The organism is uncultured Bradyrhizobium sp., assembly GCF_936928535.1.
Classification (GTDB): Bacteria; Pseudomonadota; Alphaproteobacteria; order Rhizobiales; family Xanthobacteraceae; genus Bradyrhizobium.
The window spans coordinates 1-51,371 of sequence record NZ_CAKZHY010000024.1; the positions used below are offsets into that span (position 1 = coordinate 1).

Below are 51,371 nucleotides of genomic sequence, written 5' to 3' on the forward strand. Positions count from 1 at the left end.
AATCAACGGAATCACGGAATGCGAGTCGTCTCAACGGGAGTTTTGCAACAGAATCCTTCCGGGAGCGGACATCGCCGCGCTCTGGGCTGAGATCGGCCACGGGCCACCGGGCGACATTCGAAATCGAACTGCTATTGTCGTTCGCGTCTGGATTGATGTCTGGATGTTAGTAGGTTAGTTAGGCGCTCAGCCGAAATCTATTCTAGGTTGAATATGAAGGCAGGAATTCGATATTTTCTTTTCGCGATGCTCACAGGCATACCTTTTGTGGCAAGCGGCGGCGAAAGACCACTCGAATCAACCACGGCCAGTACCTTGAGGGGGCCGGAGGCGCTGCAGTTCCTGATAGGCAAGACGCTTCGATCGACTGGAAACAGCCAGTCTGGTCCTACCTACCGCTATTTCATGAACGATCATCTGGAATATCGCTGTTTGGGGGTAAGCCCCGCTGGTCTAAGCCGACGCGATCTGAGATTTTATGACGAAGCGAACGGTTGCGCCCTGCTGGTCATTTCGATGAAGGGGCAGCGGCTTTGCGAAGCGGTCGGGTACGAGAACTGCGGACAGCACGATTTCGCGCTCACCATCAGAAAGGCAGCAGAATCGACACTGAGTTCAGGTGATCATCAGCTACTTGGAAAAGTGAAGCTATCCTATGCCGATCCAACCCCGGTGGGCAGTAACTTCAACAATCCTGCCGAGTATGATCTTTTTCAAGGGAACGCCACCCTATTTCCCGACTTTGATCCGAGTCCGCGACCGAATCTTCTAGAATCGATTGGGCGCGAAGAGATGGATCAGGAAGAGCGACGTTGTGTTGAGTCGGGGGAAATTGCATCGGATACTAAAATTGTAGGGAATACCCTCGTATGGCGGAATCGCGATGGAAAATTCGACGGTCGTAACGCTGAATATTTCGACCCGGATGGACGCATCATATCAATTGCGATTCCAGAGAGCCCGCCTGCCGACGCCAGTCCTTCTCACCCATCGCAGGATAGCGAAGGTGACATAGGCATTAACCACTGGAAAATCGAAAAAGGCTGGCTACTTCGAACCGAAAACGACGAACCAACAAAGTTCTGCTGTGGGTTGTCCGTGCGATTGCAAAAGCCGAAGAATGCGAGCGCTGCCTCGCAGGCGAGGAGCTGTGTTACCGCCTCGCAAACGCCAACAAAATACATTGTTGAAGGCAACCCATACCAGATCGGCGTGAAACTGCCCGCAACAAAATGAACATCTAGGCTCTTCGAGCTTGAGGTCTCCTTCGGGTCAAAATGCGAACAACTCTGGTCGAGCAGATTTCGTCCGCTCTACCGTGATGAGCGGGCTTCTATCAGACGCGACGCAACTTCGCAGATGGGCCAATTGCAGAACGCCCGCGAACAGGTCGAGGGGTGCGTCGCTTGGCTCCGTCCCGAAGTTCCGCTATTGAGGGTAGTCCGATCGGAGGCGCCGATGCCCATCCAGCAGCGCAACAGCAGATTGGTCTTAGGGGACAAGTCGGCGGCATCTGTCGTGCGGCTCGTGGTGATCGGGCTCGCCATCTACATCGCAGGTGGCCGCCCCGGAAATGCGGAAACCACCGCGCCACGAAAGCGCCTCGGTATCTTGATGGGTGGCTCCTCTTGTCCCGGTCCGTCGGGGCCGGCTTTCTGGAAGCCCTTGCTTCAGAATCTAGCCGATCGAGGTTGGGTCGAGGGGCAATCTCTTGTCATCGACTGCGTCTCCGCAAATGGCCGCATAGAGGAAGCTCCCACGCTTGCGCGCGAGCTTGTGCTGCGGCGACCTGATGTCCTGTTCGGAGCTGCTACCCTGACGGTTCGCGCCTTGAAGCAGGCGACTACGGAAATTCCTATCATCACGCTCGCGTCGGACCCACTCAGCAGCGGGATTGTAAATAATCTGGCGCATCCGGAGGCGAACGTTACCGGAATCGCACCGATGACATTTGACCTTACAGGCAAGCGGATGGGCGTACTGAAGGAGCTGCTGCCAAGATTATCCAGACTGGCTGTAATTTGCGTGGTTCGATCAGCTCCCGATCCTGTAGACGATAAATGGCTGCGCGAGGACGTCGCCAAGTCCGCAGAGGCTCTCGGCGTTAGCTGGAGTGCTTTCTATCCAACCAAAGAAAACATTGAACAGGTATTTGCGCAAATTGCGGCCGACCGTTTCGATGCGGCTTATCTCTGGACGACGGCTTTCTCTTTTGCCGAACGCGAACAGATCGCTAAAGCGGCGCTCGAACATGGCGTGTCGACCATCTCCGATCTAGCGGATTACGCAAGGCAAGGCCTTCTTCTAACCTACGGGCAAGACTTCAGCACCTTCATGGGAGATGCAGCGGAGTACGTCGATAAGTTGCTGCGCGGCGCGAAACCTGCCGACCTTCCTCTGCAGCAACCTACGAAGTTTGATTTGGTGATCAATCTCAAGACCGCAAAAGAGCTTGGCGTTGCTATCCCGCCCTCGCTTCTAGCTCGCGCTGACGAAGTCATCGAATAAGCAGCGACGCCTATGCGTCAGCGTTTACATCGCAACGAGCGAAGGGGCAGCCACTTCAATTCGTCGTGGTCTTGCCGCCGCGCATGGACACGAGCTTGTCCTCACGAAATCGGAGAATGAGCCATGCGGTCTCTTCGAAGCCGTGTGCGAGCTTTCCCTCGTGAGAATACAGCATCTGAGCAGCTTCCGACTTCGACGGCGGTCCCAGCGCCGTGACGACCTCCTGATACGACATACCCAAATGCAGCTTGCCGTCGAAGACGAGGGGCGCGAACTTTTCCGGGATGATGGCGCAATCGGTCGAGGTGTCGGTGTCCTTATCGGTGAACTCTTCGACGATCTCCGTGACGCGATGGTCCGTGCCGCCCATCTCGCTGGACACGAGCCATAGTCGATGCTGTGCGCGCCTGTAACACAGCCAATGCATGCTACCTGCGGCGTCGCCCTGGTGCTGGATGGTCCCTTCGCCCACGGCCTTGCGGACCGCGTCGAGCGGCGTCTCCTCGAAGCGGCCGGCGAGTGTGCCCAGCGAAAAGCGGGTGGCCAATCTCTTCACGACTGTCGGCGGCACGTGCTCGAACGCATGTTCGTCGACTGGCGGCGGCGGTGTCTGTGCGGAGCAATCGTTCGCGGGGATCGCGAAAAGGAGAAACAGCAGGAGAAGCGTCTTTCGCCCAGGCGTCGAGAGGGCGGGCTTCAGTTTCTGGGTGTCGGACACGTCGGTCGATCTCCTGTGATGATTTCCTGGCTTCCTTCGACGCGGCCGGGTTGACAGGCCGGCTGTCAGGGCTTTTATTCATGGCACGGGGAATGCGATCTCCCCGCGAGGCGACATGCCCAAGAATCGCGTCCTGGTCACCAAGGGCGCAGCATGTCCACATCATACGCTTCAATTTCATCCGATAGACCGTCTCGACTGATCGTCACGCCGCGCGCGTCGATGCGCGTCGATGTGCGCATCGACGGGGACTTTCCCGCGAACCCGCGTTTGATGTCAGGCGCGGCAGGGCGTTCTTCACCTCGACGTTCAGGGCCCGGCCTCGCGCTTAGGGGTAGTCCGTGGTCGGGGCGTGGTGGTTCACTTATTTCGGCAATGGGGGTTAGTCGATGACGACGACAACGACGACAAATGAGCGCGGCGGGATGGGCGAGCTCGTTCGCTACTTCCTGCGACTGGGATTTCTCGGCTTCGGCGGGCCGGTGGCGCTGGTCGGCCAGATGGAGCGAGAGTTGGTCGATGGCAAGAAGTGGCTGACCAAGGAGCAGATGCGTGAGGCCATCGCGATCTGCCAGTCGCTGCCGGGGCCGCTGGCGATCCAGGTCGGCATCTACATTGCCTACCTGCGTTGCGGCTTCTGGGGCGCGTGGGCCGGCGGATGGGCTTTCATCCTGCCGAACTTCGCGATCGTCGCGGCGCTGGGCGCGCTCTACGTCTATCTCGGCGATCTGCAGCCCGTCACCGGCATCTTCTATGGCGTCAGCCCGGCCGTGATCGCCCTGATCCTGCATTCCTGCTACCGGCTTGCCAAGCTCGGCATGGAAGACTGGCTGCAATGGGGGATCGCGGCGGTGTGTCTCGCCGTCACCGTGATCCTGAAGGCCGAGGTCGCGTTTCTTTTCATCGGAGCCGGCATCGTCGGGATCATCTATTACGGCAACATCAAGAGGCCTCCCGTCGCGCTCCAGCTCGCAATGATACCAGCGGCTGCGCCCGCGGCCGCGCCGGTTGCGACCGGCTCGGCACTGGGCAAGCTGCTGCTGTTCTTCCTCAAGGCGGGATCGCTGACCTTCGGCAGCGGCCTTGTGATCGTTCCCTTCCTCGAGCAGGGACTGGTGCAGCAATATGGCTGGCTCAACGAGCGCGAATTCCTGATCGCGGTCGCGATCGGGATGATGAGCCCGGGGCCGGTCGTGATCACGGCGACCTTTGTCGGCTATCTGGTGGCGGGCTTCTGGGGCTCGCTCACCGCCACGGTCGGCATCTTCCTTCCGTCGTTTCTGCTCATTCTGGTCGCTGCGCCCTTGCTCGCGCGGCATCGCAAGAATCCGAACGTGCAGGGCTTCGTGAAGGGGGCCTATGCGGCGGCGATCGGGACCATTCTCGGCGCGTGCTTCCTGCTCGGCAAGATCGCGATCGGCGATTGGCTCACCGCCCTGATCGGCATCATCTCGCTCGCCGTGCTGTTCCGCTGGAAGGTCAGCAATCCCGCGCTGATTGCCGTCACCGCCGTCGTTGGCCTGATCGCCTATCCGATCCTCCAGCCGGCGTGGGTGCTCACCGGGCTCAAATGAGGATTGGAAAACCCGCGACGGATTTCTCCGCGCGGGTGCATTTCCCATGGTGCCATTCTGCCAGTGTTTTGCCCGACGAGTCAAATTCAAATTCGGAAATAGCGTAGGTCTATCCGCGCCAAATTCCCCAATGATTTGTACTGTGCATGGGGTTGTTTTCGCGGCTTCGTTTTGATGGCCGATTACTCCGCCGCTTTTTCCCGCAGGCGCTGCGCATAGACGTTGATGATCAAGGCCGCCAGCAGGATCAGGCCGCGGATCAGGATCTTCAGGAAGCTGTCGATGTTGACGTGGTCGAGGCCGTTATTGAGAACACCGAGAACAAACAGCCCGACGATGGTGTTGCCGATGCCGCCGCGGCCGCCGAACAGGCTGGTGCCGCCGACGACGACGGCGGCGATGGAGTCGAGCAAATAAGTATCGAACTCGTTCTGCTGCGCGCTGCCGAAATGGGCAACGCCCAGCATGCCGCCGATGCCGGAGCACACCGCCGAGATGATCATCACCGCGCCCAGGATGAGCTTGACGTTGAGGCCGGAATATTCGGCCGCCTCGCGGTTGCCGCCGACCATGTAGACGTAGCGGCCGAAGCGCGTGTAGGTCAGCACCAGGTGCCCGGCGAGCAGCATGATCGCCGCGACGATGACGATCCAGGGGATGCCGCCGATCGAGCCGGAGCCGAGCGTCGTGATCAGGCTTGGTACCTTGTAGGCGATCTGGCCGCGCACCAAGAGGGCGGAGATGCCGGCGGCGATCTGCATCATGGCGAGCGTCATGATGAAGGAGGGGATGCCGATCACGGTCAGCCCCAGCGCGTTGACGAGGCCGAGAGCCGCGCAGAGCAGCAGCGCCAGCAGGATCGCGGCCACACCGGGCAGCGGGATGTTGGGAATGTTGACGTAGGATTCCTGCAGCGTGAAGTAGGCGACCGCGATGCCGGTGACGTTGGCGATGCTGGCGATCGAGAGGTCGATCTCGGCGCAGAGGATCACGAAGGTGAGGCCGACGGCGATGACGCCCGTCACCGACACCTGCGTCAGGATGTTGCCGAGATTGTCGATCGTCGCAAAGGAGGGGCTGGCGACGGCGAAGAACGCGGACAGGAAGATCAGCGTCAGGAACGGCGCGATGTTGCGCATCTGCGAGCGCAGGAAGGAGGCAAGCCCCCGTGTGCGCTGGCCCGCCGCTGGTGCCGTTTCACTGCTCGCCATTGTGCTTCTCCGTCACGCCGCTTCCAGCAGGCGGTCCTTGCTGACCGGCTCGTTTTTGAATTCCCGCACCAATGTGCCGCGTTTGAGCACGAGGATGCGGTCGGCCAGCGACAGCACCGTTTCCGGCTCGGTCGACAGCACAATGATCGCGAGCCCCCTGGCGCGGAGGTCGCGGACGATGTTGATGACGTCGTTCTTGGCGCCGACATCCATGCCACGCGTCGGCTCGCACAGCACCAGGAGCTTGGGCGGATAGGTCAGCCATTTTGCCAGCGCAACCTTCTGCTGGTTGCCGCCGGAGAGCATGCCGAGATCGAGGCCGACCACCGGCGGCCTGATCTGGAGCTGCTCGACCTGGCGCTGCGCGATATCGCGCTCCTGCGCCGGCTTGAGCAGCAGGGAGGAGATGCGATCGAGGATGCTGATCGAGATGTTCTTGTAGACCGGCTCCTGGTGGAACAGCATGGCGCGCCGGCTCTCCGGCACCAGCGCCACGCCGGCCCGGCGCGCCGCCGCCGTGCTCGCGAAGGTCTTTGGTGCGCCCTCGACGACAAGCGTGCCGGCGTCCGGCTTCAGCTTGCCGAACAGGATGCGGGACAATTCTTGTTGCCCGCAGCCCATAAAGCCGTAGATGCCGAGCACCTCTCCGGCGCGGGCCTCGAACGAGACGTCCTTGAGGCTGCGCGCCAGCGACAGCTGGTCGACCTTCAGTACGACCTGGCTGTCGCTCGGCCGCGGCAGCATCAGATCGTCGGTGTAGCTGTGCTCGAGCGCCTCGCCGCCGCGGCCGATCATGGCCTCGATCAGCGCGCCCTTGGTGGTGGCGGCGCTTGCGGTCTCCGCGACCTTCCGCCCGTTGCGGAAGACGGTGACCGTGTCGGAGACGCGAAGAATGTCCTCGATGAAATGCGAGATGAAGACGATGGCGGTGCCTTCCTCGCGTAAGCGCCGCAGCGTCGCGAACAACCGTTCGACCTCGGGCGGGGAGAGGGCGGAGGTCGGCTCGTCCAGGATGACGATGCGCGCGCCGGAGAACAGCACGCGGGCGATCTCGATCAGCTGTTGCAGCCCGATCGGGAGATCGCCGAGCCGGCTCATGGGATCGACGTCGATGCCGAAGCGGGCAAGTTGCTCACCGGCCTCGCGCGCCATCCGCCGCCATTGCACGAGGCCGAGCGCGTTGGTCGGCTGGTTGCCCAGGAAGACATTCTCGGCGACCGTGAGATCGGGCGCGACCGAGAGCTCCTGATGCACCATGGCGATGCCGGCGGCGTGCGCATCGCGCGCCGAACGGAAATGCCTCTCCTGACCGTCGATCAGGAAGCGGCCGGAGAATTCGGTGTGCACGCCGGCGATGATCTTCATCAGCGTGCTTTTTCCCGCGCCGTTCTCCCCGACGAGACCGTGGATCTCGCCGGGATGAAGCGCGAAGTCGACACCACGAAGCGCTTCGACGCCGCCGAAGCTCTTCGTGATGCCCTGGAGTTCCAGGATGGGACGTCCCTCAGGCATGGAAGATTTCAGATCAGGAAGTGATCTTCCATCCACTGCATGCCGGCAGCATTGGCCTTGGTCACGACAGGGCCGTCGGTGACGACGCTCTTGGGGATGCCCTGGCCACTCTTCTCGCCGCCGACCACGGCAGCGACGCCCGCGATGATCGCGCCGCCATGGATGCGGCACGACGGATTGCGCACGGTTGCGAACATCCGACCCTCGCTGACCGCCTGGATCGCCGGCGGCATCGCATCGACGCCGCCGATCAGGATGTTGGTGCGGTTGTGCGCCTTCATGATGTTGGCGGCCGCAAGCGCCATGTCGTCATTGTGGAAGAAAGCCGCGTCGATCTGCGGGTATTTGGTCAGATAGGTTTCCCACAGCCGCGCGGTCTTGGAGACGTCCCAATCCGCCGGCTGGGTGTCGAGCACCTCGATCCCGGGGAATTGTTTCACCACCGACTCAAAGCCCTTGGCGCGACCCTGCGCGCCGGTATGGCCAAGCGCGCCCTGGGTCATGATGATCTTGCCCTTGCCGCCCATCTTGTTGCACAGCGCCTGCGTGACCGAGGCGCCCATGAACTCGTTGTCGGGGGCGAGGAAGGAATGGACGTTGATTTGATCAAGCGGAGCAATCAGCGTGTCCATGTCGATGACGGGCGTGCCGGCGTCGATCATCTTCTGCACGGGCTGGGTGAGGGTGCCGATGCCGAAGGCCTGGATCGCGACGAAATCCCATTTCTGCGAGGCCATGTTGTCGATCGCCGCGCGCTGCTTCACGGCATCCAGCTGGCCGTCGAACCAGGTGACTTCGACATTGAACAGCTTGCCCCAGAATTCCGCGGCCTGTTTGCCCTGCGCGCACCAGGTCGCCTGAAGGCCCGCGTTGGAGAACGCCGCCTTCAGCGGCTTCTCGCTTCGTCCCATTTCGGCTGCCAATGCTGGGTTTATGCCCATGCTGCCGAGGATGGCAGTCGCTGCGCCGGCGGTCGCAGCCGCCTGAAGAAGATCGCGCCTCGTCGTCGAGAAATCTTTCGTCCCGGACATCGCTCGCTCCCATATATTTTGTCGTCGGCGCGTCATTGGTTGCGCTACCGATGAGGAAAGTCTGTCACAAGAGTTGATGCCACTCAACGTGCAATCGAGGGTGAGATTGTCACGGCTGCGTTGGTGCAGCGCAAGGCACGCTACGCTGCGATGCCAGCGAAGGCGTCGATTTCGACGAGGAGTTTCTCCCAGGCTTGTGCGATGTCCCGCGACCATTGATCGCCGAGCAGGTCGCGCAGCGTATCTCTGATGACGGCAAAGAAGGCGATGAACAGCTCGCGCGGCGTGCCATAGGCGTCGTGCGAGGCGACCTCGCAGGCAATCAGCCTGAAACGCCCGCTGCGATCTGCCGCGAAGTCGAGGATCGCCTCGATGGTCAGCGCAAGCATCGATCCCATGACGAGCTCACTGCCATGCGTGCGGAACATCGTCCGCGTCTCTGGATGCTCGCTGAACAGCCGCTGATAGACGACGGGTGTGAGATCTACGCCGCGCGATGCCGCAAGCTCAAAGCTTTGCTCGATCGGATTGGCAGGGGTTCTCATCGGCACATCAGCCGCGCAGATAAAAAAAGAGCGGGGCCCTAGCCCCGCTCAAAAATTGTGTCGACCCTATTATCCCCGATTCTAAGATTTGATCTTGATTGACGGGGCGACGCTGCGTTTTGCGCGCCAGGGGCTCCTCCCGAGACTTGGACCACCAGACTTCGACCTCACGGCCAGCCTGAGCGAGGGGGATGCTAGATCAACTTTTCTCACTTGTCATCATTTTCGGCAACGATTGTTCAAAATTCGAGCAGTTGACGAAACGATCGGGCCGGGACTGTCGTAAGTATATGACAAATATAAGAATTCTGTGGATATGATCGGGTGGTGCAGCTGCCTCAAATGCCGGACAACGCTCCGCACGCGAGCCCGGCGAAGACATTTTTTGAGAAATTTGCGCCGTCCCAACAAGCTTGGCGATGTGATCTCGACTCCGGCCAGACGTGGTGTTTAGTTAGCAGAGAGCGAATGGTTCGGCGGATGCGCGCGCGGCTGCAAAAATTCCTACCGGTTGTCCTGCTTGCGCTTGCGATGCAGGTGCTGGCACCGATTGCCGCCTGCTGGGCGGCCGGGCAGGCCGTTGCCGATCCGCTTGGCGCCGGTGTCATCTGCCATAGCGTCAGCGAGCAGGGCGCTCCGAATGATGGGGGTGGTTCGCCGATCGCGCATTCCGGTGCCTGCGCGCTGTGTTGCCTCGCGCAGGCGAGCGCCTCCCTCGATTCGCCTCCGCACGCGGCGCTCTCCGCTCCCCTCCGCCGGACAGAACGCGTGGTGTGGCATAAGGCGGATGTGTCGGCTCCCGCGGCCCACAAGGGCTCAAGCGCCCAGGCACGGGGACCTCCCTCAATTTCCTGACGACCCTTCGTAACCGCCGCCCTCCGTGTGCCGGCGATTGATGCCGTCAAAAGGCCGGAGAGAAAGCCGGCGTCAGGAATGCACCATGTTACCTCGTCATGCCCGCAGTGGCGTGAGCATCGTTGCCGTTCAGGCCGCGCTGCTTGCCTCGTCGAGCGGAGCCTTCGCCCAGAGCAGCCCAGGAGAGCTGCCAGCGGTGACCGTCGATGCGCCTGTGACGGTGAAGCCAAAGCCGCGCAAGCCGGCAGTGCATACTGCGGGCACCAGAAGATCGTCGGCAAAGCCTGTGGTCGAGCGGCCGGCTTCGGTCGCCGCAACCAGCGAGGAGGGCACAAGTGCTGCCCGAACCTCGCTCGCCCCGCCGGCGGCGGTGGCACGCTATCAGTTGCCGCAGCGTTCCTTCAGCATCACAGCGAAGGAGGCCGACGAGACCATCAACCTCAAAGACCCCGAGGACGCCGTCAAATACATGCCGAGCCTGTTCGTGCGGAAGCGCAACGATGGCGACAACCAGGCGGTGCTCGCGACGCGAAGCTGGGGCCTGAGCTCGAGTGCACGCACGCTGATCTATTACGACGACCTGCTGATCTCCGCGCTGATCGGCAATAACAATTCCGGCGCCTCGCCGAAATGGAATCTGATCTCGCCTGAGGCGATCGGGCGGGTCGATTTCCTCAACGGTCCGTTTGCGGCTGCCTATCCCGGCAATTCCATCGGCGGCGTTCTGCTGATCACGTCCAAAATGCCGGACAAGCCGTTTGCCGTGGCGAAGGAAACCGTCTCGGTGATGCCCTGGAATCAATACGGCACCAAGGACACCTATGTGACCAGCCAGACCAGCGCCGCTGCAGGCAATCGCGACGGCAAGCTGTCCTGGTTCGTCAGCGCCAACTATCTCGACAGCTATCAGCAGCCGCTGACTTACACGACTTTTGGCACCATTTTTGGTGTCGGCCCCGCAAACACAACCGGCGCCATTGGCGCATGGAACAGGACGGGCGGCGTTGCGAATGTCATAGGTACGGGCACGCTGGCGCACTCTCAGCAGGCGTCCGGGAATCTAAGAATTGCCTATGATGTCTCGCCGCTGGTGCAGGCCACCTACTCGCTGGGCATCTGGAATAATCACCAGACCTCCGATCCGCAGACCTATTTGAGGTCTGCGTTTACGGGACAACCAACCTTCGGCGGCCAGGGTGCGTTCGCGAGCAACAAATACATCTGGGACCAGACCCACATCAGCAACGCGGTGGCGCTCAAAAGCGACACCAAAGGCGTCTTCGATTTTGACCTTTCGGCATCGAGTTATAATTATCTTCAAGACACTCAGATCAATCCGTTCACCGTCGCGCCGTTCAGCCCCACGCAAGCAGGGCTGGGCTATTCGCTGAACGGCAAGATCACCCGCAACGACGGCACAAACTGGCAAAACGCTGATGCCAAAGGCATCTGGAGGCCGTTCGGCATCGATGGTCCTCACGAGGTCAGCTTTGGTGTTCACGGCGACCGGTATCGGTTGGAGAACCCGGTCTACTTGTCCTCAGTCTGGTATGCGACGTCCTCGACCGGCACCGGTCAACTCTTCACCTCTGGCGTCGGCGAAACCCGCACCGGTGCTCTTTGGTTGCAGGACGCCTGGAAGATCGTTCCCGATCTGAAGCTGACGCTGGGCGGACGGCTCGAGACTTGGCGCTCACTGGATGGCTTCAATATCAACTCTAATCCGACGGCGACCAGCGGCATCCCGGCGGCGCCGATTCCGGTCTTCGTTCCGGTCGCGAAAAACCAGCCAGGGCTTAACTCAACCAACTTCTCGCCGAAGGCCTCGCTCTCTTATGATCTCAGCAAGGAGTGGAACGTCACCGCGAGCTTTGGTGAGTCGTATCGCTATCCGACCGTCACCGAACTATATCAAAACATAACGGTCGCTGGTGTGGCGACGTTTGCCAATCCCAACCTGAAGCCCGAACAGGACTTCACCGGTGAATTGAACGTTGAGCGGAAATGGAATGATGGCCGCGTCAGGCTGACGCTTTTCAAGGAGAGGACCAACGACGCAATCATCTCGCAAACCACGAACGTGACGAATTCGACGGGTGGTCAGACTCCCACGACGACAATCGGCAATGTCGATGCAATTCGCATGCAAGGCGCCGAGTTGTCGGCCGACAAGGACAACGTGCTGGTGAGGGGGCTGCAGGTATTCGGCAGCGTAACCTATGTCGACTCCAGGATTCTAAGCGATCCGACCTTTGTCAGTACGATTGGTGGCACAACAGCGACGGGGAAGCGCGTGCCCAATGTTCCAGAATGGCGCTCCACAGTCGGGGTTACCTATCGGCCAAACGAGAACTGGGCCTATACGGTCGCGGGACGTTACATCGGAAAGCAATATGCGACCCTCGACAACACTGACACCTTTGCACACGTCTACCAGGCCTTCGACCCGTTCTTGGTCTTCGACATGAAGGTTCACTACAAGGCGACGCAGAACTTCTCCCTCGATTTCGGCATCGACAACATCTTCAACGCGCAATATTTCCTGTTCCATCCGTTCCCGGGACGAACTTTCGTTCTCGCCGGCAAGTACACGTTCTGACAGGTGGAATACTCTCAACGGCGACAAGAAAGGCAATCGACATGAACAAGCTCTCAACTCTCATCGCGCTCGCGGCTTTCTCGGCCGTCGCGATGTCAACGCCCGTCCGCGCCGACGACGTCAAGGCCGGAGACCTCGTCATCTCGCAGGCCTGGAGTCGGGCAACGCCTGGAGGCGCCAAGGTCGCCGGAGGCTTCATGACCATCGAGAACAAGGGTACGGCGCCCGACAAACTGGTCGCTGTGTCTGCCGAGATCGCCGGCAAGGCCGAGGTCCATGAGATGGCCATGGACAATGGCGTGATGAAGATGCGCCCGCTGGACAAGGGCCTCGTCATCGAGCCCGGCAAGACCGTGAAGCTCGCGCCCGGCGGCAACCACCTGATGCTTCAGGACCTCAAGGGTCCGTTCAAGCAGGGTGAGAAAGTCCCGGTTACGCTCGAGTTCGAGAAGGCCGGCAAGGTCTCTGTCTCGCTCGACGTCCAGGGCGTCGGTGCGCAGGCGCCTGGCGGCGGTGGCCAGATGATGAAGAAAATGCCAGATCATTCGGGAATGAAAATGTGACGCCTGTGGTCTAATCCTCCGGGAGATTGAGCATGTCGAAGACACCCTGGCTGATCCTGACGGCTGCGCTTGTGGCATCGCCAGCGGCGGCACACGTCTATCTGGAAGGCAAGCAGGCCACGGTCGGCTCATCCTACAAAGCCGTCTTTGCCGTTCCCCACGGCTGTTCCGGCTCGTCGACGGTCAAGCTGCGCGTGCAGATCCCCGAAGGGGTTATTGCGGTGAAGCCGATGCCGAAGGCCGGCTGGAACGTCGATGTCGTCGAGGGCGAATATGCCAGCCCTTACGACTATCACGGCAACAAGCTGACTTCGGGCGTGAAGGAAGTGGTCTGGTCCGGCGGTAATCTACCGGATCGTAATTACGATGAGTTCGTCGTCAGCAGCTTCCTCACGGACAGCCTGAAGCCAAACACGACGCTGTATTTTCCGGTGGTGCAGGAATGCGAGAAGGGCGTCAGCCGCTGGATCGAAATCCCGGCGGAGGGCGCCGCGCATTCGCACGAGGACAAGTCGCCCGCGCCTGGCGTGAAACTGCTGCCCAAGCCGTAATGCGCTTTCTCGCTGCGCTCGCGACACTGCTCGTACTTGTCGGGACGACGACCGGCGCGATGGCGCATGCGGCGCTGATTTCGGTTGAACCGGCGAGCGGAAGTATCCTTGCGAGCGCGCCAAAGGCGGTGGAACTGCGCTTCAATGAGGCGGTGACGCCGGGCGCGATCCAGTTGATCGACGGCGCGGGCAAGGCGCGGGACGATGCGCGCGTCACGGCAGCAGGCGAGAGCATTTCGGTTGCGATGCCGCCGGACCTGCCGCGGGGCACGGCGGTCGTGAGCTACCGGGTGATCTCGCAGGACGGCCATCCGGTGGCGGGATCGGTGATCTTTTCCGTGGGGGCGCCGACGGCCACGCAGCCCGTAGCCAACGCCGATGTCCCGTTGCAGACGCTGATCTGGCTGTCGCGCATCGGTCTCTATCTCGGGCTGTTCGTCGGCGTCGGCGGCGTGTTCTTTGGCCGTTGGATTGCGTGGTCGATGATAGGCATGGGCGTGCCGCGGATGGCGCTCCTCATCGGCATCCCGAGCGCGGTCGTATCTCTCGGCGCGCTGGGCCTCGATCTCCTGGGCCTGCCGTTGGCAGCAATGGTGACGGCCGCACCTTGGAGCATCGCATTCGCGACCAGTGCCGGCCCCGCCTTGCTCGTCGCCATCGTGGCCATGCTGCTGGCGCTGATGGCGCTCAGCCGAGCGTGGTATGGGCGCGTGTTTGCGGCGACTGCGTTCGCCGGTGTCGGCCTGTCGATCGCGATGACCGGACACGCCGCAACGGCGTCGCCCGAGATGCTGATGCGGCCGGCGGTCTTCGTCCACGGCCTCGCTGTCGCTTTCTGGATCGGCGCGTTGGCGCCGCTGGCAGCGTTGGTGAAGAAACCGACGCCGACAGTGCTGCCGCTCCTGAACCGCTTCTCGCGCATGGCCGTGCCAGTGGTCGTGGCGCTGGCGCTGACTGGCCTTACGCTTGCGATCATCCAGCTCGAAAAGCTATCGGCGTTGATCGAAACCAGTTACGGCCTCATTCTGTCGATCAAACTGGCGCTGGTCTTGTCCCTGTTGGGCCTCGCCGCCCTCAATCGTTACAGACTGACGCCGGCGCTGGCGAAAAATCGCGGGGCCGCTTCTGCGCTCAAACGTTCAATCCTGCTGGAGTGTGGGGCCGCGCTCGGCATCTTCGCCGTCGTCGCGGGCTGGCGCTTCACGCCACCGCCGCGCACCATCGTGCCGGAGACGCCGCTTGCGATCCATATCCACACCGACAAGGCGATGTTCCAGGTGCTGGTGTCGCCGGGCAAGGCCGGCGTGGACGATTTCGTGCTTCAGCTCATGACCGGCCAGGCGACGCCGCTGAAGGCCAAGGAGGCAACGCTGACGCTGAGCCTTCCCGAGCGCAGCATCGAGCCGATGGAACGCGACGCCAAGCTCGGACCAGACGGCTATTGGCACGTGCGCAAGGTCGAGTTGCCCTTCGCCGGCCGCTGGCACGTAAGGATCGATGCGCTGGTGACCGATTTCGAGAAGATCACGCTCGAGGACGACCTCGAGGTCGCGCCGCCTTAGGGCCGACACGGTTCGAGTCGAACCTGAAGTCGACGGAAAAATGACAGGAATTCCGCCGCGTTAGCGGCTTTTCCTCATTCCCGGTCTTGTGTTTTCGCTCTCAATCCGGTTTCACTGCAACCCCTCACTGATTCCCAGAGTATTGCCATGCGGTTGTCGCGGTTCTTTCTGCCCATTCTGAAGGAAAATCCGAAAGAGGCGGAGATCGTCTCGCATCGGCTGATGCTGCGCGCGGGCATGATCCGGCAGGAAGCGGCCGGCATCTATGCCTGGCTGCCGCTCGGCTTCCGCGTGCTGAAGAAAATCGAGCAGATCGTGCGCGAGGAGCAGGACCGTTCTGGTGCGCTGGAACTGCTGATGCCGACGCTTCAACTCGCCGACCTCTGGCGCGAGAGCGGCCGCTACGATGCTTACGGACCGGAGATGCTGCGCATCGCCGATCGCCACAAGCGCGAGCTGCTGTATGGGCCGACCAACGAGGAAATGATCACCGAGATCTTTCGCGCGTACGTGAGGTCTTACAAGAACCTGCCGCTGAATCTCTATCATATTCAATGGAAATTCCGCGACGAGCAGCGTCCGCGTTTCGGCGTGATGCGCGGCCGCGAATTCCTGATGAAGGACGCCTATTCGTTCGACCTCAACGAGGCCGCTGCACGCGTCGCCTACAACAAAATGTTCGTCGCCTATTTGCGCACCTTCGCGCGGATGGGGCTGAAGGCGATCCCGATGCGCGCCGAGACCGGCCCGATCGGCGGCGATCTCAGCCATGAGTTCATTGTGCTTGCCGAAACCGGCGAATCCGGCGTGTTCATCAATCGCGACGTGCTGGACCTGCCGGTGCCGGACGAGAATGTCGACTATGACGGCGACCTGACGCCGATCATCAAGCAGTGGACCTCGGTCTATGCCGCGACGGAGGACGTTCATGATGCAGCGCGCTTCGAGCAGGAAGTGCCCGCCGATAAGCGTGTGAACACCCGCGGCATCGAGGTCGGCCAGATCTTCTATTTCGGCACGAAGTACTCTGAGCCGATGAAGGCGATGGTGGCGGGCCCCGACGGCGTCGATGTGCCGATCCATGGCGGCTCCTATGGCGTCGGCGTCTCGCGCCTGCTGGGAGCCATCATCGAGGCCTGCCACGACGATGCCGGCATCAAATGGCCGGAGGCGGTGGCGCCGTTCCGCGTCGCGATCCTCAACCTCAAGCAGGGCGATGCGGCGGTCGATGGCGCCTGTGAGAAGCTCTATGCCGAGCTCGCCGCCAAGGGCGTCGATGTGCTCTATGACGACACCGACCAGCGTGCCGGCGCCAAATTCGCTGCCGCCGACCTGATCGGCATCCCCTGGCAGATCATGATCGGGCCGAAGGGCTTGGCCGACGGCAAGGTCGAGATCAAGAAGCGCAGTGACGGCTCCCGCGAGACCATGTCGCCTGCGGACGCGGTTGCAAGACTTGTGGGCTGATAAGTCTGGTCGGCTGAATATTGTTCATCGCCCGAGATCGCGGCCGCCAATCCGGCCACAATTGACCCCGAATCATGGGATTATCGAGCGATGGATGAAACCATGACCGAAACCGTCCAAACTGCGCCTTTCGCACCCTTCGAGTGGATGCTGTCGGCCCGCTACCTGCGGGCGCGGCGGAAGGAGGGATTCATCTCGGTCATCGCCGGGTTCTCCTTCCTCGGCATCATGCTGGGCGTCGCCACGCTAATCATTGTGATGGCCGTGATGAACGGCTTCCGGAAGGAGCTGCTCGACAAGATTCTCGGCCTGAACGGCCACATCCTGGTCCAGCCGCTGGAATCGCCGCTGACCGACTGGAAGGACGTCGCCGAGCGCATCAGCCAGGTCCAGGGCATCCGGCTGGCGGCCCCCGTGGTCGACGGCCAGGCGCTGGCGTCCTCGCCCTGGAATGCCTCGGGCGTGCTGGTGCGAGGCATCCGCTCCGACGACCTCAACAACCTCACCTCGATCGCCAAGAACATCAAGCAGGGTTCGCTCGAGGGCTTTGACGACGGGCAGGGCGTCGCGATCGGGCGCCGGCTCGCCGACCAGCTGTCGCTGCATGCTGGCGACAGCGTGACCTTGGTGGCGCCGAAGGGCGCGGTGACCCCGATGGGCACGACGCCGCGCATCAAGCCCTACAAGATCGTCGCCGTGTTCGAGATCGGCATGTCCGAATACGATCTCGGCTTCGTGTTCATGCCGCTCGCCGAGGCGCAGGCCTATTTCAACCGCAGCAGCGACGTCACCTCGATCGAGGTGTTCACCAACAACCCCGACAAGATCGACTCCTTCCGCAAATCGGTGACGGAAGCCGCGGGCCGGCCGGTGTTCCTGGTCGACTGGCGCCAGCGCAACTCGACTTTCTTCAACGCGCTCCAGGTCGAGCGCAACGTGATGTTCCTGATCCTGACCATGATCGTGCTGGTCGCAGCGCTCAACATCGTCTCCGGCCTGATCATGCTGGTGAAGGACAAGGGCAGCGACATCGCGATCCTCCGGACGATGGGGGCCTCGCAGGGCTCGATCATGCGCATCTTCCTGATCACGGGTGCCTCGATCGGCGTGGTCGGCACGCTGGTCGGCTTCTTCGTCGGGCTCGTGATCTGCCTCAACATCGAATCGATCAGACAATTCCTGTCCTGGCTGACGAGCACCGAATTGTTCTCGCCGGAGCTGTACTTCCTGTCGAAACTGCCCGCCGAGATCGACGTCGGCGAGACCACGGCCGTCGTCATCATGGCGCTGACGCTGTCGTTCCTGGCGACACTCTACCCGTCGTGGCGCGCCGCGCGCCTCGATCCGGTCGAAGCGCTGCGCTACGAGTGAGGGGCTGATGGAGCAGCAGCAGGGGGCTGAGGATGTACCGGTCATTTATCTCCACGAGATAAAGCGGCAGTACCTTCAGGGCGAGGCGGCACTGACGATCCTGGACAACGCCAAGCTGGCGCTGTGGGCGGGCCAGTCGGTCGCGCTGGTCGCGCCGTCGGGCTCGGGCAAGTCGACGCTGCTGCACATTGCGGGGCTGCTCGAGGCGCCGGATTCCGGCGAGGTCTATGTCAACGGCGCGCCGACCTCGCAACTGCCCGACATCGAGCGCACGCAGCTCCGCCGCAGCGACATCGGCTTCGTCTACCAGTCGCACCGGCTGCTGCCGGAATTCTCGGCGCTCGAGAACGTGATGCTGCCGCAGATGATCCGCGGCCTGAAGAAGTCCGAGAGCGTCAAGCGCGCCAAGGAGATCCTGGGCTATCTCGGCCTCGGCGACCGCATCACGCATCGCCCTGCAGAACTGTCGGGCGGCGAGCAGCAGCGCGTGGCGATCGCGCGCGCGGTCGCCAATGCGCCGCGCGTGCTGCTGGCGGACGAGCCGACCGGCAATCTCGATCCACACACCGCCGACCACGTGTTCCAGGCGCTGATGCAGTTGGTCAAGGCGACCAAGGTCTCCATGCTGATCGCGACCCACAACATGGAGCTGGCCGGCCGCATGGACCGGCGCGTGTCGCTGGCGAACGGGCAGGTCATCGAGCTCGAATAGCAAAACGCGAAAACAACCCCATGCACAGTAGCCGTCAAGGGCCGGCGTGGTCCTTTCGCATTTGCGAACCATTGACGCGTCGGGCAAAACAGTGAGACAATTTCATCATCGCGGCCACGGCTGGGGCCTTGGTGAGGGACGCAGCAGGCGACGATACAGTTCCTGACCGTCGCCCTTCGATCGTCACCGACAAATATACTGGCCGCTGACCAACACGCGAACGCACGCAGGCGCCGCCACCGCGGCTGCTCCAACAGCCGCGCCTCCTACAACGGCTCGTCTGGTGGTTCGGCGCGCAACTCCTGCAACGCTAACAGGAGTTGCCGGTCTTCCCACTCTGGCTTGCGCGCTTCCGATCGAAAATGCGACGCCATCTTCGTGCGACCACTGTATCGAGCCTGCTGCCGCACAACCCATGACGAGGAATGCCAACAGGTACCTTCTGATGGGTTTCATGATAATTCCCCCTCGCTGGTGGGTTACTCTAGTCCCTGCTTTCTCCGCGATGAGCTACTGCTTATTGCGATTCTTGCTCGCTCCTCTGAGCGGCTGCGCCGAGGCCAACGCACTTGCCGTGTCGGTCATCTGCTTCGACCTTGAGTTCTGGAACGCGATCCGAAACCGGGATCGCGGAATGATTTGCATGCATTGCAACTGAAAACAGCAAATCAATCATCTGTGTCTCCGTTCTCTAAAATTGCCCTGGCTGGGCCGGCGGGGCGGGCCAATTGGTTTTGACATTGTTGGGATCCGCGCGATCGAACAGATCCTGTCTCAATACGAAACCGGGCTTCGCCTGAGCGGCAGGCATCGGCGGACGCACTACACGAACCTCCGCACCAGCGGGACGGACGTGGCCACTTGCCGCAAACGCAGAGGGCACGATTGCAACTTGGAGACTGGCAAATAAAGCAACAAGGCGGGTGTTCGTCATGGCCCTTCCCTCGATAGGTCGAAGATCGGATAGCGGACGGTCCAGCTTAACTCATGGGGTGCACCTGCAGTCATCGAGTGTACCCCTTCAAAGACTTGTGTACCCGAATGCTTTCTCGACTAGCGCGCGCGGACACCTTCCAAGCGCCGAGCGCCAGCGTCTTGTTCGTCAGTAACAAGGTGGGAATGGATAGTAACCGCAACGCGGGGCATATGCGCCATATGCTGCAGCTCCGACCGCTGCGGCGCCGACGGCGGCTGCGCCGGCATAATAGGCACCGCGATACGCGGTCCGGCGGCCTACTCCAGCAAACGACATTGGAGTGAATGGTCGTCCAATGATGTCGATAAAGACCGAAGCGGCACCATCGGCGCCCTTGATGTCACCTTCGAGCACATCGACATCGAAGGCCAGATCTTCGCCGTCAAGCTTCGGATTCTTTAGAACAACGACTGCATCACGCACGCCGCTGCCATCCTTCTGAAAGGCAGAGACCGTCGCGTTAGGCGGATCTTTCTGGAAATTGTCGCTGCCCGCGCCCCAATCCTCGACGATGCGGCTCGTCAGATCGTGACCGGCGGCGCGCACGGGGCGGTCGGCGAACACGATCGCATTCGGGGACACTTTAACAAGGACCAGCTTTCCATTCTGGAGAGTCGCACCCCTGGAGTTAAGGACGAAGAGCGATGGCACGACTTCCGGCTTGGCTGCGCCAATTGTCTTCTGCAGCGGCACGTGCGGGGGCGGAGCATTCTGGGCAAAGCTAGGGTTTGAAATAACAAGGGCCGTGGCGGCGACAAACAGAACGCGCGATGCATTGAAGAACATGGCAACTCTCCCGCATGCAAGATCAATGATGGGAGCGAGCCACGGGTTTCCGACCTTGGCGTTGACTCAGCTCAAACTAAATTCGTTGAGTCCGGCGTCGCGCGCGCCTCCACGATGGCAAGCGGGACTTAAACTTGAGCGACTTCATGTGTTTGGCGAGACCGGCAACATAGATTTTAATTCTTGGCCCGCCTTGGCGAAATCAGCGCCCACGGATGCAATTTTCACGGCGGCGGTTGCTTGTCCGAGGGCCGACCGGTCGCGAATGACGTCATCGAGCTCACATTGAGGCAAATCAACGATGGTCGCGCAACTCTCGTGAACTCTCTAAGAGGCTCCGCCCGACCTCCGTCTGAAATGCTTCGTGATGAAAAGGACCGTCCTACCAATCCTGAAGCTGCATAAGCTGCTCAAGCCCAGGAGCAACATCTGGAAAGTTGCGGTTGCGGGATTATGCGGAAGCGTGACGCACACCTTGCTGATGCTGCTCAAGTCAAAGCTAGGCATACTCGAAGCGTTTCAACCCTATCAGAGCCTTCAAGTTGCGCTCAGGTATTGGACGGGGGAATACGTGCATCCACTGCTGCCGTGGCTGATTTCCTATGTCAACGGATCGACTGTCGCCGGAGTGTCATTTGCTAATTTGTACCGGCATCTGCCAGGCGCCAGCGGACTGGTTAAAGGCCTTATTGCCGGGGTCCTTGGATGGCTGGTCATGGATCTCATCTTTTTTCCATTGCTCGGCTTAGGCCTGTTTGCTACTGGCCTTGGTCTCGGCCCATGGCCCGCGCTATTCTCACTTGCAATGATGCTGGCTTACAGTGTCGTGATGGGCGCCGTGTACGGGATTGTCTATTCGAGACCACACAAAATGGCTGAGCCGTCAGACGCTCCTCGCGCGATCACCACGCTCAAGGTGCAGGCAAGCGCGACGACCCCGCGAGCTACGAAATTGCTCGTTAGGCCCGAGCGGATAAAACACGCCGGTTAATGGTTCGCCGACGCTATCGTCAGTCTGACAATGCCGGTCGAATGATCCAGGCCCATGTTGGTCTGTGCCCACAGCTGCCCCGCTCGCGGGCCCTCCACTTCGCCGGCGCAACTTGGCCGTCCGCCATTAATCAGGGCTTTCGTGAGCGTCCTATCCGCCGTGAAGGAGTGCGTCTCGACACACTCACTTCGTGATCATTGGCTTGACTGGCATGGCTGCCGGCGTCGGCGCCGCAGGCGAGATCGCGAAGGTCAGCCAAACGTTCCAGCCGTCTGGCCGGTTTTCGGCGGCAAATTCCTTGTAGCCCTTCAGGTTGAGATAGCCTTGCATGGTGCCGACCGGAAAGAGGTACCCGATCTGCGGTCCGATGCCTGCCACCTGCGATCGGAAGCAGCCGACACGATCACCGGATCCGGTGTCGCAGCCGAGCTGTTTGTAGACGTAGCCCACGAGGCCGACCTGAACCTGCTTGCTCAGGAACTGCGAGGCGCCCCAGTCGAAGTGCATATCGACGCCGTTCTGGTACTGGGTAGCCGTGTTCTTGAGATTGTAGGTGAAGCCGAGCACGCCGGAGAGCTCGTGTCCGGTCTGCGGGTTGAAATAGGTGTAGCCGCCGCCGGCATCGATCGCACCATGGCCGATTCCGATATTTGCCAGGCTCGTCGAGTTGTAAAGCCCGACCGGAATGTCTCCGGTGATGTACGTCATGTAGTTGTTGACGCCCGCATTCCAGCGCAACGCGAATTGCGGGATCAGGTCACCAAACCCCGTCACGGAGTCGCTGATCGAGTCGAAGCGAGAGAACGGAATCGAGCCGAACGGGGTCGAAAGTGCCCCGGTCACCGTGCCCGCAAGCGAGGTCGTGTTGGCGCCGTAGATCCCGATCAGGCTTGCCGAGGCTTGGCCGCCGAGCACCGGCGTTGCAAATACGTAGGTTGCATTCAACAGGCCGAGGTCGACGTTGGCATTCAGGTTCGCGTTCAGCGTTGCCGTCAGGTTCACTGGAATGCGACCCGTCTCGATCTCGCGAGCGCGCGCGACATCACCACCAGCGGAAACCGAGGTATGATAGTAGATTGCAGCCGCTGACCAACCCGGCTGCTGAGGTGTGGCAGCAAGACTGCCGAATGTACCCGGAAGCCAGAAGCTGACGCCGCCTTCGTCAGCCGAGGCGACCGTTGGCATCAATGTGATCGACGCAAATGCGACGGTGATAATGGCCTTGATTATCCTCACGGTCCCCTCCCGACAACATGCTGCGCTTTTGGGGCGCTGATTATTGTAGCGACAATACAATGCATATTGGGCTAGGCCATGCCGGCATAAGCAGTCGGGAAATATTGGCAACCGCATGTTGCAAACACAGCACATACCTACTGCTGTACCGTCTCGCGAATAAGCTGCGAAATATTGGACTAAGCGCTTTAGACGCGGTGACGATGATGTCGTCTGGCCCGATCGATATCACCAACCCGGCATGCGACGACCTCCGTTGAGGCGCGAGGGAGTTCAATTTGGAGCATGATCAGCGCGATTATAGCGCGAACGCGCTGATCTCCGCCGATAGATGAGATCACGAGCCAAGCCGAAACAGTTTTGGTCGCTTCCTGAAATGCGTTCTTCTCTCTTGTCTTTCGGAGGGCAATTGCCAACCGCGCCCATAAGGCCAAGCAAGCTGGGGGCAGCCCATAACTCCTTCATAGTCACTAGCATTGCTCTGCTCCAGGCGATCTCCCCTGACGGCGCTTGCAAAAGGGCCGGCGTGCTTCATCCGGATGCTTAGCGTTACTGCTAGAGCCACGCCGATGGCGAGTAGCAAACCGGCCACTGGATGATTGAGCTTGTGAGCGAGCATGAAAACGAGCCCCACAGCATAGTCCTAAAATATAGAACCAGCCTGAGCTCCCTTCTGTTGATCTCTGACAATGTTCCAGTGCATCGGGCGATGATCTCAGATTGCGGCCGATAGGTGCGACGAGCGAAGCGCCGTTCAAATATTTGAGCTCGCGACAACGACACAGCTTGCTCGGGAATCTTGAGCTAGACCCGGCGCTTAACATGCGGGTTCTACACGTCGCGTGACGCGGCGCCATCGGCGGACATGAGAAGCTTGATCTGCGTCAACGCGGCCTGTTGCTAAATTTTCCCTAATGACAACCTCCGCGCGTTTGCGCACCTCTTGGGAGGGCTTGCAATGAATTTTCGGACCATTGTTGCTGGACTATTTTTGACATCTGCGATGTCAGGTCCGGTGCTTGCGCAGCAAGCACAACAGACTTCACCGCCTCCGGGTTCACCGGCTGCGACCATCACGATTCCAGGTGACCAGCTCCCGCCGCCACCGCAGAAATTCGGCGGCAAGATCGACGAGCTTGCGACCAAATCGAAACCCTACTGGCCAGCGCGCGTCGTACCGCCGAAGGGCGCGCCGAACATCCTGCTCATCATGACGGACGATTCCGGATATGGTGTGCCGAGCACGTTCGGCGGCGTCATTCCGACGCCTGCGCTCGACCGCATAGCGAAGAACGGCCTGCGCTACACCAACTTCAACTCCACCGCGCTGTGCTCGCCGACGCGCGCCGCGCTGATCACCGGCCGTAACCATCACTCGGTCGGCTTTGGCGTGATCTCGGAGCAGGCAACGGGTTTTCCCGGCTATGACAGTTTCATCCCTCGCGACAAGGCGACGATCGGCCGTATCCTGAGGGACAACGGCTATCGCACCTCGTGGTTCGGCAAGGATCACAACACGCCGGCATTTCAGGCCAGCCAGAACGGCCCGTTCGACCAGTGGCCGATCGGCATGGGTTTCGAATATTTCTACGGCTTCGTCGGTGGTGACGCCAATCAGTGGGCGCCCAATCTCTTCCGCAATACAACCCAGATCTATCCATTCGAAGGCAAACCGCCCGGTAGCTGGAATCTGGTCACGGCGATGGCTGACGATGCCATTCAGTACATGAACCGTGTCAGCTCGCTCGATCCCGAGCAGCCCTTCTTCGTCTACTACGTTCCGGGCGCGACGCACGCGCCGCATCACCCAACCCCGGAGTGGATCAAGAAGATCGGCGACATGCACCTGTTCGATCAGGGCTGGAACAAGCTGCGCGAGACGATCTTCGCCAACCAGAAGAGGCTTGGCGTCATCCCGCAGGACGCCAAGCTAACCCCTTGGCCTACCGATCTGCTGAAGAACTGGGACCAGCTCAGCGACGACGAGAAGAAGATGTTCATCCGTCAAGCTGACGTGTTCGCTGCCTATACCGCCTACAACGACCACGAGATCGGGCGGGTCATCCAGGCCGTCGAGGACATGGGCAAGCTCGACAACACGCTGATCATTTACATTAACGGCGACAACGGAACGAGCTCGGAAGGCACAGTGATCGGCACGCCGAACGAGCTTGCGATGTTCAACGGCGTGGACGTGCCGGTCGCTGACCAGCTCAAATATTTCTACGATGCATGGGGGTCGGACCAGACCTATCCGCACATGGCCGTCGGCTGGGCCTGGGCGTTCGACACGCCATTCAGCTGGACCAAGCAGATCGTCTCGCACCTCGGCGGCGTTCGTCAAGGCATGGCGATCTCATGGCCCAAGGTCATCAAGGACATGGGCGGCATTCGCGAACAATTCCACCACGTCATCGACATCACGCCGACGATCCTCGAAGCCACGAAAATAAGAGCGCCCAGGATAGTGGATGGCATCGAGCAGAAGCCGATCGAAGGCGTCAGCATGATGTATACATTCGACGCCAAGAACGCCAAAGCGCCCTCTGCGCACAAGACCCAATACTTCGAGATGTTCTCAGATCGTGCGATCTACAACGACGGTTGGATGGCCAGCACCAAGGTCATGCGGCCGCCCTGGGTCACGCAGGCTAACCTGACTGCTGATCTGACCAAGTATCCGTGGGAACTCTATAATCTCAAGGAGGACTACTCTCAGTCCACGGATCTGGCCGCGAAGTATCCTGACAAGCTGAAGGAGCTGCAGGCTTTATTCTCGACAGAGGCCAAGAAGTACCAGGTGTTTCCGCTGGATAACGCGATCATTACGCGGGTCATCACGCCGCGGCCGAGCATTACGGCCGGGCGCAATAGCTTCACCTGGACCCAGCGTCTCACGGGAACGCCGATGGGCGATGCGCCGTCCGTGCTGAACACCTCCTACAATATCAAGGCGGAGGTCGACATTCCGGACAGCGGCGCCGAAGGCATCCTGATTACTCAGGGCGGACGGTTCGGCGGCTACGGTTTCTACGTGCTGCAGAACAAGCCCGTGTTCACCTGGAACATGCTGGGCCTTCGCAAGATCAAGTGGGAAGGTGGAGATGCGCTGTCTCCCGGAAAGCACGTCATCGAGTTCGATTTCCGTTATGACGGGCTTGGTATGGCAACCCTCGAATACGGCAGCTACGCCGGTATCGGACAGGGCGGCACCGGCGTGTTGAAAGTCGACGGCAAGGATGTCGCCACCCAGAAGATGGAACACACGATTCCATTCATGATTCAGCTCGATGAGAGCCTGGATGTCGGGTCGGACACTCTGACCGGTGTCAACGACGCCGACTACAAGCCGCCGTTCGCCTTCACTGGCACGCTGAACAAGGTGACCGTGACGCTCAATCGGCCAAAGCTCACGCCGGCTGATGTGCAGAAGCTTGAAAAGGCAAGGCAGGCGGCTGCTGCCGCCCGCGAGTGATCGGATTAGAGGCGCGGGCCGCAAGGCCTGCGCTTCACATTCTGAGACAAGCATACGATTTCACAGCATACGTCGCGCGCGGTTCAGCGCGGCGCCCGGCGCTTATCATCGGAGAACGACCATGTCTTCCAGCAAACGAGGACGATTTTCGCTCCACCGCCGTGACCTCCTCGCCACTGCAGTGGCCGCGGGAGCGGCGGCTATCCTGCCAATCACCAACAGTCAGGCGGCCGGTCCGCTTGAACATGCCCTCAGTGACTTGAAGGATGATGCTGTCGAGCAGTTCGCGTATCTGCTTGGCATGGAAGCCTACGTCTATGGTTTCCCCCTGGTGATGATGGATGCGACGAACCGGGTGGAGACGGCGGTATCCGAGGCTGGTGAATACGCCGCGCCGATGAACCAGCTCCTCAGGATGCGGGGGTTCGTCAGCCCGGATTTCAAGAACGTCGTACGCATCAGCGTCAACTCCATCTGGTCGGGGGGAATTTTCGATCTCGAGAAGGAGCCGCTCGTCTTCTCATATCCAGATACGGCGGGACGTTATTTCGTACTTCAATTACTGAATATGTGGACCGACGACTTCGGCTCCGTGGGCACGCGCACGACGGGCAAGGCAGGGGGCAATTTCCTGATTGCGGGGCCGAAATGGAATGGCACACCGCCACCCGACGTCAAGACTGTCTATCGCTGCTCGACGCGATACGGCTGGGTCCTGACCCAGATGGCGGCGGCCGGGCCACAGGATTTCCCGGCGATCCACAAGCTCCAGGATCAGCTCAACTTGACCCCGCTGAGCGCGTGGGGCACTTCATACTCGCCACCGAAGAATGTGCCCGTCGACCCGGACGTGGACCTCACCGCCACCCCCTACGATCAGGTGCGCCTCATGACCGGCGAGATGTTCTTCAAACGTCTTGCCTTCCTGCTGAAGGACAATCCGCCCTATCCGGCCGACGCCCCCATGCTCGCCAAGCTCAAGCGACTGGGGGTCGAGCCCGGCAAGCCGTTCGACCGTACCACCGTCGAGCCGGCAATCCTGCGGGGCCTGAACCGCGTGCCCGCGCAAGTCTGGTACAAATTCCAAACCGGCCCATACACTGCGCCGACGTTGAATGGCTGGCAGAACATGCTCAACATCGGCAGGTTCGGCACGGACTACGCCACACGGGCCTTCGTTGCCTGGTTCGGGCTAGGCGCATTGACTGCGGATGACGCAGTATATCCCACGGCGTTCGTCGACGGCGATGGCGAAATTCTCGACGGCTCACAAAAATACCTGGTTCATTTCGCCAAGGACGAGATGCTGCCTTCCGAGAGCGGCGTCTGGTCGATATCGCCGTATCGCGAAAACTTCTACGTCCGCAACGCGATCGAGCGCTATGGCATAACATCCGGCATGCCCTTGAAGTACAGTCCGGACGGTTCGTTTGACGTCTACATCCAGGCGCGCTCGCCGGGCGCCGACAAGGAAGCGAACTGGCTGCCTTGTCCCCCGAGCGGGGCCTTCAACTTGAGCATCCGCGTGTATCAGCCTAAGGAGAGATTGAAGGACAATACGTTCAGGATTCCGCCAATCCAGCGAATTCGCGATAGCTGAAGGCTCGCAGGCGCCGCGCGAATATGGACAACGTGATCCAACTCATACCGGTCACACCTTCGATCGATCAACTGGCCCGCATCATCGGCAATGTGGCCGCTCCTGCGTTCCTGCTCGGAGCGGTCGCCTCATTCATTTCGGTGCTGATCTCGCGCATCAACCGGGTGATCGACCGAGCCCAGTTTCTTCATGCCATCGTCGACGGCGATAGCGCGAAGGCTTTTCTAAAGGGTGACATCCCTCGGCTGAAGCGCCGCGCCACCCTGCTCAACCGATCCCTGTTCTGCTCGATCCTGGCCGCCCTTCTGACATCCCTGATCATCATCGTTGCCTTCATCAGTGCGCTCTTAAACGTGGCTCATGAATATGGCGTGGCGCTCTTGTTCATGGCCGCGCTCCTCACCTTTTGCGCTTCGCTCGTCGACCTGGCCCGCGAAACCCGGCTTGCCCTTCACGATAACGACCTGCGCGTATAAGAATTGGCGGCATGATCCGCGGGCGGAGGGAGGACGTGGCGAAGAATTCGCGGAAGGGCCGCAGACAGGGCTCGGCGGGCCCAAGTTCGACGGGCTCCGAACGGCAGGCTACACCCTCACGCTCTGCCCTCACCTTTGGGACGTCGGTCTTGCTGGCGGTCGTCGCGGGCGTGCTATTCTTTCTGGCCGCGAGCTGCCTGTCCTGGCTCAAATCCACGAGCGTACCTTCGCAGCCGCCACACCCGGCCGGGCTGGCCTTCGTCGGCAGTCAGACCTGTAGCGGATGCCATCAGGCAGAGACAAAACTGTGGGAGCGCTCGCAACATCGCCACGCGATGGATCATGCGACCGAGCAGACTGTGCGCGGCGATTTCAATGGCGCTGGCTTCGAATATGCCGGCACGCGCTCGCGATTCTTCCGAGACGGGAAGAAGTTCCTGGTCGAGACCGACGGTCCGGACGGCAAGCTCGCCACGTTCGAGATCAAGTACACGTTCGGCGTCGAGCCGCTGCAGCAATATCTGATCGAATTCCCGGATGGACGTATACAGGCGCTGTCGATTGCCTGGGACACGCGGCCGAAGGATCGGGGTGGTCAACGCTGGTTTCATCTTTATCCGGATACAGCCGTCACCAGCAATGATCCGCTGCACTGGACGAAGTTGAACCAGAACTGGAATTTCATGTGCGCCGAGTGCCACTCGACGGGCGTGCACAAGAACTACGATGCCACCGGCAACCGATTCGCCACGACGTTCACCGAGATCAGCGTCGGCTGCGAAGCCTGCCACGGCGCGGGCTCGCGCCATGTCGATTGGGCACGGCAGAAGCCGGCGGCGCGCGGATCGGATGACGGACTGCTGGTGAGGTTCGACGAGCGAACGGGCATCAGCTGGTCGATCGAAGCTGGAACCTTGACACCAAAGCGCAGCGCCCCACCACCGGCTCTGCGCAAGGAAGTTGAAACCTGCGGCCTCTGCCACGCGCGCCGCGGCCAGCTTTCGGAGGACTGGAAGCCTGGCCGCCCGCTGTCGGAGACCCACCGGGTCTTGCTCCTCGACCGGCAGCGCTTCCACCCCGACGGTCAGATGCGCGATGACGAGGAGACCTATAACTACGCTCCCTTCAAGCAGAGCAAAATGTTCGCAAAGGGCGTGACCTGCAGCGACTGCCACGATCCGCACAGTGCGGCACTGAAGGCGCCGGGCGATGGCGTCTGCGTACAGTGCCATGCGCCGGCGAAATACGAATCGGTCGCCCACCGGCACCATACCGATGTGTCGCCGCCACCAGGCTGCCCGTCCTGCCACATGCCGGAGCGCCACTACATGGTGGTCGATCGTCGCCACGACCACGGCTTCCGGATCCCGCGTCCTGACCTCTCCGTGCAGATAGGGACGCCGAATGCGTGCAATGATTGCCATCGGGACAAGCCCGCGGCCTGGGCGGTCCAACAGGTCGAGACCTGGTTCGGGCCGGAGCGACGCGGCTATCAAACCTACGCAGGCGCGTTTCATTCCGCCTGGACTGAAGCGGCCGATGCGCAAGCCCTGCTGGCCGCGGTTGCTGCCCCAAACGATATTCCCGGAATCGTGCGCGCCAGCGCGCTCGGCGAGCTTCCCGTGCCAGATATCGATCTAATCCGCCGCGGGCTGGCCGACCCCGATCCACTCGTGAGGCTGGGAGCCCTCGACGGGCTGGACGGAGTGCCGGCTGACCAGCTCTGGATACTCGCTTCCACGCAATTGACCGATCCGGTACGCGGTGTGCGCGTCCGCGCCGCCGAGCTTCTCGCCTCGGTGCCCGCGGCACGCCAACCTGCCGCCGACCGCGACAAGTTCGCACAAGCCGCGGCCGAATTCGTGGCGGTGCAGAAATTGAATGCGGATCGTCCGGACGCCCGGACTGGGCTCGGCAATTTCCTTGCGCGACAGGCGCGTGCCGCTGAGGCCGAGGCCGAATATCGGGCTGCCTTGCGTCTTGATCCATCGTTCTCGCCCGCCGCCATCAATCTCTCCGATCTCTTCCGGCAACTCGGACGCGACAGTGACGGCGAAAGGGTCTTGCGCGAGACTCTCTCCGCGTCGGCGAAGGACGCCTCGCTCCACCACGCGCTCGGTTTGACGCTCGTGCGCCTGAAGCGCAACGAAGCGGCGCTCGACGAGCTGCGTCAGGCGACGTTGCTGGATCCGAGCCAGGCGCGCTATGCTTACGTTTATGCCGTGGGGCTGCATTCCTCCGGTCGTCGCGACGACGCCATTGTTGTGCTCAGGAACGGTTTGCAGATCCATCCCAACGATCGCGATATGCTTTCCGCGGCGCTCGCGTTGAGCCGCGAGAAGGGGGATTCCGCATCTCAATTGGGCTATGCCGAGCGGCTCGCACGCCTGATGCCGGGGAACCATGAAATCGAGGACCTCATCAAGCAGCTCAAGCAATAGGGAACAGCGACAAAGCCTGAGGCGCGGCTAGTTTCGCACCGCATAGAGCGGCGTCCTGCAATCCCAGTTCGAGACGTGGAAGGCATCTTGCCACGAACTGTGTCACTTGTCCGCCAGCGTCAGGTCACGACTTTCCTTGATCCAGCTCAACGCCTGCATGCACCGGTTGGTACATCTGCCCGGTAGCCCGGCGTCGGGCAAACCCGCTGCGACGGCGCATCGCCGCAGCGGACAGGTCGATTACGGCCTGATCACCGTCATGTTGAACGCGCCAGCATTGGCGGCCGCATGGGCCACGGCCTCGTTGGCATGGTCGAGATCGAATGCCGTCGTCTCGACGTGATCGAGGCTCAGGAGGCCGGCGCGGACCAGCGCGATCAGGCGAACCGCGGCATCCGGCGGATACATCCAGACGCCGTGAATCGTGATGCACTCGCGCATGATCCAATTGTAGGGTAGCTCCAGGCCGGGGCCGCCCTGCATGTTGACGCCGCCCATCAGCACGACACGGCCATTGGGCCGCACCGTCATGATCGCGGCGCGGACCACCGTCGTCGAGACCGAGGGCGGCATGATGTCGAACGCGCAATCGATCGGGCCGGGTGCGGCGCGCTTCATCAGCTCGCGGTCGTCGTTCTCGTTGCCCGTCAGCTTCACCGGCTTGACGCGCGCGCCATGGCGACGCACGAGCTCAGCGAGCATCTTATCGTTGCGGCCTGGCGCAACGACGCAAGCCGCCCCCATCGCGAGTGCCACCGCCACGGCTGCGCTGCCGAAATTGCCGGTCGCGCCGCTCACCAGCACCGTCTCGCCGGGCTGCAGCCTGGCGGCAAGGAAACCGCCATAGGGGACCAGCAGGGTGCCGAGCGCGCACCATTGCGTGGCCTTTGCTTCGCTGATGTCGCCGAGCCGCGTCACGTTCTCGGTCGGCACCCTCATCCGCTGGGCGAAGGAACCGTCGTGAAAATACTTCTGTAGCCGCATGCCGCCTTCGCCGCGCGCGCTGACGCCCTGCAGATGAATATCGGGAGCGATCGCGTCGTCGCGCGAACGGACCGTCGGATCGCAGACGACCCAGTCGCCGACGGACAATTTGGTCGAATCCGGGCCGATCGCGCGCACGCGTCCGACCCCGCCGGCTCCCGGAATGGCGGGCAGGTCCAGCGCGTATTTGCGTTCGCCGCTGAACACTTCCTTGGAATAGGACAGCACGCGGGTGGCGACGACGTCGACGATCACCTCGCCGGTGCCAAGCACGGGGTCGGGGACGTCCTCGATCACCAGCGGGGATCCGAAAGATTTGAGTACGGCAGCCTTCATGATGTTGACCTTCGTTCGCACCTCATTGTGAGGTGCACGAACTATGCGAGGGCCGTCGTGCGGCAGGAAGGCCTGGTATTATCCTAGTATTCTATCGACCCTGTGTGGCGGGCGCGCGCCGTCGCTACATCGTCTGAGAAGACGGAGCGGTTCGCTGGCCCTGAGGGAGTGGACTGGGTAGGAACTCGCAACATCAGCCAGAATTATCTCCCGAACAGGGAGACCATCCATGATCAGGAAATCGATGATCGTTGCGATCGCCTGCACCGCCATATCCTCAGCCGCTCTAGCTCAAGGCGGTGGCGGAGCTGGCGGCGGCGCCAGCAGCGGAGCAGCTGCGGGTGGATCATCGTCTTCCGGCGCGACGAGCGGCACGGCCGTCCCAACTCAGGCCGGCACCAGCTCCACCTCAAACAGCCACGGCACATCGACGACGACGGGTGGAACGGGCGCAACAGGTTCGAACAGCACGTCTGCCAACTCAAATTCCAATCAAGCGGGTTCTGGCCCAAACAATATGACGCAGGCGCAGAAGGCGACGACCGGCGCGAACACGCTTCCCGCAACCGCGGCACCAGGTGCTGTCAGCGCTCCCGGCGCAGGCGTAGGTCACTCCGCGAACGGATTGCCAATAGGTTCTCCTGGTTCCGGGCCAGGCTCGCCCGAACAACCTGTCGACTCCGGACACCGTTGAATTTCAAAAAAAGTTTCGGATGGAGCGTCGTAAAGCCCGCCATTTTGGCGGGCTTTTGTCATCCTGAAGGGAGCGAACCCGAAGGTCCGCTTTTGAGCCCTCCCGATAATTGCGTCCTTGGTTGCCGGCACCCTTCGCAGGCGCGCCATCAGGTCCAAGAAGAAGTTTTGCTGTTGCAGGCGCGCCCGTCTTTGCAGGAGGGCGTGAGCCTGGTATTATCCTAGCATTCAAATGCTTTCCATACGGAACACCACCATGGCCGACCCCCGCCGCGTCGAATTCGGCGACTTCCTTCGCTCCCGCCGCGAAAAGCTGTCGCCGAAGTCCGTCGGCCTTCCCGCAGGCCAGCGGCGGCGTACCGCGGGGCTGCGGCGCGAGGAGGTGGCGCAGCTTGCCGGCATCGGGGTCGACTGGTACATCCGCCTCGAGCAGGGCCGCACCGTCAGTCCGTCGGTCACGACGGTCGATGCGCTGGCGCGGGCGTTGCGCCTCAGCAAGACCGAGCACGCGCATCTCAAGGATCTCGCGCGCGATGGCGAACGCCGTCCCTTCACCCGCGAGGTGGTGCCGCCGCCCATTTTGCGCCTGGTCGAAAGCCTGCCGCATCCGGCCTACATCACCGGCCGGCGCTGGGACGTGCTGGCCTGGAACGCCGCCGCCGAGGAGATCTTCGCGTTCGGCCGGCTGCCGGAAGAGGATCGCAACACGCTGCTTCTGATGATGACCAACAAGAAGACGCGGAAATCCTACGGCGCGGGCTGGGCTGATGTGGCCAAGCGCATGGTCGCGATGTTTCGCGCCACCCATGACGTCTGGGCCGGCGATCCCGCCTTTGCGGAATTGCTGACGCGCTTGCGCGCAGGCAGTCCCGAGTTCGTCAAATGGTGGGGCGCGCACGAAGTGCACGGCACCTTGTCGGGCCGCAAGACAATGACGCATCCCACCAAGGGCGTGCTGCATTTCGAGCACACCAGCTTTCAGGCCAATGACGATCCCGCGCTGAAGCTCGTGATCTACACGCCGGTGTAGGACGGCCACATAGGGTCGCACTCAGCCCCTGAAATCCTGCAGGCCGGAGAGTGCTTCTTTGCAGCGTTCCGCGAACGCCATCAGGTAGCCGCCAATCTCCTTGGCGAGATCGTCGCTGGGCTCGATGTCCTGCAGGCTCATGTTGATTGCATAGACGGGCAGGCTCTCGACCACCATCGGCGTGGCGACGGCGAGCACGCCTGGTTGCCAGGAGGCGGCACAATAGCCGTCGCGTCTGACGACCCGAATTGATTTCTGCACGTCGGCAACCAGCGCCCTGGTGGCGGCGGCACTACGTCGCTGGAACTGCCCTATCAGCCTGTCGCGTTCTGCGTCCGGGATGCCTGCGAGATAGGCGCGACCCAGCGAGGTCAGCTCCATCGGGACCTGTTGACCCGCGACAATGCTGCGCAGCGTCGGGCGTGGATTGTAGCGAATGGATTCCAGGTAGACCATCATCGCGCGGTCGGCGGTCGCGAGACCGACGTTCAGCTTGCGCCGCGTCGATTCAGCCCGCATCAACGGACCCAGGACCCTGAGCGCCGGCGAGCCCATGCGAACGGCGTGGCCAAGGCTGAGAACCGCCGCGGCAAGCCGATAATTCCGCTCCGCCTTGATCTCGTCGAGCATGCCTAAGGCGACCAGCGTCTTGGTCAGACGGCTGACGGTCGAGCGGGGCAGACCAGTCCGTTCGGCAATCTCGCCGTTGCCGAGCGTGTCGATGCCGGGGCGGAAGGCGCGGAGGATCTCGATGCCTCTTTCCAGCGACCTGTTTCCGTTTGCGCCACCGGAATATTGCCGCGGCAAGGCCATGTCGGCTCCTAACCTAATTCCATTTAGTGGAAATGACCGATATTCGCTTTTATGGCAGTTCGCTATCAAGGCAAGCAATAAATCACAACCAAGTCCGGTCGGGAGTACGAAACGCAATGTCCGAAGATCCCCTGAGCTAACCTGTCCGGCGCGATCCGCTCCGCGGCTTCGACGCGCCAGCCTCAATTCTGGAATCAAAGCTCGCATGTGGCGCAGGCGCGCCAAGGCATCCGGGTCGGCATCTGCCGACGCGGCCGGAGTGATGCGTCTTTCGAGATGAACGTCGGCGCTCCCATGCAAAACCGCAACAAGGCTCGTACATGACCAATCAACTCATCGAATTCTCGGTTGCATCCGGCGTTGCGACCATCGTCCTGGACAGGCCCGATCGCCGCAACGCCATGAGCGACGACATGCGCTCCGAATTCGTCGATGCGCTGCACAGCGTTGCGAGCGATCGGGCGATCAGGGCGCTAGTCCTGACCGGACGCGGCAGCGCGTTTTGCGCCGGCGGTGACATCAGCGGGATGAAGCGGCGCCTGGACGCTCCGCAAGGCGAGGTCGCGTTCAACGGCTGGAGCAGGCAACAAGGCGTGCATCGTGCGCAGACCCTGCTGCTCAACCTTCCCAAGCCGACCATCGCGGCGGTGAACGGAGCTGCGGCTGGTCTTGGCGCCGATACCGCGCTCGCCTGCGACTTTGTGATCGGGTCGGAGCGTTCCAAATTCACCTGGTCCTACATCAAGCGCGGACTGATTCCGGACGGCGGCGCTCTCTATTTTCTACCGCGGAGGGTCGGCCTTGCCAGGGCGAAGGAACTGATCTTCACGGGGCGTATGGTCGAAGCCGAGGAGGCGCTTACGCTCGGCATTCTCGATCGCAAGGTGGCTGCCGACGAGGTGCTCCCGGCCGCGCAAGCCTGGGCCGCGGAGCTCGCACAGGTTTCGCCGACGGCGCTCGCGCTAGGCAAAGGGATTCTCAATCAGAGCTTCGAACGATCGGCCCACGAGATCTTCGATCTCGGCAGCCAGGCGCAAGCGATCTGCTACACCAGCGCCGAGCACCGTGACGCGGTCGTGGCATTTCTCTCCAAATCCTCCGCGAAGGAATAGCGTCATGAACGCCATCAGCCGCCTCATTCGTCCGCGGAGCGTCGCCGTGATCGGCGCGTCGACCGATCCCGGCAAGACGTCGGGGCGACCGGTGTCGTTCCTGCAAAAGCATGGTTTCAGCGGCGAGATATATCCCGTCAACCCCAGGGTTGAGCGTATCGCCGAGCTCACATGCTATCCGGAGGTCGCCGCGCTCCCTGCCGTGCCCGATGTCGGGATCGTTCTCTTGAGTGCGGAACGCGCGCATCTTGCCGTGCGAGAGCTCTCCCAGTGCGGGGCTGCAGCCGCGATCGTTCTCGCTAGCGGTTATGCCGAAACCGGCGAAGAGGGGGCGTTGCGCCAGAGGCAGCTCATCGAGTCCGCGGGCGCGATGCGGCTCCTTGGCCCCAATACCATCGGTCTCGTAAATCTGACCGACAACATCGTCCTCTCCGCCTCGGGCGCGCTGGCGATGGATCATTTCACGGCCGGCTCGATCGGCGTGGTCTCGCAAAGCGGCGGGATCCTGGGGGCGCTGCTCTCACGCGCCGCCGCGCGCGGGATCGGACTGTCGAAGCTCGTGTCGACCAGCAACGAGGCTGATCTCGAGCTGTCGGACTTCATTGAGTTTCTTGCGGCGGACGAGGTAACCCAGGTGATCGCCCTCTATGTCGAGGCGATCCGTCATCCGGTGCGTTTTCGCGAAGCTGTGCGCAAGGCACGGCAGGCAGGCAAGCCCGTGGTGGCCTTCAAGATCGGTCGCTCGGAGGCTGGCGCAAAGGCAGCCGTTTCGCACACGGGCGCTCTCGCCGGATCGGACCGGATGTACGACGCGCTGTTCACGCAGCTCGGCGTGATCCGGGCGCAGACATTCGAGGAGTTGCTCGACATTCCAGCGGCTCTTGCCGCCGGAAGAAAGCTCGCCGGCCGGCGCGTGGCGATCCTCACATCGACCGGTGGCGCCGGGACGATCGTCTCCGACAGCCTCGGCGTCGCCGGGTTCGAGACGCCCGCGCCCGACGATGAGACCGCGGCTCAACTCAGATCGCTGCAATCCGGGTCCCATGCCAATCTCGACCGTAATCCGATCGACCTGACCTTGGCGGGGCTGCAACCGGACGTACTGCGGGGCGCCATCCGCGTGCTGCTGACCAGCCCGTCATATGATGCCCTGACCATCATTGCGGGATCGTCGGCGGTTGGCTCTCCGGCGCTGCTGGCAGATGCCATCCGCGATTGTCTTCCGATGTCCGGCAAGCCTGTGATCGCCTATGTCAGTCCGCACGCGCCGAATGTCGGGTCGGCTCTCACGGCGCAAGGCGTGCCGGCCTACACATCGGCGGAAAGCTGTGCGTCCGCGCTCTCGGGCCTATTCAAGGCATCGGAGCCGTTGCAGGGCGACGTCGTAGCGAACCCTGCAAGCCATGTCGACGTTAGCGATGTCCCCGCAGGCTCGCTCGACGAGGCCGCTGCAAAGGCGCTGTTTGCGCGGTTCGGCATTCCCACGGTCGCCGAGCGGGTCGTCCAGGCGCCGGTCGAGGCGGAAGCGGCGGCGCGCGAGCTTGGCGGCAAGGTCGTGCTCAAGATCCTGTCGGGCGAGATCACGCACAAGAGCGATGTGGGCGGCGTCGCCCTCAATCTCACGCCCGAGACGATTGGTCGTCGGCTGGCGCGCATGGCTGAAGATGTGGAGGCGGCGACTGGCCAGCGGCCGCAACGATTTCTCGTACAGGAAATGGTCTCTGGTGACACCGAGTTGATTCTGGGGCTGCACCGCGATCCACTCGGAACCGCAGTTCTGCTCGGCATGGGCGGTGTCGCCGCGGAGCTGTTTCAGGACACGACGATGCGCCTCCTGCCGGCGCAGGGCGGGCTGAGCCGCGAGGATGCCCGCTCCATGCTGCGTGCCCTGAAGACCTGGCCGCTGCTGGACGGGTTCAGAGGACGACCAAAAGCCGACGTCGAGGCGATTGTGTCGACCGTCGTGGCCTTCTCGGACATGGCAGCAGAACTCCGCGAGCGCCTGATCGAAGCCGAGATCAATCCGGTGTTCGTCTTGCCGGCCGGACAGGGCGTGCAGGCCGCTGATGGTGTTGCCGTGCTAGGAGCAGCCGACGCGATCTGAACCAGCCTCGCGCGCTCGCCGATTGTCAAAAAAAGAGGGAGGATACGCATGTCGACACTGGTTCATGCAGGGTCCACGACGACCGAGGTCAGCGCCAGGAAATTGCTGACCATCCTGATCGGTCTTGCAATCATGGCCGCTATCGTCATGGCGCCGTCGCCTGCCGGGCTGTCACTTGTCGGACAGCGAGTCATCGCGGTGATGGTCTTCGTGGTGCTGATGTGGATCACCGAGGCCATTCCATATGGGGTCAGCGCGGTTGCGCTTGTGCTTCTGCTGATACTCGCTCTCGGGTTTTCGCCGGCCGCGAACGATGTGGGACCAATCCTTGGAACGGCAAAGGCCATTCCGCTTGCGCTGAGTGGGTTCTCGAACGGCGGCTGGCTGTTCGTTGCGGCAGGGCTGGCCATGGCCGCAGCGATCACGAGCACCGGGCTTGAGAAGCGCGTTGCCTATCTGATCCTGAAACTGGTCGGCGCCAGAACGCATGCGATCATGCTCGGGATCATCCTGACCGCATTTGCACTGACGTTCTTCATTCCGTCGGTGATCGCGCGCGCGGCAACGCTTGTTCCCATCGTCATCGGATTAACGGAGGCCTTTGGTCTGCCGCGCAGCAGCCAGATCGGCAAGGCCATGCTGCTGCTGGCGGGCATTCTTCCGTCCGTGACCGGGGTCGGCGTCCTTACGGGGGCGGCGCCCAATCCGGTGATGGTCAATTTCCTCACCGCCGCCGGCCAAATCCAGGTCAGTTATGTCGACTGGCTGGTCTACCTCTTTCCGTTCACCGTGGTGTTTTCCGGCGGGCTCTATGTCCTGGTGACCCGGCTTTTCAAATTTGAATTCGCAGAATTGCCGGGAGGGAGCGACTATGTCTCCGCTCGGATCGCGGAATTGGGCCCGATGTCGAGCCTTGAAAAGAGAGCCTCGGCGATCATGGTGGTGACGATCCTGCTCTGGGCGACGGACAAGGTGCATCACGTCGAGGCGTCCGCCGTTTCGGTTTTCTGTGTGTTGCTGCTAGTTTTGCCAGGCGTAGGCGTTACCACCTGCAACGACCTCTACAAGCGGATCGACTGGAATTCGATCCTGTTGTTTGGCGCGGGCATCTCGATGGCAGAGATGCTGTCCAAGACCGGAGGGGCGGCCTGGTTGTCGAAGGTGGCGTTCGTCGAGTCGGGCATGGGAAACTTGTCGGTGACGGCGCTCGCGATCATGATCTTCGTCGTCGTGTTCTTCGTTCGCTTTTGTTTTACCAGCATCACATCGTGCCTCACCGCGATCACGCCAGCGATCATCGGCTTTCTGGTATCTCTGCATGATCCCGCACTGCCGATCGTCGGTATCGTGCTCGGTGTCGCCCTGATCGCGCAGTGCCTCTCGATCATTCCCGTCACCTCGGCCCCCGCCATGATCGCCTATGGCGCCGGCGGTTTCACGACGCGAGACATGATGCGCCTGGGCCTGCCGCTCGCAGCCATCATGTACGGCTTGATCGTGCTGTTCATGTTCAGCTATTGGCCGTTTGTCGGTCTTTGGACCTGAATCGGCATCAAGTCCCGGTCAGGCGTTCACCGAGCGGATCGCCGCGTGGCTCGACGACGCGAGAGACGCGCCCCTTCGGTTGACCTATATTCGCGAACCGGGCAGCAAGGGCGCTGCCAAATTAGCCACTGTCTGGAGCTCGCCTGTGACCATTGCTCTCAAGGGCATCATTCCCGTGATGCTGACGCCGTTCACCGAAGCGAACGGGATCGACTATGCCGGGCTCGAACGGCTGATCGAATGGTATATCGCCGGTGGTGCCGACGCGCTGTTCGCGGTCGCCCAGTCGAGCGAGATGCAGTTCCTGACGCTGGACGAGCGCGTCGCGTTGGCGCGCTTCGTCGCCAAGACCGCGGCCGGCCGGCTTCCGGTCATCGCTTCAGGCCATATCAGCGAGTCCAGGGAGGACCAGCTCACTGAGCTGACGTCGATTGCGAAGACTGGCGTCGACGGATTGGTGCTGGTGACGAACCGGCTTGGCTCCCGCGGTCCGGCGGGGACTGACTTCACCGACGATCTGAGCTGGCTGCTCGAGCGGCTGCCCAAGGAGATGACGCTCGGGCTTTACGAATGCCCGGCGCCATTCCGCCGGCTGCTCTCCGACGAGGAGCTCGCCTTTTGCGCCGACAGCGGCCGCTTTGCGATCCTCAAGGACGTCTCATGTGATCTCGCAACCGTGCAGCGCCGGGTCAAGCTCACCAGCGGATCGCCGCTGACCATCGTCAATGCCAACGCGGCGATTGCCTTCGATGCGATCAAGTCGGGCGCTCCCGGCTTCACCGGCGTGTTCACCAACTTTCACCCCGATCTCTACAAATGGCTGCTGACGCAGCACCACAAGCACCCGGCGCTGGCGAACGAGCTTTCGGTGTACCTAGCGCTCGCCGCGATGGCGGAGCCGATGGGCTATCCGAAACTGGCAAAACTCTATCACCAGCGGCTCGGCACCTTTTCCTGCATCGCGAGCCGGGCGGTCGATTTCGACATCTGCGAGCGGTTCTGGGCGCTCGATGCGCTGATCGACAAGATCGTCGAGGGGCAGCAGTCGTTCCGCGGCAAGATCGCGGCGGCAGGCTGATCGCGAAGTGCAAGACCGAGCGCGCCGCCACATGCAGCGACTTTAGTTGCCGCGACCTGATAAAGGAACCGGTGGCCAGGGGCTCTTTGGCGCGGCCGTCGCCGGTGGGCATGTTTCTTCGAGCTGCCTCCAGGCGGATGGCAAGCCCGTGGCGTCGATGTCGAACTTTGCCGTGTCGGCCGTTTGGTCCGGCTTCTGCGTGGTCTCCCGGACATGCAGGGAGCGGGACGCCATGATCGCCCTGAACTTGCCGAAATCGAGCAAGCCGCTCCACAGTTCGTATTTGCCTGATAGCACCGCAAATCCTCCGGCTTCCTCGTTGGGAGCGGCGTCCGCCGCCATCATGATGGCGCGTTTGCCGACCGCCGCGTCATCGACCTCGGCCGCGAACGTCAGCGGCACGCGATTTTTGCTGTCGCAGTACAAGCGCCATTCCATGGTTCTGAACGACGGGCCGTTGTCAGTCTTAAGCGTCGCGAACTTGTTGACGTAGGGCCGGGCGGCATTCGTGAGCCGCCACATCGTCTCGGCAACGGGACGTGTATCGATGCCGAACCTGTCGAGCTCTGCGCGCGTCAGCATGTGCAGGCTTTCGAACTTCACGGTGTGAATGAGCTCGTCAAGCTCGCGGCTGATGCCCATCGCCGCGATATAGGCCGAACGCTCGCGGTCGGCGCTTGCGGTCCGACGCTGCTTGAATTCGGCGAGCAACGCCGCAGGCGGGTTGCCATGAATCGCGAAGACGAGCCTGGAATTATGCACCCCCAGCGCGGCGTCGGGGGCCACTTCGCGCGATGTCGCGCCGAGAAACAGGTAGCCGCAGGCCGAGTTGCACATCGCATGGTATGTCGTGAGCTCGGCCTCGATCTCGCCGCCTGCGTTCTTCGCCTTCAGGCAGGCGGCGTCGATCTGCGTGCCTGCAGCACATGCCGCTACGATCGTCTGGCCAACGCGGGCGACGGCCTTGCGGCTGCGCAGCAGCCGCCCGCTGACATAGGACTGCTCCACGTTGCCGCCGGGCGAATGCAGGTAGATCGGACGCTGCGTGTCCTTGACGCCGGCGAGGAAGCGGCGAACGCGCGAGGCTGCGTTGCCGTCGATCTCGCCCTCGATGGCGATCCAGCGGTCGCAGCCCGGTCCGCACGCCCCAGGGGCACCCTTGGCAAGATAGATCGTCAGACTGGAGGAAAACCCGGCTTTCTCGGCTGTCGTCTGCTCTGCGCACAATGCACCTGACATCGTCAGCAAGACCAAGAGGAGCAGGACGCGGACAAGCATGGAATGAGGGAGCCGGTGTGATGAAGGACGCGAGCCGACGTTACAGGACGATTGCAGTTGCCACAACTTTCAGTGGCACATTGCTGCGCCGTAAGCCTATTGTGCCGGAGACGCAGATCGCTCGGTCATATCGCCGTCATGACACGGGCGTGTGGCGGCCCTCGATGTGAGATGCGCGGCTGGTTTGCCCGCCTTCATGGACCAGCTCCCGATGAGTGAACCTGCGATGCTCGCCTATTACGCCAGCCACAGCGCGCTCAGCGATCCCCGCGCTCATGCCCGTTTGATCGGCGGCTTGCCGCCGGATATTGCGACGTTGTGCGGCGTCTTGCAGGGGCTGCTGATCCACGAGGCCTGGATCGAGCGGCAGGGATTCGACGCCGCCGCGTTTTCCGGTCAGAGCCGCGCGACCTTGCCGGTGTCCGAGCGTCTGGATCAGCTTTTCGCGATCGATCCGCGGCCGTTGACGCATGCGAGGGCAGGGGAGTGCCGCGCCTTGGCGACGTGCCGGGACTTTGCGCTGATGCTGTGCGCGGCTCTGCGCCAGCATGGCGTGCCCGCCCGCGTCCGCTGCGGTTTCGCAACCTACTTTGCCGGGCACCCTTATCACGATCACTGGGTGTGCGAATATTGGGCGCGGGACCGGCAATGCTGGGTCCTGGTCGATGCCGAGATCGACGAGCCGCATCGCAAGGGTCTGCCGATCGATTTCGAGCCAACCGACGTTCCGCGTACAGCCTTCATCACCGGCATCGAGGCGTGGAAACGATGCCGGTCCGGCGCCATGAATCCCGAGCATTTGGGGCACGGAACGACGACCGGTCTGTTCTTTGCGCGCGTGAACCTTGCGCGCGATCTGCTCGCGCTCGCCAAGAGCGAGACCTCGCCATGGGATAGCTGGCGCGCGGCACGCGATCCTTATCTCCAGTTGAATGAAGCTGCGTTGTCTTCTTGCGATGATCTCGCGCAGCGCGGCGAGGAGGGGGCGGTCGAGATCGCGCAGTCCCTCCATCGTCCACCTTGGCAATAGGAGAAGCGCGTCATGAGTCGGCGCTTGCGCGCGAGGCGACTGCAAATGTGGCGCTCGCATGCGAGAATGTGGCGGCAATGGGGAAAGAAAACGCGCGCCGCTGTTCCAATCACATAATCGTGCGTGCAGCGTCGTTACACGGGTTCCCACTACAGCGCGTGCGATCGGCGCTGGAATCGCTGAAGAGTCTTGTTTCAAAGGGTTTCCGCGCAAGCGCTGCTAAACACGCGTTAATGTAACGCGGGCCTTTGGAGCGAACTGTTGCGTCGAGGTTACAGCAATTCTGTCGCTCGCTGTTATGACGACGCCACGGCCCGGGGGCCTAATGACGAAACTGGAACGGGATTCAAATGAACAAGAATTTGTTGCTTGCTGCTGTGAGCCTTGTCGCGATCAGCGCGACTGCGCCGGCGCTGGCTGCTGACCTCGCTGCGCGTCCTTACACCAAGGCGCCTGCGATGATCGCCGCCGTCTATGACTGGAGCGGCTTCTACATCGGTATCAACGGTGGTGGCGCTTCGGCTCACTCGAGCTGGGATCAGACCGTTCCGCTGGTCGGCGGCGAAGGCTCTCACAATGCGACGGGCGGCACGGTCGGTGGCCAGGTCGGCTATCGCTGGCAGGCGGGTCAGTGGGTGTTCGGCCTCGAAGGTCAGGGCAACTGGGCAGACTTCACCGGCGACAACACCAGCGCGCTGCTCGCCCAGCGCAATCGCACCAAGATCGACTCGTTCGGTCTGATCACCGGTCAGGTCGGCTACGCCTGGAACAATGTGCTCGTCTACGCCAAGGGCGGCGCGGCCGTCGTCGGTGTCAAGAACGAGGTGTTCAGCACCGCGACCGGCGGCCTGCTCGGCTCGAACAACGACACCCGCTGGGGCGGCACCGTCGGCGCCGGCCTCGAAGTCGGCTTCGCGCCGAACTGGTCGGTGGGTGTGGAGTACAACCACATCTTCCTGTCCGACAAGGACGTCACCTTCGCTGGCCTGCAGACCGACCGCATCAAGCAGGACGTCGACATGGGTCTCGTTCGCCTGAACTACAAGTTCGGCGGCCCGATCCTCGCCAAGTACTGAGCAAGCTACTTGAGAACAGTCGCTCACGATCGAGCGATTGCGGAAAGCCCCGGCCTTGCGCCGGGGCTTTTTTGTTATGCGAAATCAGCAAGTTAACCATTTCATTTTGAGGCTTCCGAGTTTGCTTGACTCCCGAGAACGAAATGAGAACAATGTTCCTCATACGTTCTGGTGATGGAGCAAGCCATGTTCAGGATTTTCGTGGAAGAAGCCGCTGCACTGACGTCGATCGCGCTGTTCGTCGGGATGATCGCGATCTGGGCTCAGGTCATTCCGCAGCTGTGACGGAACCGGTCTCTGTAATGCCCCCTTGGGGAAAAGCGGGATGAGGCGGGGAAGCGGCAGCTCAAGCGTGGACTCTGGCGCGGCGAGCCCCCACCATTGCGAGGCGAGTCGGCCGGGCGAGTGGATGATGATCCCGACGTCGGCGACCGCTTCATCTCATCTGCAAGAGGCCGTCACGCGACCATGCCGAGCGCCGGATTTGTCCACCTTCACGTTCACTCGGCCTATTCGCTGCTCAAGGGCTCGATCAAGATCGCCAAGCTCGGCGAGCTTGCGAAGAAGGACCACCAGCCGGCGCTCGCGCTGACCGACACCGACAATCTGTTCGGTGCGCTCGAATTCTCCGACAAGATGGCGGGTTACGGCATCCAGCCGATCGTCGGCCTGGAGCTCGCGGTCGATTTCGGCGACCAGGATCCCAACGCACGCAACGCGCTGCCGCCCTCGCGCGTGGTGCTGCTGGCCGCCCAGGAGCGCGGCTATCGCAGTCTGATGCGGCTGAATTCGCGCGCATTCCTCGAATCGCCTGATAGCCACGCCCCGTTCATCAAGTTCGACTGGTTCGACGGCGAGACCGAAGGCCTGATCGCATTGACCGGCGGCCCTGACGGTCCGATCTCGCTCGCGTTGGCCGCGGGGCAGGCCGAGGTCGCAGTCGCGCGCTGCGAGCGTCTCGCCGGCCTGTTCGGCGATCGCCTCTATGTCGAGATGCAGCGTCACAACGTCGACAAGGAACGGCGGATCGAGAGCGGGCTGATCGACATCGCCTACGCAAAGGGCCTGCCGCTGGTCGCGACCAACGAGCCATATTTCGCCTCGACCGACGATTACGAGGCGCACGACGCGCTGCTCTGCATCGCCGGCGGCCGGCTCATTGCGGAGACCGAGCGCGAGCAGCTCACGCCCGATCACCGCTTCAAGACCCGCGCCGAGATGGCGGTGCTGTTCGCCGACATTCCGGAAGCGCTGGCATCCACCGTCGAGATCGCCGAGCGCTGCTCGTTCCGCCCGATGACGCGCAAGCCGATCCTGCCGTTCTTCACCGTCGGTGCTGCGGCGAGCACGGACGCCGCCGCGGTCGAAGCAGCCGAATTGAAGCGGCAGGCGGAGGAGGGGCTCGCCAATCGCCTGCGCGTGCATGGCCTGTCGCAGGGAACGACGGACGAGGACTACAACAAGCGCCTCGCGTTCGAGCTCGACGTCATCATGCGCATGAAGTACGCGGGCTACTTCCTGATCGTGTCCGACTTCATCAAATGGGCGAAGTCGCAAGGCATCCCGGTTGGGCCGGGCCGCGGCTCCGGCGCAGGCTCGCTTGTTGCGTGGGCGCTGACCATCACCGACCTCGATCCGATCAAGTTCGGCCTCTTGTTCGAGCGCTTCCTCAATCCCGAGCGCGTCTCGATGCCGGACTTCGACATCGACTTCTGCCAGGACCGCCGCGGCGAGGTGATCAGGTACGTGCAGGAGCGCTACGGCCGCGACCAGGTCGCGCAGATCATCACCTTCGGTACGCTGCAGGCGCGCGGCGTGCTGCGCGACGTCGGCCGCGTGCTGCAGATGCCCTACGGTCAGGTCGACAAGCTGACCAAGCTCGTGCCGCAGAATCCCGCCGCGCCGGTGACGCTGGCGGCTGCGATCGAGAGCGAGCCGAAGCTGCAGGCCTTCCGCGATGAAGACCCGATCGTGGCGCGCGCCTTCGATATCGCCCAGCGCCTCGAAGGCCTGACGCGTCACGCCTCGACCCATGCGGCCGGCATCGTGATCGGCGATCGTCCCTTAAGCGAACTCGTGCCGCTCTATCGCGATCCCAAATCCGACATGCCGGTGACCCAGTTCAACATGAAGTGGGTTGAGCCGGCGGGCCTCGTGAAATTCGACTTCCTCGGCCTGAAGACGCTGACCGTGCTCGACGTCGCCTGCAAGCTGCTCAAGCCGCGCGACATCCATGTCGATCTCGCCACGCTGCCGATCGACGATGCCGAGAGCTATCAGATGCTCGCGCGCGGCGAGGTGGTCGGCGTGTTCCAGGTTGAAAGCCAGGGCATGCGGCGCGCGCTGGTCGACATGCGGCCCGACCGTTTCGAGGACATCATCGCGCTGGTGGCGCTGTATCGCCCGGGCCCGATGGCGAACATCCCGACCTATTGCGCGCGCAAGCATGGCGACGAGGAGCCGGAATATCTCCACCCCGTGCTCGAGCCGATCCTGAAGGAGACCTTCGGCGTCATCATCTACCAGGAACAGGTGATGCAGATCGCGCAGGTGATGTCGGGCTATTCGCTCGGTGACGCCGACCTCTTGCGCCGCGCCATGGGCAAGAAGATCCGCGCCGAGATGGACAAGCAGCGCGACATCTTCGTCGCGGGTGCGGTGAGGAACGGCGTGCCGAAGGGGCAGGCCGAGACCATCTTCGAATTGCTCGCCAAGTTCGCCGACTACGGCTTCAACAAGAGCCACGCGGCGGCCTATGCGCTGGTGTCCTACCACACCGCCTATATGAAGGCGCATTATCCGGTGGAGTTCATCGCGGCGTCGATGACGCTCGATCTCAACAACACCGACAAGCTCTCCGAATTCCGCTCCGAAGCGCAGCGCCTCGGCATCAAGGTCGAGCCGCCGAACATCAACCGTTCCGGCGCGACCTTCGAGGTCGGCGACAAGGTGATCTACTACGCGCTCGCTGCGCTCAAGGGCGTCGGCATCCAGGCCATCGAGCAGATCATCGAGGAGCGGACCAAGCGGGGCCTGTTCACCTCGCTTGCCGACTTCGCCGCGCGCGTCAATCCGCGGGCGATCAACAAGCGCATCATCGAGAGTCTCGCGGCCGCCGGCGCCTTCGACACGCTGGAGCCGAACCGCGCCCGCGTCTTTGCCGGCGCGGATGCGATCCTGGCTGCCTGCCAGCGCGCGCATCAGGCCGAGACCAGCGGCCAGAACGACATGTTCGGCATGTCGGCGGACGCGCCGACCATCATGCTGCCGCAGATCGAGCCGTGGCTGCCGGCCGAAAAGCTCCGCCGCGAATACGACGCCGTCGGCTTCTTCCTGTCGGGCCATCCGCTCGACGACTATGCCACCGTGCTGAAGCGGCTGCGCGTGCAGAGCTGGGCGGAATTCTCGCGCGCGGTGAAGACCGGCGCCACCGCCGGCAAGGTCGCGGCCACAGTGGTGTCGCGCATGGAGCGGCGCACCAAGACCGGCAACAAGATGGGCATCATGGGATTGTCCGATCCCACCGGCCATTTCGAGGCGGTTCTGTTCTCCGAAGGCCTGGCGCAATATCGCGACGTGCTGGAGCCGGGCGCGGCCGTGCTGCTCCAGTTGGGTGCGGAATTGCAGGGCGAGGATGTCCGCGCACGCGTGCTGCATGCCGAGCCGCTCGATGATGCCGCCGCCAAGACGCAGAAGGGCCTGCGCATCTTCGTGCGCGACACCAAGCCGCTCGACTCGATCGCCAAGCGTCTGGCTGGACCGGAAGCTGCAAGCACGAACGGCGCCGCGCCAAAAATCGGCAGTCCCGGCATCGCACCGCGCTCCAATGGCGATGGCGAGGTCTCGCTGGTGATGATGCTCGACCTCGAGACCGAGGTCGAGATGAAGCTGCCCGGCCGCTTCAAGGTCTCGCCGCAGATCGCCGGCGCCATCAAGGCGGTCGCCGGCGTCGTGGACGTGCAGCAGATCTAGCCTGATATCGTGCGGCAGCGCGTCGGCTCTGCCGACCGCAGCAAATGCGATCATGCCGTTGCAACCTGACGATGTTTCCGGCTAGCATGCCGCCGGGGAATGGAGTCTTTGGGGGCGTGATGCTATTGCGTGGACTGATGCTGCTCGTGGCGGCAGCTTTGCTGTGCGGTTGTGAGACGACGGCGCGGAGTGGACTGGACTATTCGGAAACGCTGCGGAAGATCGGGCCACCGAAATCGGGACAGGCCCGCATCGTCGTGCTTCGCGAAAAGGGCTATGGCGGTCTCGCCGATGCGGGCTGGGGATTCAAGCTCGACGGCATGCCACACTCGGGGCTGAAGACCGGGACTTACGTCTATGCGGATCGTCCGGCAGGTCTGCATTGGTTCGACGCGGAAGAGGCTGGCTTTCCCGGCGTCACTCATGTCGAGTTTAATGCGCGTTCGGGCGAGACCTTGTTTTATGTCGCCCGCGTGAGCGAACGAAAGAATGCCGTGATCGCAAATGCGAGCACCGGGTTGTTGGGCTACGGTCTCACGCTCGCAATGACCTCCGGCTACAAGAACCAGGGGCCGGTCGATTTCCTCGCGCTGGACGAGACAGCCGCGCGAACGACGATCGCGGAGCTGAAGCTGGCCGAGTAAGTGCGGGGCAGGGCGCTCGAGGGTTCGTGACGTCGTCACTTCGGAGAGGTAGAATAGCGCATCTGCGCTGATCCCGCCGGAACGGTCGAGGAGACCAACCCATGTGCGACCATTGCTCTGAAGATCGCTTCAATCTGATGTCATCGTCACGCCGGTCTGCAATGCTGCTTGCAGCATCGCTGCTGGGCACCGCCGTCGCCGGCCGCGCCTTCGCCAAGGAGCACAAGGCGCCGCCCAAACCGCAAAACGTGCTGACGCCGGATGCATCGCTGAAGAGGCTGATGGAGGGCAATGCGCGCTACGTCGAGGGCGTGACGCGGCGCCACGATTTCAGGCATGAGCGCGAGGCGCTGGCGGGCGGTCAGAATCCGTTCGCGGCGGTGCTGAGCTGCGCCGACTCGCGCATTGCGCCGGAATACGCCTTCGACACCGGACGCGGCGATCTCTTCGTCTGCCGCGTCGCCGGCAATTTTGCCGGCACCGAGACCATCGCCAGCATGGAATACGCGGTCGCGGTGCTCAATGCGCCGCTGATCCTCGTGCTCGGCCACGACGCTTGCGGTGCGGTCGATGCAACGCTGAAGGCAATCAAGGACGACAAGCCGCCGCCGGGACATATCCCCTCGCTGGTCGACGCAATTGCGCCGGCTGCCAAGGTCGCGATGCAGCAGGGCGGAGAGGTGCTCGACAAGGCGATCCGCCAGAACGTGATCGACAATGTCGCGAAGCTGAAGGCGGCGGCGCCGATCCTCAATGCGGCCGTGGAGCAGGGCAAGCTGAAGATCGCCGGCGGCATCTACCGGCTCTCGACGGGAACGGTGGACCTGATCGCGCAAGGCTAGGCTCAAGGCTGGGGCTGACGCAGAGGCGAAGCTTACGCGGAGCTGACGCGAACTGCCGGCATCGGTGGACGCCATGCCGGCGCCTCAATCCGAGCCTTTCGTTCAAGTGCCGTTCAGCCGGGCGCGCGCCTGATGCGTGGTGGACACTCAACAACAATTCAACAACAATAATGGGCAAGCAAGCCATGCGCGGGACACACAAGGTCTTCCTCTGCTTCCTTCTGCCGATCCTCGTCGTTGCCGGCGCGCTCGCTCCGGCGCGCGCGCAGCAGCAGGAAAAGCGCATCGCGCTCGTGGTCGGCAACGGCGCCTATTCCAAATCGCCGCTGGCAACCACCGCCAATGATGCCGGCCTGATCGCGCAAACGCTGCAGGCCGCGGGCTTCGATGTGGTCGGCGCGCGCGATCTCGATGGCGACACGCTGCGCAAGAGCCTGCGCGACTTCATCCAGAAGGCGCAGGCTTCGGGACCCGGCACCGTCGCCATGATCTATCTGTCCGGCTACGGCATGCAGCTGGCCGGCGAGAACTATTTCATCCCCGTCGATTCCAACATCGCGCGAGACACCGACATTCCAACCGAGGCGCTGCGCATCAGCGACTATGCCCGCCAGCTCGCCGCCATCCCGCTCAAGGCCAACATCATCGTGCTCGACGCGGCGCGTGCGCAGCCCTTCGTCGAGGGCGGCCAGCAACCGATCGCAAGTGGGCTCGCGCTGGTCGAGCCGGATCCGAACATGCTGATCGCCTTCAATGCGGCGCCGGGCACGGTGGCGCCCGAGGAGCCGGGGCCTTACGGCATCTATGCGCAGTCGCTCGCCGAGATGATCCGCACCGGCGGCCTGGCGTTGCCGGAGGTGTTCGACCGCGTCCGCCTGCGCGTCAACGAGGCCTCGAAAGGCGCGCAGGTGCCGTGGGACGACCAGAAGATCTCCGCACAGTTCACCTTCTTCGATCGTGCCCCCGACGCGCCACCGCCAGCGGCCGCGCCCGATCAGGTCGCAGCGATCCGCAACAAGCCGATTCGCGATCTCGGCGTGCAGGATGCCTATGCCGCCGCGCTCGAGCGCGACACGCTGCCGGCCTATGAGGATTTTCTCGCAGCCTATCCCGGTGATCCCCTTGCCAAGCGCGTGATGGCGATCGTCGCGGCACGCCGCGAGGCGATCACCTGGCGGCGGACCTATCGCGCCGATACGCCTGATGCCTATTGGTCGTATCTGCGCCGCTATCCACGCGGGCCGCATGCGGGCGATGCACGGCGCAGGCTTGCGATCCTGACTGCACCGCTGGAGCCGCCGCCGACCTTCGCGATGATGGACTATGACGTGCCGCCGCCGCCGCCGGAGGAGGTCGTCTATGTCGATCGTCCGGTGCTGTATTTCAGCGATCCTGACTTTGGCTTCGTGCCGCCTCCGCCACCGCCGGTCTATTTTTGCCCCCCGCCGCCGCCTGACTTCGTGGTGCTGCCGCCGCCGCTGCCGGTGGTCGGCCTGTTCGTGCTGCCGCAGCCGGTGTTCGTGCCGATCCCGGCGTTCTACAGTCCGCCGGTCTATGTCGCACCGCCGCCGAACAACATCATCTTCAACAACATCCACAACACCACGGTCATCAACACCGTGATCAACCAGCCGCCGGCGCCGCTGCCGGCCGGCAATGCGGCTGCGGCCGCAGCCATTGCCGCGAACGGGCCAGGGCGCCCGAGCGGGATGACGCAGGTGCCGAAGGTCGTGCAGCAGCAGGCGCAACAGATCCAGGCCAATCCGAGCCAGCCGCTCAAGCCGAGCCAGGCGGCGCTCGTCAGCAACCCCGCGGCAAAGCCGGCGGCAATGAAGGTGATGCAGGTCCACGCGACGCCAACCGGAACGCCGACGGGAGTGGCGCCGCCGACACCGCCGGCGCAGGGTCATGCGCTTCCTGTTCCGGGGACGCAGAACACGCCGGCCGCGCCAGCCGGTGCGGCCCAGGTCCCCAGCGGCAAGCTGGCGCCGGCGGCAAATGCGCCCGGCACTGGCCAGCCACCGGCCCACCCCACCACGGCGACCGCGCTTGGCACCACGACCACGACCGCCCC

Annotated in this window: 39 protein-coding genes; 27 read left to right on the forward strand and 12 right to left on the reverse strand. The window is 62.4% G+C overall.

Features of this window, described 5'->3' with window-relative positions; all coding sequences use genetic code 11:
- Nucleotides 1–213: 213 nt before the first annotated feature.
- Both Q0687_RS03070 and Q0687_RS03075 read left to right on the forward strand, forming a co-directional pair.
- On the forward strand, nucleotides 214–1,236 hold the full coding sequence (locus Q0687_RS03070; protein ID WP_298872094.1) for a hypothetical protein: 1,023 nt from the start codon (nucleotides 214–216) through the stop codon (nucleotides 1,234–1,236).
- Between the two features lie 222 nt (nucleotides 1,237–1,458).
- Nucleotides 1,459–2,508: an ABC transporter substrate-binding protein gene (locus Q0687_RS03075; RefSeq protein WP_298872097.1), complete on the forward strand. Its 1,050-nt coding sequence runs from the start codon at nucleotides 1,459–1,461 to the stop codon at nucleotides 2,506–2,508.
- A 55-nt stretch (nucleotides 2,509–2,563) separates the two neighbouring features.
- Here the strand turns inward: Q0687_RS03075 and Q0687_RS03080 are convergent, their stop codons facing one another.
- Nucleotides 2,564–3,226 (reverse strand): hypothetical protein, encoded by a 663-nt coding sequence (locus tag Q0687_RS03080; RefSeq protein ID WP_298872099.1) that lies wholly within the window; start codon nucleotides 3,224–3,226, stop codon nucleotides 2,564–2,566.
- Nucleotides 3,227–3,615: 389 nt separating this feature from the next.
- Here Q0687_RS03080 and chrA point away from each other — a divergent pair, with 389 nt between their 5' ends.
- Nucleotides 3,616–4,800: a chromate efflux transporter gene (chrA, locus tag Q0687_RS03085; RefSeq protein WP_298872102.1), complete on the forward strand. Its 1,185-nt coding sequence runs from the start codon at nucleotides 3,616–3,618 to the stop codon at nucleotides 4,798–4,800.
- A 182-nt stretch (nucleotides 4,801–4,982) separates the two neighbouring features.
- Here chrA and Q0687_RS03090 read toward each other — a convergent pair whose 3' ends face one another.
- The 4 genes from Q0687_RS03090 to Q0687_RS03105 all read right to left on the reverse strand — a co-directional run bounded on the left by Q0687_RS03090 (nucleotide 4,983) and on the right by Q0687_RS03105 (nucleotide 9,099).
- On the reverse strand, nucleotides 4,983–6,011 hold the full coding sequence (locus tag Q0687_RS03090) for an ABC transporter permease (protein WP_298872104.1): 1,029 nt from the start codon (nucleotides 6,009–6,011) through the stop codon (nucleotides 4,983–4,985).
- 12 nt (nucleotides 6,012–6,023) lie between these two features.
- The gene (locus Q0687_RS03095; RefSeq protein WP_298872106.1) at nucleotides 6,024–7,523 is read right to left on the reverse strand and encodes a sugar ABC transporter ATP-binding protein; all 1,500 of its coding nucleotides are present in this window, start codon (nucleotides 7,521–7,523) and stop codon (nucleotides 6,024–6,026) included.
- Nucleotides 7,524–7,531: 8 nt separating this feature from the next.
- On the reverse strand, nucleotides 7,532–8,554 hold the full coding sequence (locus Q0687_RS03100; protein WP_298872108.1) for a sugar ABC transporter substrate-binding protein: 1,023 nt from the start codon (nucleotides 8,552–8,554) through the stop codon (nucleotides 7,532–7,534).
- Nucleotides 8,555–8,694: 140 nt separating this feature from the next.
- Nucleotides 8,695–9,099: a globin gene (locus Q0687_RS03105; protein WP_298872115.1), complete on the reverse strand. Its 405-nt coding sequence runs from the start codon at nucleotides 9,097–9,099 to the stop codon at nucleotides 8,695–8,697.
- Between the two features lie 480 nt (nucleotides 9,100–9,579).
- Here Q0687_RS03105 and Q0687_RS03110 point away from each other — a divergent pair, with 480 nt between their 5' ends.
- From Q0687_RS03110 to Q0687_RS03145, 8 genes are all read left to right on the forward strand, one after another.
- Nucleotides 9,580–9,954, forward strand: a complete 375-nt coding sequence (locus Q0687_RS03110) for a DUF2946 family protein (protein ID WP_298872186.1) — start codon at nucleotides 9,580–9,582, stop codon at nucleotides 9,952–9,954.
- A gap of 40 nt (nucleotides 9,955–9,994) precedes the next feature.
- Nucleotides 9,995–12,553, forward strand: a complete 2,559-nt coding sequence (locus Q0687_RS03115) for a TonB-dependent receptor (protein ID WP_298872118.1) — start codon at nucleotides 9,995–9,997, stop codon at nucleotides 12,551–12,553.
- 92 nt (nucleotides 12,554–12,645) lie between these two features.
- Complete coding sequence (locus Q0687_RS03120) at nucleotides 12,646–13,116, forward strand: copper chaperone PCu(A)C (protein WP_298872188.1); 471 nt, start codon at nucleotides 12,646–12,648, stop codon at nucleotides 13,114–13,116.
- Nucleotides 13,117–13,148: 32 nt separating this feature from the next.
- Nucleotides 13,149–13,667 carry a YcnI family protein gene (locus tag Q0687_RS03125; protein ID WP_298872121.1) on the forward strand — a complete coding sequence of 173 codons (519 nt, stop codon included), beginning with the start codon at nucleotides 13,149–13,151 and terminating at the stop codon, nucleotides 13,665–13,667.
- Nucleotides 13,667–15,229: a CopD family protein gene (locus Q0687_RS03130; RefSeq protein ID WP_298872124.1), complete on the forward strand. Its 1,563-nt coding sequence runs from the start codon at nucleotides 13,667–13,669 to the stop codon at nucleotides 15,227–15,229. The genes Q0687_RS03125 and Q0687_RS03130 overlap by 1 nt, the downstream gene beginning before the upstream one ends.
- A gap of 147 nt (nucleotides 15,230–15,376) precedes the next feature.
- Nucleotides 15,377–16,696, forward strand: a complete 1,320-nt coding sequence (gene proS, locus Q0687_RS03135; protein WP_298872126.1) for a proline--tRNA ligase — start codon at nucleotides 15,377–15,379, stop codon at nucleotides 16,694–16,696.
- Nucleotides 16,697–16,786: 90 nt separating this feature from the next.
- A complete protein-coding gene (locus tag Q0687_RS03140) occupies nucleotides 16,787–18,067 on the forward strand; it encodes a lipoprotein-releasing ABC transporter permease subunit (RefSeq protein ID WP_298872128.1) in 1,281 nt (426 codons plus the stop codon).
- 7 nt (nucleotides 18,068–18,074) lie between these two features.
- A complete protein-coding gene (locus Q0687_RS03145; protein WP_298872131.1) occupies nucleotides 18,075–18,779 on the forward strand; it encodes an ABC transporter ATP-binding protein in 705 nt (234 codons plus the stop codon).
- Nucleotides 18,780–18,962: 183 nt separating this feature from the next.
- Here the strand turns inward: Q0687_RS03145 and Q0687_RS03150 are convergent, their stop codons facing one another.
- The 3 genes from Q0687_RS03150 to Q0687_RS03160 all read right to left on the reverse strand — a co-directional run bounded on the left by Q0687_RS03150 (nucleotide 18,963) and on the right by Q0687_RS03160 (nucleotide 20,541).
- The gene (locus Q0687_RS03150) at nucleotides 18,963–19,196 is read right to left on the reverse strand and encodes a hypothetical protein (RefSeq protein ID WP_298872191.1); all 234 of its coding nucleotides are present in this window, start codon (nucleotides 19,194–19,196) and stop codon (nucleotides 18,963–18,965) included.
- Between the two features lie 100 nt (nucleotides 19,197–19,296).
- The gene (locus Q0687_RS03155; RefSeq protein WP_298872134.1) at nucleotides 19,297–19,455 is read right to left on the reverse strand and encodes a hypothetical protein; all 159 of its coding nucleotides are present in this window, start codon (nucleotides 19,453–19,455) and stop codon (nucleotides 19,297–19,299) included.
- A gap of 426 nt (nucleotides 19,456–19,881) precedes the next feature.
- Nucleotides 19,882–20,541 (reverse strand): hypothetical protein, encoded by a 660-nt coding sequence (locus tag Q0687_RS03160; RefSeq protein WP_298872137.1) that lies wholly within the window; start codon nucleotides 20,539–20,541, stop codon nucleotides 19,882–19,884.
- 367 nt (nucleotides 20,542–20,908) lie between these two features.
- On the opposite strand from Q0687_RS03160, the gene Q0687_RS03165 reads away from it, so the two are divergent.
- On the forward strand, nucleotides 20,909–21,532 hold the full coding sequence (locus Q0687_RS03165; RefSeq protein ID WP_298872139.1) for a DUF6789 family protein: 624 nt from the start codon (nucleotides 20,909–20,911) through the stop codon (nucleotides 21,530–21,532).
- 183 nt (nucleotides 21,533–21,715) lie between these two features.
- Here the strand turns inward: Q0687_RS03165 and Q0687_RS03170 are convergent, their stop codons facing one another.
- Nucleotides 21,716–22,717 carry a transporter gene (locus tag Q0687_RS03170; protein WP_298872193.1) on the reverse strand — a complete coding sequence of 334 codons (1,002 nt, stop codon included), beginning with the start codon at nucleotides 22,715–22,717 and terminating at the stop codon, nucleotides 21,716–21,718.
- Between the two features lie 1,009 nt (nucleotides 22,718–23,726).
- On the opposite strand from Q0687_RS03170, the gene Q0687_RS03175 reads away from it, so the two are divergent.
- The 4 genes from Q0687_RS03175 to Q0687_RS03190 all read left to right on the forward strand — a co-directional run bounded on the left by Q0687_RS03175 (nucleotide 23,727) and on the right by Q0687_RS03190 (nucleotide 30,760).
- Nucleotides 23,727–26,243 (forward strand): arylsulfatase, encoded by a 2,517-nt coding sequence (locus Q0687_RS03175; RefSeq protein ID WP_298872142.1) that lies wholly within the window; start codon nucleotides 23,727–23,729, stop codon nucleotides 26,241–26,243.
- A gap of 121 nt (nucleotides 26,244–26,364) precedes the next feature.
- Nucleotides 26,365–27,843 (forward strand): DUF1254 domain-containing protein, encoded by a 1,479-nt coding sequence (locus Q0687_RS03180; protein WP_298872145.1) that lies wholly within the window; start codon nucleotides 26,365–26,367, stop codon nucleotides 27,841–27,843.
- A 23-nt stretch (nucleotides 27,844–27,866) separates the two neighbouring features.
- On the forward strand, nucleotides 27,867–28,319 hold the full coding sequence (locus Q0687_RS03185) for a DUF2721 domain-containing protein (protein WP_298872147.1): 453 nt from the start codon (nucleotides 27,867–27,869) through the stop codon (nucleotides 28,317–28,319).
- A gap of 11 nt (nucleotides 28,320–28,330) precedes the next feature.
- Complete coding sequence (locus tag Q0687_RS03190) at nucleotides 28,331–30,760, forward strand: multiheme c-type cytochrome (protein ID WP_298872150.1); 2,430 nt, start codon at nucleotides 28,331–28,333, stop codon at nucleotides 30,758–30,760.
- 240 nt (nucleotides 30,761–31,000) lie between these two features.
- Here Q0687_RS03190 and Q0687_RS03195 read toward each other — a convergent pair whose 3' ends face one another.
- Nucleotides 31,001–32,080, reverse strand: a complete 1,080-nt coding sequence (locus tag Q0687_RS03195; protein WP_298872152.1) for a zinc-binding alcohol dehydrogenase family protein — start codon at nucleotides 32,078–32,080, stop codon at nucleotides 31,001–31,003.
- A gap of 949 nt (nucleotides 32,081–33,029) precedes the next feature.
- On the opposite strand from Q0687_RS03195, the gene Q0687_RS03200 reads away from it, so the two are divergent.
- Nucleotides 33,030–33,803: a helix-turn-helix transcriptional regulator gene (locus tag Q0687_RS03200; protein ID WP_298872155.1), complete on the forward strand. Its 774-nt coding sequence runs from the start codon at nucleotides 33,030–33,032 to the stop codon at nucleotides 33,801–33,803.
- A 21-nt stretch (nucleotides 33,804–33,824) separates the two neighbouring features.
- On the opposite strand, the gene Q0687_RS03205 is transcribed toward Q0687_RS03200, so the two are convergent.
- Nucleotides 33,825–34,616: a helix-turn-helix domain-containing protein gene (locus Q0687_RS03205; RefSeq protein WP_298872158.1), complete on the reverse strand. Its 792-nt coding sequence runs from the start codon at nucleotides 34,614–34,616 to the stop codon at nucleotides 33,825–33,827.
- 320 nt (nucleotides 34,617–34,936) lie between these two features.
- Between Q0687_RS03205 and Q0687_RS03210 the strand changes: the two genes are divergently transcribed.
- From Q0687_RS03210 to Q0687_RS03225, 4 genes are all read left to right on the forward strand, one after another.
- Nucleotides 34,937–35,728 (forward strand): enoyl-CoA hydratase/isomerase family protein, encoded by a 792-nt coding sequence (locus Q0687_RS03210; protein WP_298872161.1) that lies wholly within the window; start codon nucleotides 34,937–34,939, stop codon nucleotides 35,726–35,728.
- Nucleotides 35,729–35,732: 4 nt separating this feature from the next.
- The gene (locus tag Q0687_RS03215; RefSeq protein WP_298872165.1) at nucleotides 35,733–37,832 is read left to right on the forward strand and encodes an acetate--CoA ligase family protein; all 2,100 of its coding nucleotides are present in this window, start codon (nucleotides 35,733–35,735) and stop codon (nucleotides 37,830–37,832) included.
- A gap of 48 nt (nucleotides 37,833–37,880) precedes the next feature.
- Entirely contained in the window at nucleotides 37,881–39,377 is a 1,497-nt protein-coding gene (locus tag Q0687_RS03220) for a DASS family sodium-coupled anion symporter (protein WP_298872168.1), read from the forward strand.
- Nucleotides 39,378–39,522: 145 nt separating this feature from the next.
- Nucleotides 39,523–40,455, forward strand: a complete 933-nt coding sequence (locus Q0687_RS03225) for a dihydrodipicolinate synthase family protein (RefSeq protein WP_298872171.1) — start codon at nucleotides 39,523–39,525, stop codon at nucleotides 40,453–40,455.
- Nucleotides 40,456–40,497: 42 nt separating this feature from the next.
- Here the strand turns inward: Q0687_RS03225 and Q0687_RS03230 are convergent, their stop codons facing one another.
- A complete protein-coding gene (locus Q0687_RS03230) occupies nucleotides 40,498–41,733 on the reverse strand; it encodes a hypothetical protein (RefSeq protein WP_298872174.1) in 1,236 nt (411 codons plus the stop codon).
- Nucleotides 41,734–41,944: 211 nt separating this feature from the next.
- On the opposite strand from Q0687_RS03230, the gene Q0687_RS03235 reads away from it, so the two are divergent.
- From Q0687_RS03235 to Q0687_RS03260, 6 genes are all read left to right on the forward strand, one after another.
- Complete coding sequence (locus tag Q0687_RS03235; protein ID WP_298872176.1) at nucleotides 41,945–42,763, forward strand: transglutaminase domain-containing protein; 819 nt, start codon at nucleotides 41,945–41,947, stop codon at nucleotides 42,761–42,763.
- 350 nt (nucleotides 42,764–43,113) lie between these two features.
- The gene (locus Q0687_RS03240) at nucleotides 43,114–43,839 is read left to right on the forward strand and encodes an outer membrane beta-barrel protein (protein WP_298872179.1); all 726 of its coding nucleotides are present in this window, start codon (nucleotides 43,114–43,116) and stop codon (nucleotides 43,837–43,839) included.
- Nucleotides 43,840–44,307: 468 nt separating this feature from the next.
- Nucleotides 44,308–47,811 (forward strand): DNA polymerase III subunit alpha, encoded by a 3,504-nt coding sequence (gene dnaE, locus Q0687_RS03245; RefSeq protein WP_298872196.1) that lies wholly within the window; start codon nucleotides 44,308–44,310, stop codon nucleotides 47,809–47,811.
- A gap of 119 nt (nucleotides 47,812–47,930) precedes the next feature.
- Nucleotides 47,931–48,455: a hypothetical protein gene (locus Q0687_RS03250; RefSeq protein WP_298872199.1), complete on the forward strand. Its 525-nt coding sequence runs from the start codon at nucleotides 47,931–47,933 to the stop codon at nucleotides 48,453–48,455.
- Nucleotides 48,456–48,556: 101 nt separating this feature from the next.
- Nucleotides 48,557–49,297, forward strand: coding sequence for a carbonic anhydrase (locus tag Q0687_RS03255; protein WP_298872182.1), 741 nt, complete (start codon nucleotides 48,557–48,559; stop codon nucleotides 49,295–49,297).
- A gap of 185 nt (nucleotides 49,298–49,482) precedes the next feature.
- The coding region (locus Q0687_RS03260; protein ID WP_298872184.1) for a caspase family protein at nucleotides 49,483–51,371 on the forward strand (1,889 nt) is incomplete at its 3' end.

Excerpts from the sequence above, each read along its gene's own strand:
- Q0687_RS03070 (WP_298872094.1), top strand. The coding sequence starts at position 214 with ATGAAGGCAGGAATTCGATATTTTCTTTTCGCGATGCTCACAGGCATA.
- Q0687_RS03075 (WP_298872097.1), top strand. The coding sequence starts at position 1,459 with ATGCCCATCCAGCAGCGCAACAGCAGATTGGTCTTAGGGGACAAGTCG.
- chrA (WP_298872102.1), top strand. The coding sequence starts at position 3,616 with ATGACGACGACAACGACGACAAATGAGCGCGGCGGGATGGGCGAGCTC.
- Q0687_RS03090 (WP_298872104.1), bottom strand. The coding sequence starts at position 6,011 with ATGGCGAGCAGTGAAACGGCACCAGCGGCGGGCCAGCGCACACGGGGG.
- Q0687_RS03095 (WP_298872106.1), bottom strand. The coding sequence starts at position 7,523 with ATGCCTGAGGGACGTCCCATCCTGGAACTCCAGGGCATCACGAAGAGC.
- Q0687_RS03100 (WP_298872108.1), bottom strand. The coding sequence starts at position 8,554 with ATGTCCGGGACGAAAGATTTCTCGACGACGAGGCGCGATCTTCTTCAG.
- Q0687_RS03105 (WP_298872115.1), bottom strand. The coding sequence starts at position 9,099 with ATGAGAACCCCTGCCAATCCGATCGAGCAAAGCTTTGAGCTTGCGGCA.
- Q0687_RS03110 (WP_298872186.1), top strand. The coding sequence starts at position 9,580 with ATGCGCGCGCGGCTGCAAAAATTCCTACCGGTTGTCCTGCTTGCGCTT.
- Q0687_RS03115 (WP_298872118.1), top strand. The coding sequence starts at position 9,995 with ATGCCGTCAAAAGGCCGGAGAGAAAGCCGGCGTCAGGAATGCACCATG.
- Q0687_RS03120 (WP_298872188.1), top strand. The coding sequence starts at position 12,646 with ATGTCAACGCCCGTCCGCGCCGACGACGTCAAGGCCGGAGACCTCGTC.
- Q0687_RS03125 (WP_298872121.1), top strand. The coding sequence starts at position 13,149 with ATGTCGAAGACACCCTGGCTGATCCTGACGGCTGCGCTTGTGGCATCG.
- Q0687_RS03130 (WP_298872124.1), top strand. The coding sequence starts at position 13,667 with ATGCGCTTTCTCGCTGCGCTCGCGACACTGCTCGTACTTGTCGGGACG.
- proS (WP_298872126.1), top strand. The coding sequence starts at position 15,377 with ATGCGGTTGTCGCGGTTCTTTCTGCCCATTCTGAAGGAAAATCCGAAA.
- Q0687_RS03140 (WP_298872128.1), top strand. The coding sequence starts at position 16,787 with ATGGATGAAACCATGACCGAAACCGTCCAAACTGCGCCTTTCGCACCC.
- Q0687_RS03145 (WP_298872131.1), top strand. The coding sequence starts at position 18,075 with ATGGAGCAGCAGCAGGGGGCTGAGGATGTACCGGTCATTTATCTCCAC.
- Q0687_RS03150 (WP_298872191.1), bottom strand. The coding sequence starts at position 19,196 with ATGGGTTGTGCGGCAGCAGGCTCGATACAGTGGTCGCACGAAGATGGC.
- Q0687_RS03155 (WP_298872134.1), bottom strand. The coding sequence starts at position 19,455 with ATGATTGATTTGCTGTTTTCAGTTGCAATGCATGCAAATCATTCCGCG.
- Q0687_RS03160 (WP_298872137.1), bottom strand. The coding sequence starts at position 20,541 with ATGTTCTTCAATGCATCGCGCGTTCTGTTTGTCGCCGCCACGGCCCTT.
- Q0687_RS03165 (WP_298872139.1), top strand. The coding sequence starts at position 20,909 with ATGAAAAGGACCGTCCTACCAATCCTGAAGCTGCATAAGCTGCTCAAG.
- Q0687_RS03170 (WP_298872193.1), bottom strand. The coding sequence starts at position 22,717 with ATGCCAACGGTCGCCTCGGCTGACGAAGGCGGCGTCAGCTTCTGGCTT.
- Q0687_RS03175 (WP_298872142.1), top strand. The coding sequence starts at position 23,727 with ATGAATTTTCGGACCATTGTTGCTGGACTATTTTTGACATCTGCGATG.
- Q0687_RS03180 (WP_298872145.1), top strand. The coding sequence starts at position 26,365 with ATGTCTTCCAGCAAACGAGGACGATTTTCGCTCCACCGCCGTGACCTC.
- Q0687_RS03185 (WP_298872147.1), top strand. The coding sequence starts at position 27,867 with ATGGACAACGTGATCCAACTCATACCGGTCACACCTTCGATCGATCAA.
- Q0687_RS03190 (WP_298872150.1), top strand. The coding sequence starts at position 28,331 with ATGATCCGCGGGCGGAGGGAGGACGTGGCGAAGAATTCGCGGAAGGGC.
- Q0687_RS03195 (WP_298872152.1), bottom strand. The coding sequence starts at position 32,080 with ATGAAGGCTGCCGTACTCAAATCTTTCGGATCCCCGCTGGTGATCGAG.
- Q0687_RS03200 (WP_298872155.1), top strand. The coding sequence starts at position 33,030 with ATGGCCGACCCCCGCCGCGTCGAATTCGGCGACTTCCTTCGCTCCCGC.
- Q0687_RS03205 (WP_298872158.1), bottom strand. The coding sequence starts at position 34,616 with ATGGCCTTGCCGCGGCAATATTCCGGTGGCGCAAACGGAAACAGGTCG.
- Q0687_RS03210 (WP_298872161.1), top strand. The coding sequence starts at position 34,937 with ATGACCAATCAACTCATCGAATTCTCGGTTGCATCCGGCGTTGCGACC.
- Q0687_RS03215 (WP_298872165.1), top strand. The coding sequence starts at position 35,733 with ATGAACGCCATCAGCCGCCTCATTCGTCCGCGGAGCGTCGCCGTGATC.
- Q0687_RS03220 (WP_298872168.1), top strand. The coding sequence starts at position 37,881 with ATGTCGACACTGGTTCATGCAGGGTCCACGACGACCGAGGTCAGCGCC.
- Q0687_RS03230 (WP_298872174.1), bottom strand. The coding sequence starts at position 41,733 with ATGCTTGTCCGCGTCCTGCTCCTCTTGGTCTTGCTGACGATGTCAGGT.
- Q0687_RS03235 (WP_298872176.1), top strand. The coding sequence starts at position 41,945 with ATGAGTGAACCTGCGATGCTCGCCTATTACGCCAGCCACAGCGCGCTC.
- Q0687_RS03240 (WP_298872179.1), top strand. The coding sequence starts at position 43,114 with ATGAACAAGAATTTGTTGCTTGCTGCTGTGAGCCTTGTCGCGATCAGC.
- dnaE (WP_298872196.1), top strand. The coding sequence starts at position 44,308 with ATGCCGAGCGCCGGATTTGTCCACCTTCACGTTCACTCGGCCTATTCG.
- Q0687_RS03250 (WP_298872199.1), top strand. The coding sequence starts at position 47,931 with ATGCTATTGCGTGGACTGATGCTGCTCGTGGCGGCAGCTTTGCTGTGC.
- Q0687_RS03255 (WP_298872182.1), top strand. The coding sequence starts at position 48,557 with ATGTGCGACCATTGCTCTGAAGATCGCTTCAATCTGATGTCATCGTCA.